We start from the raw sequence: 57671 nt of genomic DNA on the forward strand, positions 1-57671 counted from the left end.
CAGCGGCGGGCCGACTCCACGGGCAGCTCGGCCATCAGCTCGCCGAGCACCTCCAGGTCCATGACCAGGTTCCACACCGTCTCGTCGAAGACGGCCAGCCGCATCTCGCCGAGCACGTACAGCGGTGCGTCGCCCGCGGTCGCCTTGTCACCCATCGGCGTCGGCTGGAACGGCACTCCGCTCGCGTCGAGGTCGGGGTTGGAGGCGGCCTCGATGTGCCAGTGGACCTGCTCCCCGCCCGCAGCCGGCGCCCCGACGCGGACGTACGTATTGCGCGGGTGGAGTCCCTTGACCGGGGTGCCGTCGGGCCGGTGGACGAGGCCCTCGCACTGGAAGCCCGGCGTGCGCGGGGTGAAACCGAGGTCGAGTACGGCTTCGACGGTACGGCCGGCCCACTCGGCGGGAACGGTGCCGGTGACCTTGAACCAGCTGGTGCCCCACGGGGTGCCCCAGGGGGCGCCGGTGGCGATGGGGCGGGTGGGTGCCGCCAGGCCCTCGGCCACGGGGACGGGTTCGCCCGGGGTGGACCAGATCTCCACGGTCAGGGGTGTGGTGACGGGGTGGACTGCCGGCCGGATGCGTTCTTTGAGGACGCGGTCCAGGCGTGCTTCGACCAGGTTCCGGTCGTCGTGCATGAAGGGGGTCTCCTGTAGCTGCGGAGGTGCGCGGGCAGTCGAGGGTCGGTGAGCGGTCGGATGCGGTCAGCGGCTGCCGGTGACGGTGTACGGCGGCCCGCCTCGGTCAGTCGCCGGTCTCGGTGACCGGGGCCGGGCGCTCGCAGGTGCTGGTCACCTTGAGCGCACGGCCCTGGTCCGCCGCGTCCATGAGGGTGAGCATGATGTCCAGGACGTGCGCGGCGAGTTCGGCCGACGCGCGGTGCGCCCGCCCGGCCGACAGTGCCTCGGCCAGGTCGGCGAGGCCCGCGCCGCGCCCGGCGTCCCGGTAGCCTGCGGACACGGGCAGGGTCTCCCAGCCGTCTCCGTGGTTGATCTCGACGGCGCCGTCGAAGCCGTTCGGGTCGGGCACGGACAGCGAGGCCCCGGTGCCGTGCACCTCGATCCGCGGCAGCCGCGCGGCACGCACGTCGAAGCTCATGACGAGCGTGGACAGAGCCCCGTTCGCGTGTTCGAGGACGCCGGTGATGTGGGTGTCCACCTCCACAGGGATGGTGTGGCCCGCGCGGGGGCCGCTGCCGATGGTCCGCTGCTTGCGCGGCCGGGAGGACGCGCCGGTGACCTTGACCACCGGGCCGAGCAGGTGGACCAGGGCGGAGAGGTAGTAGGGGCCCATGTCGAGCAGGGGGCCGCCGCCCGGCTGGTAGTAGAACTCCGGGTCCGGGTGCCACGCCTCGTGGCCCTTGGTCGTCATGAAGGCGGTGGCCGCGACCGGGGTGCCGATCAGACCGTCGTCGACCGCCTTGCGCGCGGTCTGGGTGCCGGTGCCGAGGACCGTGTCGGGTGCGCAGCCGACCCGCAGCCCGGCTTCGCGCGCGGCTGTCAGCACGCCGTCGGCCTCCTTGCGGTTGGCGGCGAGGGGCTTCTCGCCGTACACGTGCTTGCCCGCGGCGAGCGCCGTGCGGGCGACCTCCGCGTGCGCGGCCGGGATCGTCAGGTTGAGGACGACGTCCACGTCGTCCCTGCTCACCAGGTCGGCCACGGTCGGCGCCACGGTCACCCCGTCCCCGGCCTGTGCCGCGACGGCCTGGGCGCGGCTTGGGTCGAGGTCGGTGACGGCGGTCAGCCGCACGGACGTCAGGCGCTCCATCGTCGACAGATAGGCGCCGCTGATCTTCCCGGCGCCAACGATGCCGATGTTCAAGGGCCTCAGCGGCTCGCCCACAGCAGTCCCCTTTCGGTCAACGTGCGGACCTGCGGCACGTCGAAGTCGTCGGGCTTGTGGCCGATGGTCGAGACGAAGACCCGTCCCGCGCCCCAAGTCCTGGTCCACACGGCGGGCATCACCGCGGGCCGGTCCCGGAGTTCGTCGGGCGGGAAGGCGGTGGTGGCCAGCACCTCGATGTGCGGGTCGGTGAGCACCCAGTACTGCTCGGTGTGGACGTCGAAGTCGCCGAGCCCCGCGACGACAGGGTGCTCGGCGCGCTCGGGCAGCACGTGCACGGTGTGGTCGTGGAAGCCCGGCGGATGCATGACGAACTTGCCACCGGTCAGCAGGTGGTAGGTGTGGTCATGGAAGCAGTCGACGATGCCGCCGTGCCAGCCGGCCAGGCCGGTGCCCGCGCGCACCGCGGCCGCGAGGTTCTCGCTCTGTTCCCGGGTGATCGTGCCCATGGTCCAGCACTGCACGATCAGGTCGGTTGCGGCCAGGCGCTCCGCGTCGTCGTACACCGCGAGGTCTTCGGAGGTCTCGACGACGAAGCCGTGTTCCTTGAGGAAGGGGACGAATGCGTCGCTGATCGTCACGGGCTGGTGCCCGTCCCAACCGCCGCGGACGACGAGCGCCCGCCGGGTGTCGGTGGTCAAGGTGATTGCACGCTCCCATCAGCGCCGCGCGGTGGGGCGCGGCGGTCGGGGTCGAGTGGTGTGCGCCCGACGGATCGGGCCGGAGCAGGAACTGCTCCTGACCGGCGGTGTCGGGTGTCCTGCCAACTGAACTTATGAACCGCCGCCGAAGTTTGTCAATACGTTGTAGTAACTCGGATGTCATGCGTTGCGGCGGGCGAGGAGGGAGCCCCGTGCCGGGCCGACGGGGCCGGGTCTGCACCGCTCCGGCAGCGGTGGGCCGACGGCACACCGAGGTGTACGGCGGCCCGCAATACCGTTCGCCCGCCCGGGCCGGCCCCGGTCGGCGGCCGACCGTTCACCGGCCGTCGCTCGCAGCCGGCACGGACAATTCCAGCCGCCGCACGAACGACTCCGGTGAACCTGTGTCAGAAAACTTATTTTCCATTTCCGTCGCCGACTCCACCCGTACCACAGAATTCCCGCCGCGCATATGAATCTACACAACAGCATTACCGCTTTAGGGATTGACGCCGTGTGGGCCACTGGGTTTGCTGGCAGCCGACAAAACTCCACCCCCACTGGAGGAACTCCATGGCGATCACCAGACGCAGGATGCTCGGCGGCGCGCTCGCCGCCGGTGCCGGAATCGGCACCATGGCCGCCCTGCCGCGGGCCGGCGCGGCCGAGTCGGCAGCCGCCGCCAGCCCGCCCGGCGATGTCGTCGGCAAGATCTCGGTCGGGTACCAGGGCTGGTTCGCCTGCCAGGGCGACGGTTCCCCCATCGACAGCTGGTGGCACTGGAGCCAGGACATGAGCAGGCCGCCGTCGCTGTCCAACACCACCATCAAGTCGTGGCCCGACATGTCGGAATACACGCGCGGTTTCACCACCGCGTATCCGAATCTCAACAGCGGCGGACCCGCCCAGCTGTTCTCGTCCTGGGACCAGCAGACCGTCGACACGCATTTTCGCTGGATGCGTGAGAACAACATCGACACGGCGGCCCTGCAACGCTTCAACCCCTTCGGATCGGAGGGGCCGACCCGGGATGGAATGGCGCAGACGGTACGTCAGGCGGCCGAAGCGAACGGGCCAAGTTCTACATCATGTACGACGTCACCGGCTGGACCTCCATGCAGTCCCAGATCAAGGAGGACTGGACGTCCAAAATGCAGGCCCACACCGCGTCCAGCGCCTATGCACGGCAGAACGGAAAACCCGTGGTCTGCATTTGGGGATTCGGCTTCAACGACTCGGGCAGGCCCTTCGAACCGGCCCCGTGCAAAGACGTCGTGGACTGGTTCAAGACCCAGGGCTGTTACGTGATCGGCGGTGTACCCACGCACTGGCGCACCGGTACGGACGATTCACGGGCCGGCTTCTCGGATGTCTACCATGCCTTCAACATGATCTCGCCGTGGATGGTGGGCCGAATCTCCAGCGCCGCCCAGTCCGATCAGTTCTTCACCAGCATCAATACGCCCGACAAGGCGGACTGCGACGCACACGGAATCGACTACCAGCCGTGCGTCATGCCCGGGGATCTCCAGGAGCGCCACCGCGCGCACGGAGATTTCATGTGGCGCCAGTTCTACAACATGGTGCGGGTGGGTGCCCAGGGCATCTACATTTCCATGTTCGACGAGTTCAACGAGGGAAATCAGATCGCCAGGACGGCCGTGAACGCGGCCGCTGTGCCCTCGGGTTCGGGGATCTGGGCGCTCGACGAGGACGGCACGGCATGTTCGTCCGACTACTACCTGCGCCTGACAGGTGACGGCGGCCGGATGCTCAAGGGGCAGATCGCCCTCACCGCCCAGCGGCCGACCGCTCCGGTCCGATGAGGCCGAGCGGGGCCGGGGCGGAGGTCGGTCTGCTTCGTCTCAGCCCCGCTCACGCCCCTTCAGCCGCGGGGTGAAGGTCGCGCGGAACAGCGTGGAGGCGGCGCCCACCGCCGCCGCTTCCGCGCTCAGCACGGAGCGCTCCACGTGGACCCGCCTCAGGCGGCGGGCGGTGGGGAACTCGTTGACGGCACGGCCGATCTCGTCGAGGTAGCAGTCGGCGACGTCGTCGGTGAAGAACGGGCCGCCCAGCACGATGAGATCGATGTCGAGCAGGTCGACGATCCCCAGCGCGCCCCGTCCGACGGCCCGGGCCACTTCGCGCAGCGCCGCGGTCGCGCCCGGATGACCGGCCGCGACCGCACGTCCGACGGCCCGGTGCGCCGCGGTGCTGCTGCGCCCCGGGGCGGCCGTGCGCAGTCCGAGCCGCTCGGCGAACTGCGGCACGGACACGGTTGGGTTGCACTCGGGCAGGATCTCGGGCCGGCCGTCCGCCGCGACGCGGTCCAGGGCGAGCGCGCACAACTGGCCGAACTCCCCCGCGTTCGCGCTCACGCCGCGGTAGAGGTCGCCGTTGAGGTAGAGGCCCGAGCCGACGCCGGTGCCGAGATAGAGGTAGGCGAAGTCCCGGGCCCTGCGGTCGCGTCCGATCCACCGCTCCCCCGCCGCCGCGGCGAGCGAGTCCTTCTCGATGAGGACCGGACAGGGGAAGTGCTCCTTCAGGAGGTCCAGCAGCGGCAGGTCCTGCCAGCCGCGCATCAGGGGCGGTCCGAGGACCGTTCCGGAGGCGATGTCGACCGGCCCGGGCACGGCCACGCCGACCCCCAGGAAGCCGTCCTCGCGGACCGCGCCGCGCGCCTTGCCGAGTGCTTCGTGGCCCAGGTCGACGGCTTGCGCCACGAATTCGGCGGGGTCGGTCTCGGCGCTCACGGACCGCGTACAGGTGCAGACGAGCGCGCCGTCCAGGTCGATGACGACGGCAGTGAGCACCTCAGGGTCGATGTGCAGTCCGAGCGCGTGCGCCGCCGTCCCGCACAGCCGCACCGGAGTACGCGGTTTGCCGGAGGTGGCGCGGCGCTGGGCGTCCTCGACGAGGACGCCGCGGTCGAGCAGCGAGCGGGCGATGCGTGACACGGACTGCTGGGTGAGGCCGGTCCGGTGGGCGATCTCACCGCGGGTAACGGTGCCCGCGTGGCGCACCGTCTCGATCACCACGCACTCGTTGAACGAGCCCAGGTCGAGTTGGTTGACCCCGCTGAACGCGGGCGCGTCCGGGGCCTGCTCCGCGCCGTCCGGCCGGCTCTGGTGCTCGGCGACGGGCTCCCGCAGCCAGCGGACGGGGCGGCCGTCCGGCTCCGTCGGACGGCCGAGCGCCGCCACCAGGTCGAGGAACACCCGGCGCGACGACTCGGGATGGCTCGTGCTGTCCAGGGCGATGAGCGCGTTCAGGAAACCGCGCCAGCTCGCCCGGACGCGCAGGTCGTGGTGGCTGACGGGTGAGCCGCCGGGCCGTCCGCCGGCGCCCGACCACAGGGCGACGGCATGCAGGGCGATGTCCGGGTGGCGTGCCGCAGCATCGGCGAGGAAGGCGGCGAACTCCTCGTCGCTCGCGGCGGGCTCCAGGCGCAGCCGGTCCAGTGCCCGGTCCAGCCCGGCCACCGCCCGCGCGTCGATCACCGTGGCAGCGGTCGCGGGGCGGCCGGTGTCCGCCCTTGTCCGACGAGGAGTACGGCGCGGTCCGCGTCGGCGTACAGGCCCATCACCCACACGTCGGTGCCGGGCAGGGGCGGACGGGTCGGGACGCGGGGAACGAGCGGCTGGTCCGGAGTGAGGTTCCAGCGTCGGCGGATCGCCGCCACGGTGGCGTGGGACAGGCCCGGTTCGCGGGCGACGGCCCGGCTGGCAGCGCTGCCGCCGGGCGCGAGCAGGGTCCGGGTGACGACCTCCGCCTCGTCGACGGTGACGGGTCTGCCGGTGCGCGGACGCTGCCGGAGGCCGGCCAGTCCGTCGCTGTGCCAGCGGTGGCGCCAGGTGCCCACGGTCTGCCGGGATACACCCAGCCGGCGGGCGATCTCCGCGTCGCGCCGGCCTTCGGCCGTCAGGAGCACGATCCGGGCGCGCAGGGCGAGGGCGCCCCCGTTCGCGGCCCAGTCGCGCAGTGTGGCACCGGTCTGCGGCGTCATGGTGTCCGCGCGGGGTTCAGGCACCGGGTGGCTCCTCGTCGGCCTCGGCTCGGGTGATCCGCAGCGTGCGGATCTCGAACGGACGGAGATTCAGCGGAATGCGGGACCCGGTGTGCGCAGCGGGCTCGCCGTTCTCCTAGTCGACCTCCGTGTCGACCAGCAGGGAGGGGCTGCCCGCGGTCAGCGTCAGGTGCTGGGTGAAGACGGAACGGCCGTTGCCGCGTCTGATCCGCACGGTCGCGACCAGGGGTCCGTCCGCGATCAGTTCGATCTCCTCGGCCAGGGTCAGGTCCTTGCGGGTGCGTTCGCTGCCCAGGGCGAGCGTGTGGGCCGGGTCGCTGGTGGGCTCGTCACGGTGCAGTTCCAGGAGGTTGCCGGCCCCCTCCGGGGCGATGGCGTCGCGTCCCGTGGCCAGGTCGACGAGGGAGCGGACCAGGCCGTCGCCGTCCACCGCGACGCGCAGCAGACCGTTGTCGAGGACGTGCCGGCCGTCCCGGGTGCGCCGGGCCGTGACCGGTGCCGTGCCGCCAGCGCGACGCCGACGGCTCCGGTGCCGTGGGCGGGGGCCTCGGCGAGCACCGCGCACCGGCCGTCGGCGAGCACCTGGGTGACTGCGGGCGGTGCGGCGGGCCCGACGGCCTCCCGGCGCGCACCTGGTCGGTCCCCTCTTTCGGGCCGGCCGGCTTCCCGTTCCAGCAGGACGACTTCACGGCGGCCGAACGGCGCGGGATTGTGCACCGCCGCGTCCCCGCGGGGTCCGATCGCGTGGTGGATCAGCCGGGTGAGCCTACGTCCGAGGTCGTGGTGGGTGTCCTCGGCGTCCTGCCGGGCCCGGGCGACGGCGGCGGCGGAGAGGATCCCGTGGCTCTGCTGGGTGAGGACGGAGGTCCAGATCCGCTCCAGCGCGTCGTACGGGTAGGGCGTACCGTTGCGGACCGCCGCGCCGGCCGACCACAGCTCTGCCTCGTGGAGCAGCGCTTCGCAGGTCCGGTTGGAGCGCTTGGTGCGTGCGTGGCTGGTGAACTCCCCGGTGTGCGGGGCGAGGTCGAGCGGCCCGCGCACGGTGGCTCCGGCGTCCTGGCCGGGCACTGCCGGGTGCGTCGGGTGAACGGCTCGGGTGAGGGCGTGCGGTCCGTGCTGCGGCGGGCCGTACGGGTCCGCGAGCCGGCCGGCCTCTTCCAGGGCGGCCCGGTCGGGATGGTGCAGGATCCGCGCGGACGGCAGGGGCGGACCGTCGTCGCCGGGCGGGTCCGTCGTACGGCCCGCGACCTCGACGAGCACACCGCTGCCGTCGATGCCCTCCCAGCGGAAGGACCGGTGCCGCGCCGGCCGGTCGGCAGGGGAGACCAGCAGCCAGTGCGCACCGGCGGCCCGCGCGATCTGCGGCAGTGCGGGCGAGACTCCGCGGACGCCGGTCAGCCGGACGCCGTCGCTGTCGGTGCCGAACTCACCGCGCAGGAAACGGCGCCCATGGGTGAACTGGCGCACCAGCGCCTCTCCGCCGGCCAGTTCGGTGGCGGACTGCGCCCACATGGCACCGACCGGTACCCAGGTGCCATCGGCGGTCATCTTGCGCAGCCGCTCGAACAACTGCGGCTCGTGCTGTTTCATCCAGGCGTAGTGCTGTACGTCGGGCGCGACGCAGACGAGGCCGGGGTACTCCTCGGCGAGGGCGGCGAGGGTGCTGAGGTCCCGGGCGGCGGCGCGGACCGCCTCGTGCAGGGACAGCAAGCCCAGCGGAACGGGTGCGCCCTGTCCCACCAGCGGGTACGCGACCGGATGGGCCCGGCCGGCGCCGCCGAGTTCGGGTGCCAGGGCGGCGCGGCCGGCCCGGGCGGTGCGGGCGACGGCACGCGGGTCGACGGCGTCCAGCGCCCGCTCCAGCGCGCCGCGGAGCCGGATCGCGCGCGGTGCGTCCTGCGGCAGGGACCGCTGGATCCGGTGCAGCGCCCGGATGTCGTGCAGCAGTCGCCACACCGCGTCGTCACGCGCCGCCAGGTCGGCGTGGCGCAGCCGCAACGGCGGCGGCTCGCAGGGGGCGTCCGCGACGGTGGCCTCGACCAGGAGGTGAACGGCCTCACCCCCGCGGGCACGTGCGGCCACGAGGACCGGGTCCGGATGCGGGGCGTGCAGTCCCCGCAGGGGTGCGCCGTACTCGTCCCGTACGAGCGCCTGTGGTCGGGTGACCGCATCGCCGCCCAGGTCGAACACGGCCTCGACGCGGCGGCCCGCCCAGCGTTCGGGCACCGTCGCCCGCACCGTGAACCAGGAGGTCGACCCCGGTCGGCCCCAGGTGTCGCCCGCCGCGAAACGGGCGTATTCGGCGCGCAGGGCCACTTGCGCGGGCACCGGTTCGCCCGGTAGGTGCCAGGCGCTCACATCGAGGGGGATGCGGAGCGGATACAGGGCCGGTCGCAGCCGTTCGGCGAGGAATGCGGCTATGCGCTCGTCAAGCATGGCGGGTCCCCTTCGCCTCCAGCCAGTGACCGCCATGTAAAATCAGGTGTGTTATCAAGTCAACGCTTCGCGCCGCTCGCATTGAATTTGCAGTTGAGCGCGTCGCCCATTGTTTCTGTCAGGCAAATTAGGTTCCGAATCGATGGGCTCACGTCAAATAAACAGCCTGACAAAACGAGGAACGAAAGGCGACAGGAGCACACGCCGGTACGGGCCGCCGACGGGTGGAACGAGGCGCGGTGTCCGGTTCGTGCGGACGGCGGGAGACATCGTGGCCGCGCGTTCCTCGGTGCGCTTCACCATCCGTGCGCCGCGCAGAACTTGGGCCTGCCGAACCCGTTGACGTAAATCAATCTGATGGACTTACATGTCGGCGCAGTGGCGCCGCCCGTCCGTCGCGCGCCCGACCCCACCGAGGGGGCCCGCCGTGCACAGACGCCGCGAAAAAGTTCCAGAAGGAGACCGGGATCTCCGTGAGCGTCGAGGCGTTCACGCCCGAAGAGGCATACATGACCAAGGTGCAGAGCGCCGCGAAGACCGGCGACCTGCCCGACGTCCTGGAGGTGCACTCCGACGGCGAGGGCCGCGTGCTGGGCGCGTCCGGCATCGCCGCGGACCTCAAGGACGACTACAAGGGCGCCTGGCTCGACCGCATCCAGTCCTCCGTGCACGAATCCGGTCTCGTCACCCCCGAGCGCTACGAGAAGTCGCTCAGCAAGAAGTCCACGGACAACGGCATCGAGAAGGGCGCGCGGTACAGCGTCCCGCTGACCATCGGCACGTTCGGCATCGTCTACGCCAGCAAGGCGAAGCTGGCCGAGGCCGGCATCAAGGAAGCCCCGAAGACCTGGGAGGACCTGCTCGCCGCCCTCAAGGCGACCACGGCGAAGGACCCAAGAACGGCGGCCTGACCACCGGTCTGAAGGCCAGGGGGCCCGCCGGCCTGAACTGGATCCTCCAGCCGCTCGCCTTCGCGCAGCTGGGCAAGAAGGGCTACGACGGTCTCTTCGGCAAGGACAAGAGCGCCGACTTCAGCTCCCCGAACGGCATCGAGGCCCTGTCCCGGTACGACCAGCTGACCCCGTACTGGACGCCCGGCACCCAGTCCCTCGACGTCGACCAGGCGGACCAGACCTTCGCCCAGGGCAAGGCGGCGTTCGACGTCGGCGGCACGTTCACACTCGCCTTCCTGCAGCAGAACGGCATGAAGCACGACGACGTCTACGCCTTCGGACTGCCCGCCCCCGAGCACGGTGCGGTCCCCGACCTGGCGCTCGCGCCGATGGCCCTGACGGGTGTGACGCTCAGCTCGGCGAGCAAGCAGCCGGAGAATGCCAAGGAGTGGATGGAGTTCCTCTCCGAGAAGCAGGTCGCGGCCGGGTTCGCGACCGACGCCACCGACCTGCCCGCCACCGACCTCGGCGCCGACGCCGCGAAGGCACTCGGCCCGACGCTCGACTCCATGCTCCAGACCTTCAAGGGCGCACCCGGGACCACCTACGACCCCAACCTCAACCAGAACATCCAGGCCCCCGGTTACGAGCAGAACGACGTCGGTGACATCCTCGCCGACCTGACCCCGCTGGGGCGCGCCTCCGTCGCGGACACCGCGCGCAAGATCAGCGAACTGAACCAGTCGTACTGGAAGGCAGCCGGCCAGTGACGGTCCGGCCCACGCTCTCCGCGAGCGTGGCGAAGGACCGCGCCGCAGTTCCCAGGAGCGCACCCCGGTGGCGCAGGGACTGCAGGTACGAGGCCCTCACGGGCTATCTGTTCGTCGCACCGGCCGTCGTGCTGTTCCTGGTGATGGGCCTCTACACCGTCGGCTACGGCTTCGTCCTGTCCTTCGCCAAATGGAACGGCTTCGCCCCGAACTGGGAATGGGTCGGCCTGGGCAACTACAAGGACCTGCTGTGGCACGACCCGGTGTACGCGCCACGGCTGCGGCAGGCCGCCGTCAACACCTTCTGGGTGATGCTGGCCGCTCCCGCCCTCACGGTCATCGCGGCCTTTCCGCTCTCGGTGCTGCTCAACCAGGTCAAGCGGTTCCAGAGCGTGCTGCGCTCGGTGTACTTTCTGCCGTACGTCACCAGCGGCGTCGCGGTGTTCTTCGCCTGGCAGTACATCCTGCAGCCGGACGGCGCGGTCAACAGCCTGCTCGGCGGCCTGGGTCTGGGCTCGTTCGAGCAGCCGCAGGGGTGGCTGGGCAATCTCTCCACGGCCATGCCCACGATGATCGTGGTCCTCGTGTGGGGACACGTGCCCGTGGCGATGCTGCTGTACCTGACCGGTCTGCAGGGCATCGACCGCAGTGTGCTGGAGGCCGCCGAACTGGACGGTGCCGGCTGGTGGCGGACCACTGCGTCCGTGGTGTGGCCGCTGGTCCGGCCGATCACGGCGATCGTCGTACTGCTGAACCTGCGCGAGGCGCTCCAGGGTTTCCAGACCTTCCTCGTGATGACCAACGGGGGACCCGGCGACCACACCAACGTGCTGGGCCTTGAGGCGTACCGCCTGGCCTTCCTGAAGAACCTCGCCCCCACCCTGGGCCTGGCCAGCGCCCTGGGCTGGCTGCTGTTCGCGGTCGCCCTCGTCCTCGCCCTGATCAACCTGCGAGCGCTGCGGAGCACGACATGACATCGATATCGACGGCCCGTCCCCGAGCGGGCCGCCCCGCCCTGCGACCGCCGTCCGGCCGGGCCCTGGCCCGGGTCGTCGTGGGCCTGCTGCTCGCCCTGTACGCGCTGGTCAGCCTGTACCCGTTCCTGTGGATGGTGTCGGCGGCGTTCAAGGACCAGGTCGAGGTGGTCAGCGGCGGGCATCTGGTCCCGCACCACCCGACGTTCCGGACGCTGATCGACACCTGGAACGAACTGGACTTCTTCGACTTCTTCGTCAACAGCCTCCTCGTGACCCTGTACACGGTCGTACTGACCGTGGCGTTCTACTCCGCAGCCGGATACGCCTTCGCGGTACTGCGTTTCCCGGGGCGCGGGGCGCTGCAGAAGCTGTTCGTCTCGCTGCTGTTCGTCCCGGGCATCACGGTGATGCTGCCGATCGTGCTGCTGGAGAACACAATGGGCATCCTCGGCACGCACTGGGGGCTCGTCCTGCCGTTCGTGAACGGGGGTGCGCCGCTGTCGATCCTGCTGATGACGGGTGCGTTCACCGCGGTGCCCGGGGAGCTGCGGGACTCGGCGCGGGTCGACGGCGCCGGCGAGCTGCGGATCTTCGCGTTCGTCTGTCTGCCGCTCGTCCGTCCCGCGTTGATCACCGTCGCGCTGCTCACGGCGATCCCCACGTGGAACGAGTTCCTGCTGACCCGGGTCTCCCTCAACGACCCGTCCGTGTACACCCTGCCGATCGGTCTGCAGGCACTCTCCTCGGAGAACGTGCCGCCGGGTCCTCGACGAGGCCGGACGGGCGGGCGCGCACCGGATCGTGGCGGCGTCCAGCCTCGCGGCCGTAGGTCTCGCCTGGTCGCCGGTGCCCGTCTCCCCGCAGTACGTGCCCCTCGACGAGGACCATCCGCTGCTCGTACGCGACCCGTACGGCCTGTCCAAGGTGGTCCTGGAGGAGACGGCCCGCAGCATACATCTGCGGTGGGGCACGGACATCGTGTGCCTCCGGTTCCCCTTCACCGGGACCGGACAGCGGCTCGCACGGCAACTGGCCGGGGTCGCCGCCAATCCGGGCGCCCACCGGCACGACCTGTGGGGCTGGCTGGACACCCGGGACGCGGCGGCGGTGATCCGCCGGGCCGTGGAGGCCGACATCACCGGCTGCCACGTCCTCAATGCCGCGGCACCCGACACCTCCTCCCCTCTGCCCACCTCCGAACTGCTCCAGCGACACCGTCCGGGCGTGCCCGCGTTCGCTCCGCTGCCCGGCCGCACGTCCCTGATCGACACGAAGGCCTGCGCGGATCTGCTCGGTTTCGCCCCGCGCCATTCCCGTCCGTCCGACCAAGGAGATCGACCCGGATGACCGCACACCCCAGACACCTGTCCCGGCGCGGACTCATCGCGGCCGGTGCCGCGGCGACGACCGCCGTCGCGGCGGGCACCGGCACCGCGTCAGCCACCGGCCCGCGCACGGTCTCCCCGCGCGCCCACATCTTCTACTACCCGTGGTACGGCTCGCCCAGGTGTACGGGCAGTGGCGCCACTGGCAGCAGGGCGAGCTGACCCCGCCCGGCGCGATCAGCTCCAACTACTACCCGCTGCTCGGCGCCTACGACTCCGGCGACCGCCGCGGAGCCGTCGCGCGGCACATGCACTGGCTGCCGCAGGCGGGCACCGGTGTCCTGACCCGTTTCGAGGCCGCCCGCGCACGGCGGCGCGGCTGACGGCGAAACCGGCACGGCGGGGACCCGCACGAAGCGGGTCCCCGCCACGCCGATCAGGGCGCCCGGCGGCCGGGCCGGTCTGGCCGGCCCGGTCCGTGAGCGGTTACGGGTAGCTTCTGAGGTTCGCGACGTTGCTGCCGGAGTTGGACGGGCCTCCCGTGTTGTTGATGACGTGGCTGATGGTTCCCGTACCGCCGAGGGAGACCGTCACCATGCTGGTGAAGCGCACGTTCGGGTTGTTCGGTGCCTCGATGGCGCGGGCTGCTGTCACGCCCGGGTTGACGTTGAAGTAGCAGTAGCTGCCCAGGCCGTACGCCTGGTGGCTGGTGACGGAGTCGGCCACCTTGTAGGCGGCGTAGCCCTGGGTGGAGCCGTTCATCCAGGCCGCCTGGTTGGGCGGGTCGTAGGGCATCTCGTTCTGGTAGAAGTAGGTCCGGCCGCCGTTGCCGTTCCAGAGGGTCTGGTACTTCTGGTAGTGCTCGACGAACAGGCCGTACATCGTGACGTCGTCGCCGTTCACGACGAGTCCGGTGTCACCGGTGTTGGTGTTCCAGCCGACGCCGTTGCCGTGGTCGGCACGCCAGATCCACATGTGGTCGCCGATCACGTTGTCACTGTTGACGACGAGGCTGGTGGTCGCCTTGCCGACGCCCGCGCCGCCGACGCGGAAGTACACGTCGTGCAGGGAGGTCGGGTTCGCCGCGTGCGAGGCGGAGGAGCCGGACGGGCCGACCTCGACCAGCGTGGAGGAGTTGGTGGTGCCCGCGTCGAAGAGGACACCGGCGATCTTCACGCCGTCGACGTCCGCGACTTTCATCGCGGTGACGCCGTTGTCGGGCACGAACGTGGCGAGACCGAGGCCGAGGACGACCGTGTCGGGGCGGGTCACGTTCAGGGTCTGGTCGAGGTGGTAGACACCTGGGGTGACCAGGAGGTTCTTGCCCGCGGCCAGGGCGGCGTTGATCTGCGCGGCCGTGGCGCCCTGCTTCACGACGTAGAAGGAGTCGAGGGACAACGAACTGCCCGCGGGACTTCCGCTCGCCCAGCTGGTCGCCGTGGAGTTGGTGCGCAGCGCCGGGACGAACACCTGGTAGTTGCCGGAGGCGTCCACGTACAGGAACGGCTTCTCCCGGGTGACCGGGCTCTGGGCGACCGTCGTGTACGGCGGGTTGGGGAAGCTGGTGGCGGGCACGCCCTGGCTGCCGACGAAGACCATGTTCCAGTTGGACCCGGTCCAGCTGCCCAGCTGCGAGTTGCGGGTCAGCCACTGCTGCTGGCTGCCCGAGTTGACCTGGCCGTCGATCTTGCTGTCGGCGAGGTATCCGCCGCTGGACCAGCCGCCGTCGTCCAGCGCGAGGTTGCCGCGCAGGTGCATCCGACGGTACGACGCCGCCTGCGAGACCGCCCAGCGGTCACCGCCGCCGCTCGGGTTGACGGACAGGTTCTCGGTGCCGCGCCAGAAGTTCTGGGTGGCGTTGCCCTGGAACCAGTCGGCCTCGGCGTGCACCGCGCCGTTGACGGTCACCGCATCGGGCGTCAGACCGAGCCCGAGCACCTGGGTGTAGAAGCCGACGTTGACGTCGGCGCTGTAGGTGCCCGGCTTGAACATGACGGCGTAGCGCTGGGAGCCGAACTGGTTGGTCTCCTGCTGCTGGAAGATCGAGTTCAGTCGGTTCTGGATCGTGGCGGACGACATGGACGGGTCGAAGACGACCACGTTCGGGCCGAGGTCCGTGCCGTCCGTGGGCGGAGTGGTCACGGGGGCCACCTGGAAGCGCTGGGCGGCGGTGCCGTTGCAGGTGTACTGCACGAGCTGCACGCTGTCGGCGACCGAGGCGCCCGGATCGTCCAGGCACTTGCCGCTGCCCCGGTTGACGAAGTGGTACGCGCCGCCGCCCTCGTCTACCGGCAGCCACTGCTGGTTGGCGCCGCCACCGTAGGCCCACAGCTGGATCGGGGCGTTGTCGATCGTGGACACGTCGGTCACGTCCACGCTCTGACCGGCGTCGTTGCGGTTGTTGATGCGGACGTAGCCGTCGCTGGTCGCCGTGAAGTTCCACTGCTGGGCGGTGGTGCCGTTGCAGCTGTACTGCTGCACCGCGGTGCCGTTTTCGGTGCCGGCCGCCCTGGCGTCGAGGCACTTGCCGCTGGCCGCGTTCACGACCGTGGCCCAGTCCGTGGGCAGGGCGGCGGCCGCCGAGGGCGCGGCGGCCCCGGTGGTCACCGCGCTCGACGGGGCGACCGAGAGGAAGGATGCGGCCGCCACGGTGACCAGGCTTGCGGCCAGTGGTCTGGTGGCGGAGCGCGGTAGTCGGAACACGAATCCTCCTTGCCGAAGGGATCGGCCGATGGCGGGGGGCTGCTGTCAGCCGGTGTAGGCGGCGAAAACGCGCGTGTAGTCCCAGTCGGACTGGTTGACGCCGGAGCAACTGTCGGCGGGGCCGCCGGTGCACGGGCGGTCCCGGTTGGCGGACCAGAAGGTGAGACGGGCCAGGTGGTGCTGTTGCGCGTAGGCGAGGATGGTGCGGAAGTCGGCCACCGTCACCGTCTCGTTGTTGTCGGTGATGCCGTTCATCGACGAGATGCCCATGTCTCGGTACGCCTGGTCGTCGCTGTAGCCGTAGGCGTTCTTCAGCGCGTTCTTGAGACCTTCGGCGGCCTGCACGGTGAGGTTGCCCATGTTCTGGCCGGCACCGCCGAAGTCGAAGGGCATGATGGCCCAGCCGTCGGTGGTCAGGCCGGAGGACGCGGCCCGGTTGATCAGGCTGGTGTCGGGGCCGCTCTGGTCGGTGCCGATGGTGATGTACACCTTCAGGCCCGGGTTGTTGGCCTTCACGGTCTTCAGCGCGTCGATCGTGCGCTGCTGGACGGTCGGGTTGCTGTAGGCGTCGGCCTCGATGTCGATGTCGATGGCCTTCAGACCGTAGGCGTTGATCACCTTCTGGTAGGCGGCGGCGAGTTCTCCCGCGCTGGAGCAGGAGCTCTCCAGCTTGTTGCCGCTGTAGCCGCCGAAGGAGGGAATGACGTCGCCGCCGTTCGCGCGCACGGTGTTGACGGTCTGCTGGTCGACGCCGCCGGTCAGCGGCCGGCCGCCGTCCCACTGCGGGTTGCAGTAGCCGTTGCTGAGGACGAAGGCGAGCGTGAACCACTTGACGCCGGTGGCGTTGGTGATCGTGGTCGGGCTGGGCGGGCTGCCCCAGCCGTTGTAGAGGTACGGCGCCACGGCCATGGGGGCGGCCGCCGGGGGGTTGCCGCCGTCGTCTGCGGCGGGCGCGGTCCACTTCTGGTTGGCGGTGCCCGTGCAGGACCAGATCTGGGCGCGGGTACCGTTGGCCGACGAGTTGCCGGTGGCGTCCAGACACTTGTCGGCCTGCGGGTTGACGATGTCGTGCGCGGCGGTGACGGTCCACTTCTGGTTCGCGCCGCCGGTGCAGGACCAGAGCTGGGCCGTGGATCCGTTGGCGGTCGAATTACCGGTGACGTCCAGGCACTTGCCGAGGGCGCGGATGGTGCCGTCGGAACCGACCGTCCACTGCTGGGCGGCGGTGCCGTTGCAGTCGTAGAGCTGGACGGCGGTGCCGTTGGCCGAACTGGCGCCGGCGACGTCGAGGCACTTGCCCGCCAGGCCGGTGATGGTGCCGGTGGCGGCCTGGGCGGGGGCGGCCGTGAGGAGGCCGGTGGACAGGGTGAGAGCGGCGAGGGACACGATCACGGGCAGTGGTCTGGCCATTGGGGGTTTGGCCTTTCACGCGGAGATGGCGGAGCGCGGTCCCAACACCATTGCGGCTCAAAGACGTTGGGCGCATTCCATGGGCTTTGTTTAAGGCGTGAAGCTAAAGGTCCGGACCAGTATCGTCAAGAGGTGAAGCGCGACCCCACCCACAATCGCCCCGATCCGCGATGAGTTGAACACCGGCGGGGGGCGTGTGTGCGGGGACCGCGCGTGCGGTATGACTTGCCGAGGGCATCGGTCGCCGGGCATCGTTCGGTACGCCGTCCGCTCCTCTCGGGACCGTCGGCTGAGGAGGTGTCCGCATGGCTGTCGTTCCCAGGCGTCGGCTGGCTCTCCTCGGCGGAGGTTTCTCCACTGACGATGACGGCCTGCTGGACGACTGGCTGCTGACTCAAGCCCGCAGATCCCGCCCCAAGGTGTGCTTCGTGCCGACGGCCAGCGGCGACGCCCCCGCGTATGTCCAGCGATTCCTCCGGGCGTTCCGGTCACGCGACTGTGAGCCCGGTGTCCTGTCGTTGTTCCAGAGGCAACTCGATGACGAAGCGCTGCGCACCTTCCTCCTCGATCAGGACATCGTCTATGCGGGTGGCGGCAACACCGTGAACCTGCTGGCGGTCTGGCGCGCGCACGGCGTGGACCGGCTGCTGGGCGAGGCATACGACCGCGGAACCCTCCTGTGCGGTATCAGCGCCGGTGCCAACTGCTGGGCCGAAGGTTCACACACCGACTCCTTCGGGCCGCTCACCTCTCTGCCGGACGGATTGGGCCTGTTGTCCGGTTCGGTCTGCCCGCACTACGACAGCGAACCGGGCCGCCGTTCCTCGTATCGAACGGCCGTGGCCACCGGTGCGCTTCCTGCCGGGTGGGCGCTGGAGGACGGTGTGGGTGTCCTGTTCACGGACGGTGTCCTGACGGAGGCGGTGACCCGCAGGCCGTCTGCCCGCCTCTGTCAGGTGACACTGGACGGCACCGGTCGAGCGGCGGAACGGGCCGTGGCATGTCGCCGGCTCGACGAGGCAGGGTGACCTTGTCGCGGGTCTGGGGCGGCCTCTCGGCCGGAAGAGGTCAGGGCGTCGTCACCGGGCACGCACCTCGGGGTGCCCGGTGACGGCAGGCGCGGATCTCAGAGGGAGGGGAGGGCTGCGGACACCTCGGGCCACGGGGTGCGGGCGGCCACCAGCGGGCGAAGGGCGCGCAGCGGCTTGGTCATGTTGACCCCCACGGCCGCGCAGACCTGTCCCTTGGCCCCGCACAGCGCGGTGAACCGGCGCTCGGCCAGGCCGCCGTCCACCACACGGAACTCATCGGCGCCCCTGGTCTGCCCATGGACCTGGATCTTCAGGTCGTACTGGTCCGACCAGACATAGGGCACGGTGGTGAACGCGGTGGCCGCGTCGCGGCCCGCCAGCAGGTTGCGGGCCACGGCGAGTCCCTGTTCACCCGCATTGGTGCGGTGCTCGACGCGCAGCCGCTGCCCGGTCGCCCCGTCCGGCCAGGAGGCGACGTCACCTGCTGCCCAGACGCCGTTTCCGGCGTACAGCATGGCGTCGCACTCCACGCCGTCACCGGTCGGCAGCCCGCTGTCCGCGAGCCACTCCACGTTGGGACGCGCCCCGATGCCGACCAGCAGGGCATCGGCTTCGAGTGTCCGGCCGTCGGCCAGCCGTACCCCGGTGGCCCGGCCGTCCTGGGTCAGCACCGCTTCGACCAGGGAACCGGTCACCAGCCGCACCCCGTGCTCGGCGTGCACCTCCGCGAGCATGCCGCCGACGTCCGTGCCCAGGGCCGTACCCATCGGTACCGCGGTGTCGGTGACCAGGGTGACCTCGCAGCCGGCCTGCCCGGCCACCGCGGCCGCCTCGGCACCGATGAAGCCGCCGCCGACGATGACCAGACGCCGGCCGGCGCCCAGGGCCGCACGCAGGTCCAGGGCGTCGCGCAGCGTGCGCAGCACATGCACGCCCTCGCACGTCTCGGTGCCCGGCAGACGGCGCGCGCGGACCCCGGTGGCCACGACCGCCTGGTCGTAGCCGACCCGCTCGCCGCCGGCCAGCACGACCTGGCGCCGCCCGGTGTCCAGTGCCACCGCCCGCTGCCCGAGCCGCAGGTCCAGGTCGAGCGCCGCCAGCGCCTCGGGCGAGCGCAGTCGGAGCCGTTCGGGCTCCCAGGTTCCGGAGAGCAACTGCTTGGACAGCGGCGGGCGGTCGTAGGGAACATCGGCCTCCTCACCGATGAGCGTCAGCCGGCCGGTGAAGCCCAGCCTGCGCAGCCCTTCCACGGTGGCCACTCCGGCGGCCGAGGCACCGACGACGACCACCCGTGCCGTTCCGGTCAACTCACACCTCCCTGTCGGGCGCCGGGCGGCCGGCGGCCCGCCCGCCCGGGAGCGTCCTGCCGCGGCCGGCCCCGGGCCGGCTCCCTCCGCGTCGCGCCGTGCGCTCGGCGTCGATCGACATATGTGCCCTGCCTTTCTGATGTGTTCGCCGGTTCACCGGTCGTACGGGGGCCATCGGCCGGCGGGACGGGTGCCCCGCGCCTGGCCGGGCGTGCGCGGGACCGGCCCACGTGGACGGGTGTCAGCCGCCCGCGCTCACCGGCCGATCCCGTCGGCGCGCGCTGCAGGCGCTGCTCACCAGGCGACGGGCAGCTCGTGGACGCCGTAGACGGCCATGTCGTCGCGGAACGGGATCTCCGAGAGCGAACGGTCCAGTCGGAGTCCCGGGAAACGGCGGAGCAGGGCGGGGTAGGCGATCTGCAGTTCCAGTCGCGCGAGGTTCTGGCCGAGGCACTGGTGCGGGCCGGAACCGAAGGCGAGGTGCCGCCTGGCCTGGCGGTCGACGTCGAGCCGGTCGGGATCCTCGAAGATCTCCGGGTCCCGGTTGGCGACGTCGGTGGCAAGGATCACCCCCTCGCCGGCGTGGATGGTGTGCCCGTCCAGCTCGATGTCGGCCAGGGCCACACGCCGCCGTCCCGAGTGCACGATGGTCAGATAGCGCAGCAGTTCCTCCACCGCTCCGGCCACCCGGTCCGGGCCCGCGTCCCGGACGGCGGCGAGCTGGTCGGGTTGCTGCAACAGGGCGCAGGTGCCCAGCGCGATCATGTTGGCCGTCGTCTCGTGACCCGCGACCAGCAGCAGCCGTGCCTGCTTGGCGCACTCGTCGCGGTCGCTGATGCCGGTGCGCAGGTACTGCACGGCGATCCGGCTGAGCAGGTCGGTGCCGGGGTTCTTCTCCTTCGCCTCCACCAGGTCGCCGAGATAGTCGACCATCTCCTGCGAGGCGGCCAGGGCCGCTTCCGGACTGCTACGGGTGTCGATCATGACGGCGCTGGCCCGCTGGAAGAATTCGTGGTCCTCGTAGGGGACGCCGAGCAGTTCGCAGATGACCAGTGACGGGAGCGGCAGCGCGAACGCCTGGACCAGGTCGGCCGGCGGTCCGGCTTCCTCCATCGCGTCCAGCAGTTCGGCGACGATCGCCTCGATGCGCGGCCGCAGGGCCGCTACGCGCTTGACCGAGAAGTCGCCGGTGAACCGTCGGCGCTGTGCGCTGTGTTCGGGCTCGTCCATGGTCAGGAACGTCCGGTTGTGCAGGCGGGTGGCCTCCGCGGCGGGGCTGATGCTCGGATAGCCGGAGTTGCGGTTGTCGGCGCTGATCCGCTGGTCGCGCAGGAGCGCGACCTGGTCCGCGTGCCGGGTCACCAGCCAGACTGTCGCACCGTTCCACAGGCTGGTGCGGGAGACCGGTTCCTCCTCCAGCAGTCGTGACCTGTTGGGGGGCGGGTCGAAGGGGCAGCCTGCCGCGCGGCGTTCGGCGTAGGTGTGGGCGGCGGTGGGCGTCTCGGTCATGTGATTCCCTCCTTGATGTGGCGACGAGCGGTTGCTCGCGGCGAACGACTCGACGACGAGCGGTGTTCAGCGCCTCCTGGCAGGTGTCAGGACAGCGTGATCGCGGCCGCGGGGCAGACCTGGGCCGCCTCCTCGACGGCCTCCTGCATCCCGTCGGCCGGCTCGGTCTGCAGGAGCACCACGACTCCGTCCTCGTCCCGCTGGTCGAAGACCTGCGGGGCGACCAGCACGCACTGGCCTGCTGCGCAGCACTTCTCACCGTCCACGGCGACCTTCACGGCGATCCCCTCCAAATCGATGCACTATGCATTACTTAACGAAAGTAACTCGACGCCGGGGACGTTACAACCACGCAGCCCGGCCCGGCACCGGGCGTTTCCGGACATCCGCCGGCGAGGACCGAGAGCGAATGTTTCCGGACATTCGCAAAGCGGCAAAAAGCGGCAACCGGGAGTGACGCCGCGCCTGGCCGGCAGGCGGTGGAGCGCCGGTCGGTACCGGCGCTCCACCGCCCCTTCTCCCCCGGGCGGGCCCGGGTCGGCGGTGCCGGTCGCGGGGCGCCGGGACCGGCCCCGGGACCACCGATACCGAAGGCCGGGCGCCGAACCGGGCGCCGTACGGCATCATCTGAACGTGGAGCCCTCGAAAACCACCGACACGACGCCTCTCGACGACCTGTACGCCGCACTGGCCACACTGGCGTACACGATGACCGGAAATCGTGCTCACGCCCGGCTGCGCCGCCAGGCCGGCGTTCCGGTCGACCGGGCGTCCCTGGCCGTACTGCGGGTGCTGGCGGCCTCACCGTCGCCGCTGCGTCTGGGCGAACTCGCCGACGCGCTCATGGTGAAGGCCCCGCACATCACCAGGGAGGTCCGCAGGCTGGAGGAACAGGGCCTGGTCGCCACCGTCCGTGAGCCGGGCGACCAGCGTGCCCGGCTCGCGGAGGCCACCGCGGAAGGCCGAGAAGCAGTCGTCCGCATCCAGGCGGCGGGCGAGCAGTGGCTCGCCGAGGCGCTGACGGACTTCTCCGGGGCGGAACTGCGCAGCGCGGCGGCTGTGATCGGCACCATCGCCGAGTACTTCCACACCTCCTAGGCGCTCGCCCGTACCGACCGCCCCCGGGCCACCCCGTCGGCCGTCGGCTTACCACCCCTGCGCTGTTGACGGATCACGGTCGGCAGCAGCCGCCGGTGGGCGTGCACGGCGCGGGCCGGACTCCGCTGCGGGACGTCCGCTGCGTCGTCCTGCCCGGGCCCGCAGGATGATGGGGGAAACAGCCGGTTCGACGGCATCCGCTTCACCGACGGCCACGCCCCGCGCAGGGAGGTCTCGCACATGTTGTTCCGGCAGCTGGAGTACTTCGTGGCGGTGGCCCGGGAGAAACACTTCGCGCGGGCCGCCGAGGCCTGCTACGTGTCGCAGCCCGCGCTGTCGGCGGCCATCGCCAAGCTGGAGCGGGAACTGAACGTCACGCTGATCAACCGTGGCCACAACTACCAGGGCCTGACCCCGGAAGGGGAGCGGCTGGTGGTCTGGGCCAAGCGGATCCTCGCCGAGCACGACGCGTTCAAGGCAGAGGTGGCCGCCGTCCAGTCGGGGGTCACGGGGACGCTGCGGCTGGGCACCGAACCCACCTCGTCGACCACCGTGGCCCTGCCCGTGGCCGCCTTCTGCGCCGCGCATCCGCTGGCCAAGGTGCAGATCCGTTCCCGGCTGCCGACCACCGACCTGGCCCGGCTGCTGCGGGAGTTCGAGCTGGACGCGGCGATCGGGCCGTTCCCGCCCGAGGAACGGGAAGGGCTGCTGACCGTGCCGCTGTACGAGGAGCGCTATGTGCTGCTGGCTCCCGAGGACCGGTTGAAACCCGACATCCGCACGATGACCTGGGCGGAGGCGGCGCAGTTGCCGCTCGCGCTGCTCACGGAGGACATGAAGATCCGCCAGGTCATCGACAGTGCGCTGGCGAGCAGCGGGGTGGAGGTCGCCGCCCAGGTGGAGACGGACTCGGTCGCCTCCTTGTACGCGCATGTGGGCGGTGGGGACTGGGCGAGCATCGTGCCGCACACCTGGCTGCGCGCGATGCCGGTGACCGGCCGGGCGCGGGCCGTGCGGCTGGTCGAGCCGGAGACCAGCGCGGAGGTCCAGGTGGGGATCAACGCGGCGGCCCCCGGGTCCCCGATCGCCCGGGCGTTCGTGGACGTGGCGACCCGTCTGTCGCTCGACGACTTCTTCGACCGGCCGCTGACCGGCGAGGACCGTCTCGGGTGACTCGGGCGGGCGCGGAGTCGGCACACGTACAGGGACATGTGGACCGGGACATGTGTCAGTCCGGGTACCGGTCCACCAGCGACCGGCGGTCCAGTCCGCCCTTGGGAGTGTGCGGGAGGCCGGCGACGACCTGGAGCCGTTCGGGTATCTCGAAGGGGGCCAGCCGGTCACGGCAGTGGTCCAGGATCCGGTCCGGCTCGGTGTTCTGGCCCTCGCCCAGTACGACGGCGGCACCGACCCGCTGGCCGTACGTGGCGTCGGCGACGGGGAACACGGCCGCTTCGACGACACCCGGGCACCCGGCGAGAACGTCCTCGACGCGCTCCGGCGAGATCTTCTCACCGCCGCGGTTGATGAGGTTCTTGATGCGCCCGGTGAGGTACACACAGCCGTCCGGATCGAGCAGGCCCAGGTCGCCGGTGCGGAACCAGCCGTCGGCGAAGCTGTGCGCGGTCTCGGCGGGGTCGGCCAGGTAGCCACGCGCGACGGGCGGACCGCTCACCCACACCTCCCCCGGCTCGCCGGACGGACACGGTCGCCCGTCCGTGTCGACGATGCGCAGGTCCACCTCGGTCGCCGTGCCGACGGATCCGCGCCCGCGGTGCCCGTGCCGCGGCAGTGGCTCACTGGTCGTCTGGTGCGTGGACTCGGTCATTCCGTACGCGCTCAGCACCGGCACGCCGAGCAGGTCCTCCAGCGCCCGGGCGGTGGCCGCGGGGAGCGGGGCGCTGCAACTGCGCACGAACCTCAGCGGCTGGGTCTGCCGGCCCGGATACTCCTGGGCCGCCCGCGCCAGCAGGATCTGGTGGATGGTCGGCACCGCCGTGTACCAGGTGGCGCCCGCGGCCCGCATGTCGTCCCAGAACGTGTGGGCCGAGAACCGGCCGTGCGCGGGCAGCAGGACCCGTCCTCCGCTCGCGAGGGAGGACAGGAGCGCGGCGAACAGCCCGTGGCCGTGGAACAGCGGCATCACCGCCACCGTCCCGTCGGCCGGGTCCAGCTCGTAGGTCGTACAGACGCCGGTCACGCCGGCGACCACGTTGGCGTGGGTGAGCGGGACCATCTTCGCCCGGTCGGTGGTTCCGGCGGTGAACAGGACGAGGGTGTCGTGGCAGGTGAGCTCCCCGGCCGCGCCGGCGCCGCGCGGCGCCGGCCGCGCGGCGGCGTCCAGGGTCACCGTGGCGGTCCCGGACGGCAGGACCCGGACGCGCACCGGCCAGGCGGGCACCCTTGTCCCCGGCGGGCCGTCGGGGGCGGCGGGACCGGTGAGGAGCGCCCGCGCGCCCAGCGCGGCCAGCCGCGCGGCCTTCTCGGGCGCGGGGAGCGCCGGATCCAGCGGGCTGGTCACCAGCCCGGCCCGCGCGGCGCCCAGCAGGGCGACGACGAATTCGACGGTGTTGGCGCAGACCAGACCCACCGGGTCCCCGGGCCGCAGATCCGTGTCGGCGAGCCGCGCCGCCATGTCGGCGGCCAGGCCGTCGAGCACGGCGTAGGACAACCGCACGTGGTCGGCGGTGACGATCAGCGCCGGTGTGCCCGGCCGGTCCCGGACGGATCCGGCGATCAGATCGGTCAGCCCGGTGACCGCAGGGGGCCGGTAGCGGGTCCGGGTCGTCGTAGCTGCGGATGCCGTGGCGGACGAGGCCATGGCCATCACCTCCTGGCTCCCGGTCACGGGCGCTGTCGCGGTGGGCCGTGAGGCCACGTCCGCGCCGTCGGGACCCGATCTCCGCTCAAAGGACACGTTCTGCTGCCGAGCGTGCGTCACGCAGGCCCGCGGGTCCAATACGCAGGGGTGAACGCCTGACACACGGCGCTTATCGATCCAGCGTGGCCGGGGTGTGCGGAGGGCTCCGGGCGCTTTGACAGCTCTCGCTTATCAACCGGTCACCCACGGGTCTTGGACACGGCCGCATGACCTACCGAACAGTGGAGCAAAACGCACCAAACCAGCGCATGAGGTGTCAGCCCCGCATCCGATGAGGAGTCCCGTCATGGCCACCGCCCCCGCACCGCACACCCCGCAGCTCTCCAGCCGTGCCCCGGAACTGCTCACCGACGGCAACCACCTGATCGTGGACGCGCTCCTGCGCAACGACGTCAAGACCATCTACGGGGTGGTCGGCATCCCGGTCACGGACCTCGCCCGGCTCGCCCAGGCGTCGGGTATCCGGTTCATCGGCTTCCGGCACGAGAGCGACGCCGGGCATGCCGCGGCGGCGGCCGGATTCCTGACCGGAAAGCCGGGCGTGTGCCTGACGGTCTCCGGCCCGGGGTTCCTCAACGGGCTCGTCGCGCTCGCCAACGCCACCACCAACTGCTTCCCGGTGGTGCAGATCTCCGGGTCCAGCGTGCGCGGCATCATCGACCTGCGCCGCGGCGACTACGAGGAGCTCGACCAGTTGGCCACGGCCCAGCCGTTGGTCAAGGCGGCGTACCGGATCGACCGGGCCGAGGACATCGGACGCGGGCTGGCCCGCGCGATCCGTACGGCGGTCTCCGGTCGTCCCGGAGGGGTGTATCTCGACCTTCCGGCCGCGGTGCTCGGTGAGGTCATCGACACGCGGCAGGGGGCCGCGTCACTCCCCCGGATCGTCGACCCTGCGCCGCGCCAGCTCCCGCCGGTCAGCGCCGTGGACCGCGCGATCGATCTGCTCGCGGGCGCCGAACGGCCACTGGTGGTCCTCGGCAAGGGCGCCGCGTACGCGCAAGGGGACGACGCGATCCGGGAATTCGTCGAGCGCAACGGCCTGCCGTTCCTGCCGATGTCGATGGCCAAGGGCCTGCTTCCCGACGACCACCCGCAGTCGGTGGCCACCGCCCGGTCGCTCGCCCTGCGGGAGGCCGACGTCGTCCTGCTCGTCGGCGCACGCCTGAACTGGCTGCTCGGGCACGGCGAACCGCCGCAGTGGAGCCCGGACGCCCAGTTCATCCAGATCGACATCGATCCCACCGAACTGGACGGCAACCAGCCCATCGCCGCCCCTCTCGTCGGAGACGCGGCCTCGGTGATGGAACTGCTGGTCGAGCGGACCAAGCCGGGTCAGATCACGGTCCCGGAGGCATGGCGGACACAACTCGCGGCACGCTCGGCGCAGAACGTCGCCAAGATGTCCGACCGCATCGAGGCGGCCCGGACCGCGCACCCGATGAAGTTCCTGGGCGCGCTGCAGGCGATCCGCGGGGTGCTGAGGGACCACCCCCGCGCCTACGTCGTCAACGAGGGCGCCAACGCGCTCGACATCGCCCGCAACGTGCTCGACATGCAGGTGCCGCGCCACCGGCTGGACTGCGGCACCTGGGGGATCATGGGCATCGGCATGGGATACGCCATCGCCGCGGCAGTCGAGACCGGCGATCCGGTCGTGGCCGTCGAGGGTGACAGCGCCTTCGGCTTCAGCGGCATGGAGCTGGAGACCGTCTGCCGCTACGGCCTGCCCATCGTCACCGTCGTCCTCAACAACAGCGGTGTCTACCGCGGCGACGACGTCTCCGCCACCGCGGATCCCGCTCCCACCTCGCTGCGGGCCCAGTACCACCTGATGATCGACGCCTTCGGCGGCCGGGGCTACCGGGCGACGACCCCCGCGGAGGTCTCCCGCGCGCTGCGCGAAGCCCTCGTGTCCGGCCGGCCGGCCCTCATCGACTGCGTGATCGACCCCACGGACGGCACCGAGAGCGGCCACCTGACCAGTCTGAACCCCAAGGGAATCGACAACACGGCCCGGCCGGCGGCCTGACACCAGGCACTACGGCACACCCCGCCGACCACTGCACCAGAAAGGAAAACCGTCATGACCGAACTGCCGCTGACCGGAATCAAGGTGATCGACTTCACCGGAGTGCAAGCCGGCCCGGCCTGCACCCAGATGCTCGCCTGGTTCGGCGCCGACGTCCTGAAGGTCGAGCGCATCACGGGCGGCGATGTGACCCGTCACCAGCTGCGCGACATACCCGACGTGGACGCGCTGTACTTCACCATGCTGAACAGCAACAAGCGCTCCCTGGCCATCAACACCCGTACGCCGCAGGGGAAGGAGGTCATGGAGAAGCTGATCCGCGAGGCCGACGTGCTGGTGGAGAACTTCGCGCCGGGCGCCATGGACCGCATGGGCCTGCCCTGGGAGCACATCCACGAACTCAACCCCCGCCTGATCTTCGGCTCGGTCAAGGGGTTCAACGAGGACTCGCCGTGGAACGACCTCAAGGTCTACGAGAACGTGGCCCAGTGCGCCGGCGGAGCCGCCTCCACCACCGGCTTCTGGGACGGCCCGCCGACCGTCAGCGCGGCCGCGCTCGGTGACAGCAACACCGGCATGCACCTGCTGATCGGTGTCCTCACCGCGCTCCTCGCCCGCGCCCGGACCGGCGAAGGCCAGAAGGTGTCGGTGTCGATGCAGGACGCCGTCCTCAACCTGCTGCGGGTCAAGCTCCGTGACCAGCAGCGCCTCGCCCACGTCGGTTTCCTGGACGAGTATCCGCAGTACCCGAACGGCGAGTTCGGCGACACCGTCCCGCGCGGCGGCAACGCCGGCGGCGGCGGTCAGCCCGGCTGGGTCCTGAAGTGCAAGGGGTGGGAGACCGACCCCAACGCGTACATCTACTTCACCGTCCAGGAGCAGAACTGGACGCGGACCGCCGAGATCATCGGCCACCCCGACTGGGCCGACGACCCGCAGTACAGCACCCCGGAGGCCCGTCAGCTGCGGATCTTCGACATCTTCGCGGAGATCGAGAAGTGGCTGGCCGACAAGACCAAGTACGAGGCGGTCGACATCCTGCGCAAGGCGGAGGTGCCCTGCGCTCCCGTGCTCAGCATGAAGGAGATCGCCGAGGACCCCGCGCTGCGCAAGAGCGGCTCGGTCGTGGAGGTGGAGCAGAAGGAGCGCGGCACCTACCTGACGGTCGGCAGCCCGGTCAGGTTCTCCGGTTTCACCCCCGACATCAAGGGCGCCCCGCTGCTCGGCGAGCACACGGACGAGGTCCTGGTGGCCCTCGGCTACGACGCGGACACCATCGCCGCCATGCACACCGACCAGGTGGTCGCGTGAACCCGCCCGAGCCGCACGCGCTCGGCGGGACCGGGGGCCCGGCGCTCGGTCCGGTCCCCCCGTCCGGCAGGCGCCGTCCGGCGGGCCCGCCGGACGGCCGGATCAGCGGCCGGACGGAGGCCGGCGCGGGCAGGGCGTCGCCCAGTCCGGCTCGCGGGACGCAGTGACGCAGTGACGCAGTAGGGCAGTAGGGTCCGTCGGGGAGGGAACAAGTGGCAGGTATGCGAGTTCTGTTGCTGGACGCCGCACCCGGCAGGCTGCTCGACCGGGAGCTGGAGCGTCTGCTCGGCCACGGGCTGGCGGTCACGCTGAACCTTCGGAGGGTGGCCGACCCGGCTGCCGCGCGGGCGGCCTGGGACGGCCGGGTGGACTTCACCGATTTCGACGCCTTCGACGAACCGGCCCTGATCGCGCAGACCGTCCGGGGCGGGCTCGGACACCACGCGGTCAAGTCGCGTGCGGGCGTTCCGCTGCGGGCCGTATTCCTCGCCGCGGCGACCGACCCCGCCCTGGCCAACCGGCTCCGCGTCGTGGGCCGGGCCGGAGCGGGCACCGACCATGTCGAGCTGGCGGCCGCCGCCCGGCACGACGTGGCCGTCACGCACACCCCGGGCTCCAACGCGCAGGCGGTCGCGGAGTTCGCCCTGGCGCAGTTGCTCGCCCTGGTCCGCGGCCTTCCGGCCCACCACGAGGCCGCACACCAAGGCCGCTGGAGCACACCGTCGCCCGCGGTGGAACTGGCCGAACTGACCCTGGGCATCGTCGGGCTGGGCCGGACCGGCATGGCGCTGGCCGACCGGGCGAGAGCGCTGGGCATGCCGGTGCAGGGGCTGGCACGCCGACCGCACGAGACCTCCCTGCCCCTGGCATCGTCGCTCGACGCCCTGCTGGCCACGAGCGACGTCGTCTCCCTGCACGTTCCCCTGACGCCGCACACCCGGGGCATGATCGGTCGTACGGAGTTGGCGAAGATGCGACCGGGATCGGTCCTGCTGAACACCGCCCGGGGCGGGATCGTCGACGAACAGGCGCTGGCCGACGCGCTGCGCGATCCGGCGCACCCGCTCGCCGCGGCGGCGGTCGACACCTTCGTCCACGAGCACGCCGCCTTCGCCTCGCCGCTGCGCGGTGTGCCGAACGCCCTGTTGACCCCGCATGTCGCCGGCATGACGCGCGGCGCCATGGCAGCCGCCGCGATCCGCTGCGCCGACCACATCGCGGCCCTCCTCGGCGGCCGCCCGGACGGGGTGCCCGTGGTGACTGTCTGACCGGACCCCGGTGACCTTCCGGCCCGCACCGGCGGGATCGGTCCCATCCCCGCCGGACCGGCGCGGACGGGACACTCGGCGGGTGGCGTCAGCCGAGGACGCGCCGCAGCCGGTCGCAGATCCGCTCGACCTCCGCGGCCTCGGGAAAACACCCTGCCTCGCCCATGGCGGTCTGCAACGCGGGACCGAAGGCATCGAACCGGGCCAGGTGTTCGCTCCCGACGGGCTGTACGACGAAGTGGATGTGGCCGGGGACCCCACCGGCATGCGACCACAGGCACACGTACACCTGCTCGGGAGCCGTCACCTCGGTGACGGCGGCACTCACCCGTTGCAGCAGCGGCCCCAGTTCGGCGGACTCCTGCGCGGTCAACTCGGCGACGTGGACGACGTGCCGGGCCGGCTTGACCACGACGGTGCCCGGGCCCAGCGGCCCGACACAGTGCTCGACCACCCAGAACCGGGTGCGCAGCACGTTTCCGCCGGGCAGCGGCACCCTGCCCGCCATGAGGTCACAGGCCAGGCACCCATCGTTCTCGGCGACGTCCCCACCCACCGCTGCTCCCTGTTCCCGGACGGCCGTGCTTCCCGTCGGGCGGGAAATCGGCGCCGCGTCCGTGGTCTACTGCCGGTCATGCCCTTGCTGTTGCTGGACCTGGACAACACCCTGGTCGACCGGGATGCCGCCTTCCGTGGCGCCGTCGCCGACTTCTTCGCCGAGCACAGGCTGCCCGTCTCCGACCTCCCCTGGGTGATGGCCGTCGACGCCAGCGGTTATACCGCACGTCCCGACGTCGCCGCAGCCCTCATCGGCCGATACGGCGGCACGGTGCCCGCCGCCGCCGTCCGAACCCTCCTCGACACCGGCGCCGCCGCTCGTGTCGTCCTGGCCGATTCCACCCGCCGAGCGCTGGGCGAGGCCGAGGCCGGCGGCTGGACCTGCGTCATCGTCACCAACGGCCGGACCGCGCAGCAGGAAAGGAAGATCCGCAACACGGGACTGGACACCTTGGTCCACGGATGGGTCGTCTCCGAGAGCGTCGGCCACAAGAAGCCGGCACCCGAGATCTTTCACGCGGCGGCCGAAGTGGCGGGGCGTCCCCTGCCCGGTGCGTGGATCATCGGTGACTCACCGCACGCCGACATCGCGGGTGCCGACGCGCTCGGCCTGCGCAGCGTATGGGTGTCGGACGGCAGTGCCTGGCCCCGGCAGCCCTTCGCACCCACCCATGTCGCCCACGACGTCGCCTCGGCGATCCGGCACGTCCTCGGGAGCCCGTGACCGGCCGCGGCCCCGCCGTGCGGGCGCCGCAGGACCGGCGGGAGGGGGCCCGGCTCCGGCCCGTCCGCACGTCGCGGACGGGTCACGGACACCACCCGTCCTCGCGGGCCCGCGGCCCGTCGACCACTGCTGCGCTGCTCCGCGTGCCCCCGCCTCGGTGTTTCCCGGCGCCCGGCAACCGCTGGGTTCGGCACGGGCGCGCTCGCGCAGGACAGAGGACAATGGGGTGCACCGGACCGGGTGAGGTGACAACATGCCCGCATGGCATCTGCGTGACTACCACGACGACGATCTCGACCAGGCCGTCCAGATCTGGGACCAGAGCCGCCGTGCAGGTGAGGACCGGGTGTTCCCGGTCTCCGAGGTGATGGCCGCGGCGAAGACCAGCCAGACGGCGGTGGTCGCGGAGGTCGGCGACGAGCTGGTGGGCCTGGCCGTGGCGCAGCCGCACGACAAGCGGGCGTGGATCCTCCTGGTGGCGCTCGCCGCCCGCTGGCGCGAACGAGGAATCGGCAGTGCGCTCCTCGCCGAGTTGGAACGGCGCCTGAGGGCGCTGGGCGTCCGCCATGTCGGCGCCCTGCTGCCCGCCCACGCGGCCGGGTCGAAGGCACTGGAGAACTCCGGCTACCAGTCCCGCGACGACCTGATCTACTACGAGAAGCTCGAACCGCCCGGCACCGCCAATTCCGACGTCATCGCGGCGCTGGGCGGCCGTATGCTGCCCGCGGGCCTCTGGAACGCCATGGCGGGGATGGAACGCGAGAAACAGGTCGTCGAGCGCCGTGTCGTGCTCCCGCTGACCGAGCCGGCGCTGGCCGACCGCTACGGTGTCGTGCCGCCCAAGGCCGTCATCCTGTTCGGGCCGCCCGGCACCGGTAAGACCAGCTTCGCCAAGGCGGTGGCCTCGCGGCTCGGCTGGCCGTTCGTGGAACTGTTCCCGTCCCGCCTCGCGGCCGACACGAGCGAGGGACTCGCCGCGGCACTGCGGGAGGTCTTCGCGGACCTGGCGGAACTGGACTCGGTGCTTCTCTTCATCGACGAGGTCGAGGAGATCGCCGGCGTGCGGTCCGGGAAGGCGGTGGATCCGGGGCACGGGGTCACCAATGAACTGCTCAAACTCATCCCCGTCTTCCGCGAGCACGACGAACGGCTGCTGGTCTGCACCACCAACTCGGTGCGTTCTCTCGACCCGGCCTTCCTGCGGCCGGGCCGGTTCGACTACGTCATCCCGATCGGCCCGCCGGACCGCACCGCGCGGGCGGCCATCTGGAACCGCTATCTGGGCGCGTCCGGTGGCACGGTGGACGTGCCCCGGCTAGTCGAGGCCAGCGAACTGTTCACGCCCGCGGACATCGAATTCGCCGCCCGCAAGGGCGCGCAGGCCGCGTTCGAGCGCGAGGTCATCGATCCCCAGGGCCGCCCGGCCACCACCGAGGACTACCTGACCGCCATCGCCGACACCCGGCCGACACTCACCGGGCGGGCGGTGCAGGAGTTCACCGAGGACATCGAGCAGTACAGCCGCCTCTGACACCGGCCGTCGCCCGCGCCGGGCGGGCGGCAGCGCCCGCCCCGCAGGCGGCGGTGCTGACGTCGGCCCAGTAGTGGCGTCAGGGCTCGCGGCCCGCGTCCACGGCCGAGGACCGGCCGTCCCCCAGGCCGACGAGTTCTGCGCTGTCGTCCGGTCCGGCACCGACCAGCGGAATCAGCTGGTCGTCGGCGGATCACGGAGGTCCTCCAAGATCCGAGCAGGGCGGTATTGAGGGGATTCGCGTGGTCACACCCCCCGACTTCATCTACGGTATTCCATGGATTCATGGAGGACTAAATGGCGGAGACCACCACAAACACCTCAAAGGCCCGGCTGTACGACGCGTTCGCCGTCAGCGGCAAGGCGCTGGCCAGCGGAAAGCGCCTGGAGCTGCTCGATCTGCTGGCGCAGGGCGAGCGGACCGTGGACTCCCTCGCCAGGGCTGCCGGACTGAACCTGACGACCACGTCGGCGCACCTGCAGACACTCAAGCAGGCCGGGTTCGTCGCGACCCGCCGGGCGGGCGCGCGGATCCACTACCAGCTCGTCGGCGACGATGTGGCCCGCTTGTTCGCGCTGCTGCGCAAGGTCGCCGAGAACCGCCAGGCCGCGGTGCCGGCGGCTCTCGGCACCTACCTCGGCGAGGACGGGGCGCGGGAGGTCACCCGTGAGGAACTGCGCGCCCGCGTCGCGACAGGGGACGTGGTGGTACTGGACGTGCGGCCGGTCGAGGAGTACATGTCCGGACACATCCCCGGCGCCGTCTGCATTCCGGTCGACCAGTTGGCCGACCGCATCGACGAACTTCCCGAGGACACGGAGATCGTCGTGTACTGCCGCGGCGAATACTCCGTCCTCGCCTACGACGCGGTCCGGCTGCTGACCTGGCGCGGGCGGCACGCGATCCGGCTCGACGCCGGCATGCTGGAATGGCGCCTGGCCCAACTGCCCGTCGATGCGGCGGAGTTGTCGTGACCGCTGTGGCCGGAACGCTCCCGCCGCCCCATCCCGCACTGACCGACGGACCGGTCTACCTGGACTACAACGCCACCACCCCGGTGGATCCACGGGTGGCCGAGGCGATGACACCGTACCTGACCGCCTTCTTCGGCAACCCCTCCAGCAGCCACGCCTACGGTGCCGAACCGGGCCGGGCGCTCGCCGAGGCGCGCGAGCGGGTGGCCGCCCTGATCGGCGCCCGGACCCCGGAGATCGTCTTCACGGCCTCGGGCTCGGAGGCGAATCTGCTCGCCCTGCGCGGCGCGGTGCTGGCCGCCGGCCGCACCCGGCCGCATGTCATCACGCAGGCCACGGAGCACCCGGCCGTACTGGAGACGGCCCGGGCCCTGGAGCGGCTGCACGGCGCACGCGTGACGGTACTGCCGGTCGACGGCACGGGCCTGGTCGATCCGGCCACACTGGCCGCCGCGCTCACCGGCGCGACGGTGCTGGTGTCGGTGATGGCGGCCAACAACGAGACCGGTGCTCTCCAGCCGGTCACGGAACTGGCCGCCCTCGCCCGCGAACGCGGCGTGCTGTTCCACTGCGATGCCGCCCAGGCCGCCGGGAAACTGCGCCTCGACGTGCGGCGGCTGGGTGTCGATCTGCTCACCGTGGTCGGGCACAAGATGTACGCGCCCAAGGCTACGGCCGCCCTGTACGTACGCGAAGGGGTGCGGCTGGAGCCGGTGGTCTACGGCGGCGGTCAGGAGCGCGGTCTGCGCGCCGGCACCGAGAACGTCGCCCTGGCCGTCGCCCTGGGCACCGCGGCGCGGCTCGCCGCGGATGAGTTGGCCGGCAGCGGAGGTGCGCGCGTCGCCGCGCTGCGCGACCGCCTCCAGCGGCGGCTGGCCGAGGGGCTGCCCGGCCGCGTCCGGCTCAACGGACCGGCGGCGGCTCGCCTGCCGAACACACTCAATGTCAGCATCGACGGCGCTGTGGGGCATGAGCTCCTCAGTGCCTGCCCGCAGATCGCGGCCTCGACCGGTTCGGCCTGCCACCGCGGCAGCCACCAGCCGTCGCCCGTACTGACGGCCATGGGCCTGCCCGCCGAACGGGCACTGGGGGCGCTGCGACTGTCACTGGGCCGCTGGAGTCACGAGCGGGACGTCGAGACCGCGGCCGCCGCTCTGATCCGTGCGGCCGCAGCACACCACTGACCGCACGGACCGCCCGCACACCGCCTCACGGCCCCTTGGATGCCGTGCGGCGGGGGGCCGTGCCGGCTGACGAGGCCGACGAAGCGCTATGGCCGCCTCGCCACCGTCGCCGGGACTAGGCCCCGGCCCGTCCGGACACACCGGCCGATCGGGCGTCAGCACCCTGCCGGCCACGGCGGGTTCGGCTGTCGCCGAGGCCCGGAGATGCGCACCGCGTCGGGGCCGGATCTCGGCCGAGCGCTGCCTGATACCCGCCGCACGGGGTCCAACCGTCAGCCAGGCACTCAACGATGCGTGCCGACCCGGGTTCAGCTGTCGGCGAGGCTCTCCATGATGCGGGCCGCCTCGGCGAGTGTCCGGCGTTCGGCGGGCGACAGGTGCCGCTCGATCGCCCTTTCGAGCCACGCCTCGCGCACAGCGGGGATGGCGGCGAGGAGTTCACGGCCCGCCTCCGGGACCGAGATGAGCGTCTTGCGCCCGTCGTCGGGGTCGGGTCCGCGGACGACCAGTCCTTCGCGGACCAGGGCCGCGACCGTCTCGGCCATCGACTGCGGCCGGACGTGCTCGGCCGCGGCGAGCGCGCTGGCCGTCGTGGGCCCTTCGCCGTCGACACGGCTGAGGGTGGTGATCCGCGACCAGGTCCAGCGCCTGTCGGTGGCCGCGGACTCGGTCCGCAGTCGCGCTCGCAGCCGGACCACGCGTGAGGAAGTAGGCGAGCCACGTCGCGGGGCAGCGGGGCTGTCATGGGCGGGCACTCTATGTCCCACCTCGGGAGATTGCCGGCCAGCCTGTATTACTCGACAGCCTTCCTGTACAGCCCACCTGCGTATCGCGCGCCGGGTGGGACAGCACACGCGCAGCGGCATCCGCCGGCGAGCAGTCGGCAGGTGCGGTCCTGACGCCGCCCGGGCCCGCCGGACGCGAGACCCCTCGGCCCCGGCGGCCGACGGGACGGCCGACCCGGCACAGCGCGGATCGCCTTGGGGGGCGGCCCCGCTTCGGCCGTCGAACGGCCGACGGACCGCCGACGGACCGTGCACCTGGTCGCCTTGATCCTCGTCGGCGTCAGGACGCCCAGGCCCTCACCGGCGCTCGACGAGAGGGGACCAAACCGCTGGCAACGGCCGACGATCGGCACGTCAGGTCCGGTCTGCCCCGTCACTCTCACCGTTCCCGCTGCTCGGCACCGCTCCCACCACCCGCACCGCTTCCACGCGACAGCACCCGTGTTCTGTCGACAGCTTCGACCGGCGCCTGCCGCATGTTCCTGCCGGTTTCGTGCCCAGCGAACGGCGGGCGGGGCCGCCAGGCCCGTCAGGGCGAACATGACGCCGACGACGTACCAGCCGGAGCGGTCCCAGGTTATGCAGAGAGCATCCTCGGTCGCCGCATCCGCCCGGCCGCCGGTCGCCCTTCCCCGGACCCGGGGAAGGGCCCGGATCCCGCGCAACCGTCCGGGGCAAGCGCCGTTATGCCGTGCATGAAGATCCGTACACGAACCGGACTGTTGCTGGGCTGCGGCCTCGCCGTGGCCGGCGCCGCCCTCGCCCCCGTGGTCGTGGCCGCCGACGCTCCCACGGCGGCCCGGGACGCCTATGTCGAGACCACGTTGCTGTTCGGGACCGAACGGCCCGACGGTGGCGCGGCGGTGACCGAATCGGAGTTCCAGCGATTCCTCGACACTCAGGTCACGCCGCGCTTCCCGGACGGGCTGACCGTGGACCAGGCCCGCGGGCAGTACCGGGACCGGCACGGCGTGATCGAGAAGGAACGCTCCTACCAGGTGATCGTCCTCTACCCGGCGGACGCCGCGGCGTCCGCCGGCCCGAAGCTGGAACGCATCCGACAGCTGTACGCGGCGCGCTTCCAGCAGGAGTCGGTCGGCCGTGTGGACGAGGACGTCCATGCCTCTTTCGAGTGACGGCGTCCGGAGTTGACCGCCGGCTTCCGGCTCGGCGTCACGCGCGGCCGGGCAGCCTGGGCAGACGCCGTCCGGGAGCGGTGGGGCGGGCCCGCTCCGTTCGGATGAGCCGGACGGTCACCCCCTCGGCCGATTGTGCCGATTAGTCCATCAAGCGGACTGCACCGGCGGTGAAAACCGGTCGGTGCGGTCCGCCCGTGCTTCCATCGCACCAGGAGGCATGCGACATGGCTGACGAGCGACCACGAGAGTCCCGTTCCCGACTTCCCGCGTCCCGGTACCCGGTGCCGGGCGCGGTCGTCCCGGCACCGGGTCCGACCCGGGTGCCGGCCGGCACGGACACCGACAGCCGCCACGCGTCCCGCCGAATCCGGTGCCCCCTCGTCCCCGTACACCGTCCCGCCCGGCGCTGCCTCGGCCGCCGGGGAAAACGCCACCGGCGACCCCTCCCGTGCCCGTAGCCACCGTTGACGACCGGGTCGGCGCACGACCGCACCAGCGTCGAGGCGAGCGCGTCGCAGCGCACCGGCGCGGGGCGGGCAGCCTCCGTCTCTTCTCCGTCCGCTCGCTGCTCCTGGGCCGCAGGCGGCGCCTGTGGCCCGCCGCGGCCCTCCCCCAGGCCGTGGACATCACCAACGTCGTACCACTTTTGAGGAGCTTCCCCGATGACCGGGAACGATGAGACACCCACCTGCCCGTTCGACTACAGCGAAGCCCTGGACTTCGACCCCGAACTCGCGAAGCTGATGGATCGCGCCGCACCCGTGCGGATCCGGCTTCCCTACGGCGACGGCGACGCCTGGCTGATCACCGGGTTCGACGGTGTCAAGCAGGTCACCACCGACCAGCGTTTCAGCCGGGCGGGCATCGTCGGCCGCGACTACCCCCGGATGACGCCGGAGCCCATCATCTCGCCCGAGTCGATCAACGTGATGGACCCGCCGCAGAGCAGCCGGGTCCGCCACCTCGCCTCTCAGGCCTTCACGCCGCAGCAGGTGGAGAAGATGCGGCCCCGGATCGTCCGGCTCGCGGATCTCCTCCTGGACGACATGGAGCGCCAGGGGCCGCCGGCCGACCTGGCCAAGCACCTTTCCGACCCGCTCCCCCAGCACACCGTGCTGGACCTCCTCGGCATCGAACGGGCCGAATGGCCCCGGATCCAGAAGTCCGTGCACCAACTGCTCGTCGTGGGCGAGGGCAACAAGGAGGCCGCCGCCAACGCCAAGGCCGAGCTGACGTCCTACTTCGCCGAACTCGTCAGGCAGCGCCGGGTGACACCCGACACGGACATCATCAGCCTGATGGCCGCGGCGCGGGAGGAGGGCGAGGAGCAGCTCGACGACAGGGAACTGGCGGTCATGACCCTGGTCCTGGCGCTCAGCGGCCAGGACACGGCCACCTGCCAGATCAGCGACATCACCTATCTGCTGCTGACCCGCCCGGAACTCATGGAACACATCAGGAGTCGGCCCGAGAAGCTGACCGACACCCTGAACGAGCTGCTCCGCTACATTCCGTTCCGCAAGGGCGTCGGAATCCCCAGGGTGGCACTCGAAGACGTGGAGCTGGACGGCGCGCAGATCCGCGCGGGCGACTACGTCCACGTGTCGTACCTGACGGCCAACCGCGAGGCGGAGCGCTACCCCAAGCCGCACGAGATCGACGTCGAGCGGCCCAACGCGCCGCACATGACGTTCGGCTGGGGCGGGCACCGGTGCATCGCGATGCCGCTGGCGATGGCGGAGCTCGAAGTGGCCATCGGGCGGCTCGTCGAACGTTTCCCCCGGCTGCGGCTCGCGGTGTCGCCGGAAGAGGTGCAGTGGGACAAGGCCACGATCAGGCGGTTCCCGCTGGAACTGCCGGTGACCTGGTAGGAGAGCCGTCCCGACCGCGGTGAACCCGGCCGGGTCGCGCACGGGAATCCAGCGGCTGCCGCTCCGCGGGCGGGACGTGTCCCGCCCGCGGAGCGCGGCGGCCGGAGCCGACTACCAGCGACCTGCTTCGAACCTGGCCTCGTCCGGGCTGTCCGTGGGCCATGCGGGCACCGTCGCCGCCACCACCCGCAGTCCCTCCTCGCCCGCGCGGAACTGGAACGTCGTACCGAGCGGGATGGTCAGGCAGACCCCCGGTTCCAGCGCCGTCACCTCCTCACGGCCGTCCTGGCTGCGCCACATCTCCCCCGCGCCCGAGGTGACGAACCAGATCTCCTGCACGGTGGCGTGCGACACCGCCTTCGCGATCTCGCCGGGGGCGAGTTCGAACTGGGCGAAGCTCGCCGTCCCGGGCAGCACGCACAGCGGCCGTACCCTCGAACCGTCCGGCGCGGTGACCTCGGGAGCCTGATCGAGCCGTAGCGTCGTGAAGCGTTCGGTCATGACGCCCAGGATAAGGACCCCGGCGGCGGGCCAGTACCGTGACCGCATGCAACTCACCGGCGAGATAACCGCTGACCGGCCCCTGTTCGTCCTCGCGGTCAAGGAAGAGGCCCAGCACCTCGACACGTCAGTGCCCGTCCTGCTGACCGGTATGGGCAAGGTCAATGCCGCGACGGCACTCAGCGCGGCGCTCGCCCGCGGCCCGCTGCCGTCCGAGGTCGTCAACCTCGGTACCGCGGGCGCCCTGCGCTCCGGCTGGACCGGAACCCATGTCATCGGGACGGTCATCCAACACGACCTGGACAGCCGCGTCCTGCACACCCTCACCGGCGAGAGCTACGGAACTCCCCTGACGGTGGGCGACCCGGACGGCCCCACCCTGGCCACGGGTGACTCGTTCATCGACGACGAGCACGCCCGGGCCCGCCTTGCGGCGCAGGCATCCCTGGTCGACATGGAAGGGTACGCGCTCGCGGCGGCCGCGCACCGGGCCGGTGTACGGCTGCGCATCGTCAAGCACGTCAGCGACGACGCCGGCGAGGGGGCCGCCAGGACCTGGCGGGAAACCGTCGCGGAGTGCGCCCGCGCCCTCGCGGACTGGGCCGCCCACAACATCCCCGCCTACGACCGGGCGCACCCGACCGCCTAGGCGCGGCGGTGTGCCGCGCGCGGCCTACGGCGTGGAGTGGGAGGTGGCCGAGGACGAGGGGTTCCGCCGGGTGGTCGGGCACGGCCGGGCCGTCGCCGTACCCGAACTCGCCCACGCGGCGCATCGGCACCTTCGACCACCGGGGCACCCGCCTCACTTTCGCCGACGGCGCGACCAAGGGCTCCCTGGAGGGGGATGCCACCCGGCCGGGCAGCCCGTTCAAGCCGTCCTTCTACGAACTGACCCTCGACCCGGGCCTGTTCACCGCCGGCGAGAACACCCTGACCCTGACCAGGACGGCGGGTTCCTGGATCTCCTTCGACGCGCTGGGGCCGTTCCAGACGTCCTGACCCGCTTCGGCTCCGCGCGCCCGGGCAGCCCCCGGGTGCGCTCCGGCCCGGGACGGCAGCGGCCGGACGGCGTTCCGTTCCGCCCCCGCTGCGGGCCGGAACGCCGCTCCGGCCGTCCTGGCCGGGCGGCCCGTGCGCCGCTTGACCTTGTCGCAGCGACAACGTTTCTACTGGTGTCATGCGAATCGGAGAGCTCGCCGACCTCGTCGGCGTCACCACCCGCGCGGTGCGGCACTACCACCGCATCGGACTGCTGCCGGAGCCGTCGCGGCAGCCCAACGGGTACCGCGAGTACTCTCTGCGCGACGCCGTCGAACTGGCGCGCGTCCGTCGGCTGACCGAGCTGGGCCTGAGCCTGGACGAGGTCAGGAACGTCCTCGCGGACGACGCGGGCCGGGACCTCATCGAGATCCTGGCCGAGCTGGACGCCGACCTGGCCCGTCAGGAGGAGGCGATCCGGCAGCGCCGGGCCCGCCTCGGACAGCTGCTGGAACAGGCCGAGCGGACCGGACGGCTGCCCGCCGACGCCCCCGTCTCCCCCGAACTCACCGCCCTCTTCGACGTCATGGCCCGCGCCTCCGCGCAGGTCCCCGGGCCGGAGCCGCTGTCGGCCGCCAGGGAGCGGGAGCTGCTCGCCCTGCTGGAGACCGCTTCGCCGGACATCGACCGGGGCTGGTTCGACGCGTTGGTGCACAGCCTCAGCGCCGACCCGGACGCCATGCGGCGTGCCTACGCCGTCTATGCCCTGCTGGACGAGCTGGCCGGGGCCGCCGAGGACGACCCGCGGGTGGCGCAGGCCGCCCGGGCCATCGCCGACGCCGTTCCCGACGAGGCGGTACGGGCCATGCGCCTCCCCGACGACGGCCTGGCCGGGACCGGCGGCTTCGTCCACGCCTTCTTCGCCGACTTCGCTCCCGCCCAGACCGCGGCGCTGCGCCTCGGGATCGAACTGCTGCGGGAGCGTGCCGGATGAGGACGCTGAGGAGGGTGGTGCGCTGGTCCGTCGCCGCGCTCGTGCCCGGGGAAGCGGTGCTCGTCCTGTGCGTGGCCGGCGGGGTGCGGATATCCCCGGCCGTCCGCCTGACGGTGGAGTCGACGGCGCTCGCCCTGCTGACGGCGACGGCCGCGCTGCTCTGGCTCGACCACCGCCGGCACCGCCGGGACGGTCTCGGCCGGCGCTCCGCCTTCCACGCCGCGATCGGCGACACGGTCCCGGTGGCGGTGCGCAAGCTGACCGCGCACGAGGTCTTCCTCTGCACCAGTTTCCTGCGCTGGGTGTTCCGGCGCGGCCCACACGGTGTGCGCGAGGGCGATCTGCCCGTCCCCTATGCCGCGGGCCAGACGGCGATGATGTACGGCTTCTTCTTCGTCTGCGTCGTCGAGACCGTGGCCCTCGCTCTCCTCATCCCGTGGCCGATGGTGCACGCCGTCACGCTCGTACTGGACGTCTGGGGCTGCTACTTCGTCGTCGCCCTGCACGCGTCCTGTGTGGTGCGTCCGCATGTGATCGGGGCCGACGGCCGGCTGCGGCTGCGCTACGGCGCGCTGCTGGACATCCGGATCCCGGCCGACCGTATTGCTTCCGTCCGGCTGGACCGGAGGTTCCCGCAGAGCAGGCCGGGTGCCGTGGACGAGAACGGTGTCGCGGAGCTGGCCGTGGGCGGGCAGACGACGATCACCGTCGAACTGACCGAGCCGGTGCGGTACGTGCGTGCCCTGGGCAGGCCCGCCACGGCCCGCGCCGTCCGCTTCTACGCCGACGACTCCGGGCCCGCCGTGGCCGCCCTGAGGGCGGGCGGCCCGGCGGCCGACGCGGTCCCGGCGGCCGACGGCGGCAGGCCGGACGCCTGAGGGACGGGCGGCACCGGCCTGGTGCCGGTGGGGGTGCGGCCCCGGCCTGCTGACGCGGTCGGGGCCCGGGACTTCCGGCGTGAGCGGTCGGGATCAGGTGGGACGATCGGCGACACGCTCCGGTCCGGCGGGGTGTGACACGGTGGTCACGTCGTTTCCTCCTGGTCGGATGCGAGGAGTGCGGTCCGGGTGACCGCCGTCCGTGCCGGGCCGGCGGCCGGCACGGGATCCGCGACGGCGATGTGCTCGACGAGTTGTTCCAGGCGGCCGGACCGGCGGTACAGGGCACGCTGGCGGTCGGCGGCGCCGCCCTCGGTGGCGAGCCGGTCGAGCCAGGCGTCGACCAGCACCCGGTCGCCGGCGTCCGGGAGGTAGGGCCGGAGCAGGCGACGCGCTGTCGCGATCTGCTGCATGACTGGAGCCACCGCGGCCCCGGTGCCGCCGATCAGGTCGAGCAGGTCTCCGGTGACCCCGGTACGCGCCGCCTGCCAGCAGGCGGCGACAAGTGCCTCCTGCTCCACCCGTGGTGGGAGAACTCCGTTCTGGACGGCGGCACGGGCACGGCGGACCACGGCCCGGACCAGCAGCGCGTAGGCCACCGTCTCCGCCGTGGTCGGCAGGACGTCCGCGATCCGGATCTCGACGGTCGGCACATGGCGTGACGGGCGGGCGTACCAGTAGACCATCGCCGGGTCCAGGGCCGCGCCGCTGGCCACGAGGGTCTGCACCACCTCCTCGTAGTGTTCGGCGGAGCGCAGCAGGGGAGGCGGTCCCGCCGTGGGCCAGCTGCGCCACAGCACGGTGCGCCAGCTCGCGTATCCGGTGTCGGTACCGTTCCAGAAGGGCGAGTTGGCGGTCATCGCGAGCAGCAGCGGCAGCCAGGGACGCAGGTGGTTCACGACGGCGACGGCCGTGCCCAGATCCGGAATTCCTACATGCACATGACAGGAACACACTCCTTGGTCCCGCACCAGCGGTCCGAACCGCTGCCGGATGCGCTGGTAGCGCGGCTGCTCGCGCAGGGACGGGACGTCCGGCGGATCGTCCTCGGCCGCCGGGCCCGTACGCCCGATCGGCGACGTGCCCGAGGCGAGCAGCAGACAGTCCCACTCCTCCGCCGCCTGTGCCGCACTCTCGCGCAACCGCACCAGCTCCGTGCGGAGCTGGGGCGCGGTGGTGCACACACCGCTGACCGTCTCCACCATCGCCTGAGATATCTCCGGCACCAGCTGTCCGGCCCCCAGCCGCCTCCGCCCGGCCGCCAGTACCTGGCTGCCGCGGCCCACGGGCCGGTACGCCTTCCGGTCGAGGAGCAGGAACTCCTCCTCGACGCCGAGTGTGACCGACTCGCGTAAATCCCCTGGTCCCGAGCTGTCCACCCAGCCTCCCCATCGTCGGCACATGGTGCGGTCAGCACCAGGTGGTATGCATTGGTGACTCAGTGCTACCCGCGGCGAGGACACCTCACGACTGTTTGTTCGAGGTGACTCCGGCGGGCGCCGGTGCGTGGTCGGCGGGGACGGCCGGGTGGCGCCGGGCCCTCAGGCGCTGATCGCCACCCGGTCCCAGAGCCAGTAGAGGCTGACGATCACGATGGGTGCCGTCAGGGCCGGCAGGACCCAGCGGTGGACCGGTGAGCGGCGCACCAGCACCAGCAGCGGGAACACCACCGCGATGATGCCCAACTGCACCGCCTCGATGCCGACGTTGAAGCTGAGCAGCGACAGCAGCAGCTCCCAGGACCAGCGTTCGTCGATGCCGAGCGACCCCGCGAAGCCCAGACCGTGGACGAGACCGAATACGAAGACGGTGGGCAGTCGCCAGCGTGCGTTGTCCGTACGGTCACGCCGCAGGAAGCCCGTGATGGCGACGACGGCGATGGACGCGGCGATCACCGGCTCCACCACTGCCACGGGCACGTCGACGACGCCGCACGCGGCCAGCAGGAACGTGATGCTGTGCGCGGCGGTGAACGCGGTCGCGGTCAGCGCGATGTCGCGCAGGCTGCGGGCGCCGATGAGCAGCGAGAGCAGGAACAGGACGTGGTCCAGTCCGAACAGCAGGTGTTCGGTGCCGAGCAGGAAGAACTCCCAGATCTGATGGGATTCCTGACCACCTGTCACAGCGGCGGTGACGGAGGGGTCGGACACGGTCAGGACCTGCGAGCCGCGTGCGCCGTCGAGGTCGTAGTGGACGATGGTCCGCGTGCTGTGCACGAAGCTCTCCGCGTCCGGGAACAGCGCGCTGGAGACGGTGACCGGACCGGTGGCGCCGGGCGGGCAGGTGTAGGCGAGGGCGAGCACGGCGTAGGGCCGGTCGCCGCGGGTGCGGATGTCCGCGTCGCCCTCGGTGCGGGCGGTGCAGGCCCTCTCGTCGCGGGTGACGGCGAAGCGCCCGGTGACGTACGCGGACACGGCGTCCGCGTTCCGTTCGAGCTGGCGCAACTGCTCGGCGCGGCCCTTGGCGTCGTACGCCTCGGCGTACAGCCAGGCCGACTTCATCAGCAGGTCGTACTCAAGGTCGAGGGTCGCCACGGGGCGGGCCGCGGTACCGGTGACCTCGGCGTAGGCGGTGGAGGTGGCGTCGTGCGCGGCGGCGGGGGCCGCCTGCACCAGGCCGGCGCCGAGCAGTGCGGCCAGCGCGGCGAGGGCGATGAGCAGGGCGCGGTGGGGCCGGCCGGGGCGGGGCCCGGGTGTGTGGGCGCGGGCGGGGGCGGGAGGTGTCGCAGGCATGGCGGGCTCGGTTCTCGTGGCTGGTGATGGCGACGGTGGCCGTGGTCGTGATCCGGGTGGGCGGGACGGCGCGGGCCCGCCGCCCCGGACCGCGCGGGTCCGGGGCGGCGGGCGGCGGGCGCCGGAGGCCGGAGGTGATCGGCCGGCCGGGCCGGCGGTCAGCCGGCCGGTGCGGGTTCCCGGGCCGGGGCGAACCACTCGTAATAGGGCGTGTCCGCGTTCCACTTGCCCGGTTGACCCTGGGCGTCCTTCGTCACGAAGACGCTCGGCTCGGAGGCGGTGACACCGCCGCCGGTGGAGCGGGCCGTGACGAACCACGCGTGGGTGGAGCCGGGCTTGAGGTCATGCCACGTCACCGAGGCGACCTCACCGGACGTGACCTTCGTCCGGCCCACGGTGCCGACCGGGTTGTACAGCGCGACCGAGTCGGTCGCAAAGGTCGTCTTGCGGCTCTTGAGGTCGATCGGCAGCACCATGTTGTCCTCGGTGCCGTCGTACCGGTGGTCGGTGTCGTACTCGGTGGCGCCGAACTCGTCGAGCAGCGGCGAGTACGTGTCGACGGTCAGCTCGGACCGGGCCACGTTGAACTGCAGCATCCGGAAGAAGCTCGCGCCGAACTGCAGCCGGTCGTCGGGCTTGTACCCGCCGATCTCGGTGAGCCCGAGCCGGTCCGCGGACACCGTGTAGAACTGGTAGTCCGCGAGGAGTTCCACCACGTCGTGGCTGACCTCGCCGACCTTCGGCTTCACGTTGGTGCCCACGCCGTGCTCGTGGCCGGCGAGGATCAGGAACACGTTCGGGTTGTCCTGGACCACCGTCTTGTACAGCATCGAGCCGTCGGGCGCGGAGAACGGGGCGCCGCGGCCGTCGGGGTTGGAGCTGGGCGCCAGATAGTCGTGCGAGAGCAGGATGCCGTTGCGGTCGGGGAAGCGCTTGAAGATCGAGTCGGCCCACTCGGCCTCCTCACGCGTCACGCCGTACGACAGACCTACCACGACGAAGTCCTGGCCGCCGGCCGAGAACAGGTCGTAGTGGTTCTGGTTGTCGCCCGGCCGCCAGGGGCCGCCGTAGTCGGCGTGCTCCCAGCCCTGGGACAGCGCCTGGTAACGGTCGGGGCCGTAGTACCGGTTGTAGATGGCGCCCGGACCGTTCTCGGTGCCCGACTGGTTGTCGTGGTTGCCCGCGATCACACCGTTCGGGACGCCCGCGTCGTCCAGGATCTTCTGCTGCTTCGAGGACAGCTCCAGCTCACCGACGACCTGCTTCTGGGTGGCCTCGTCGGCGGGCTTGCGGATGTTGTTCTCGATGATGTCACCGGTGTGGGCGACGTAGGCGATCTTCCGCTTGTGCTTGTTGTCGACGATCCAGCGGGAGACGTCCCCGTACGCCTTCTCCCAGACCGCGCGCTCCTCGGGAGTCTCCTGCTCGACCGCGCCCTCGGAGAGGTACTGCGTGTCGGTGTAGTGGACGATCGAGAAGTCGTACGAGCCGGGGTCGGCGAACGAGTTGGGGTCACCGGCGTCGATGTCGTCGGCGAACGGGTCCTCGCCCGTCACCATGACGTGGACCTGCTGACGGTCCACGTACGCGCGGTCCAGTACGGCGGTCAGCACCGTGTTGCCTTCCGGGGTGCCCCGGGCGCTGTTGACGACGTCCCACCGGTCGGAGTTGTTGTTCCACACCCGCAGCGAGGCGAGGCGCTCGGGGTCGATGACGCCTTCCCAGCGCAGCACCGGCTCGTCGACGTGGCCCTTCACCTGGACGTCGAACCGCTGGAAGCTGATGTCGTCGGAGGAGGGAGCGGCGAGCGTCCGCCCGTCGGCGGGCGCGAGCCCGGCGGCCTTGATCTTCTTCTCGCCCTTGACCTTCAGGGTGGTCGGGACGGCGGTGGCCGTGCCCTGGTAGACCTGGCCCGGGGTGAGGATCTCGGCCTCGGAGAACGTGGCGGTCACCTCGCCGCCGTCGGGCTCGGCCACCTTCGCGGACAGCTTGACGTTCCGGCCGACGTCGGTCGTGCCGGAGGCGGGGGTGAGCTGTGCGGGGGTGTCCGGGATGCCGGCGGAGGTGAACTTCACCTCGCGGGCGGCCGTGTTGCCCAGCGCGTCGGTGGCGGTCACCGCGAGGGTGTGCGCTCCGGCGGACAGGCCGCGCCCGATCTCGGCACCGGCCTTGACCGCCTTGCCGTCGAGCTTGATGCCGGGGCCGTCCACCACGCCGGAGGCGTCCTTCATCTGCACGCCGAGCACGACCGAAGCGGTGATCCGCTGGCCGGCCCGTGGGGTGCTGCTCGCGACCTCGGGCGCCGAGTTGTCGGTGACCAGGACGCGGGTGGCGGTCTTGCCGGACTTCGACGTGGCGGCCAGCGTGTGCTGCCCGTCCTTGATCTTCGCGGTGTCGAGGTCGGCGCGGACGCCCTGGGCCGGGCCGTCGACGTAGAACTCCAGGTCGACTTCGGTCAGCGGGTTGACGTTGTCACCGCAGTTGCCGTCGCCGAAGCTGTAGGAGCCCTTGACCATCCGGCCCTCGGCGGTGCCGCCCAGGGGCGTCAGCGTGATGCCGGAGAGCGCGAAGTCGTCCCGGTTGGCGCCGCAGGAGGTGGTGGTAGTGCCGGTGACGACGTCGACGGTGTTCCAGCCGGGCACCAGCCACTCGTTGGGGAAGGTCAGGTCGACGTGCCGGCTGACGTAGTCGGCGTCCAGCACGAGCTTCTGGCCGTTGATCCGGACGTAGTTCTGGTAGCGGGCCTCGATGGAGTTGCTGCCCACCGTGAAGCCGAGGGTGGCATTGCCGGTGCCGAGCGTGTCGGTGACGGCGACGGCCGGGGCGTCGATCGTGTAGTGCAGGTCCACCTCGGACAGCCGGTCGGTGGCGCTGCCGCAGCTGCCGTCGCCCATCGCGTAGGAGGACGCGATGTCCTTGCCGGTGACGGTGGCGCCGTCCAGGGCCAGGCCCAGACCGGAGATGTCGAAGTCGTCGCGGTTGTTGCCGCAGCTCTCCTTGTACGGGCCGGCGACCACCTTGATGGTGTTGTCACCGGGCACCAGGTACCGCGCCGGTATCGCGATGTCCACCCGCTGGCTGACCCAGGTGCCGCCCAGGTCGATCCGCTTGCCGTTGACCAGCAGGTAGCTGTCGTACTTGTCGTCGAGCGAGTCGGCGCCGACGTCGAAGGAGAAGGTGGCCGCGCCGTTGCCCAGCTGGGGAACGGAGGCGGGCTTGCCGCCGTCCACGGTCAGCGCGGACACCGTGCCGTCGGCGCCCGCCGGGAAGTTGGCGAACACCGACTGCCCGCCCTTGACCAGCGTGCCGTCCTTGGGCAGCAGCCGCGGGGCGCCGGCCGGGGCGTTGTTGACGGTGATCTTGTTGGTCACCGTCTTGCGCGAGGTGGTGGTCGCGGTGATGGTGTGGTCGCCGCCTGCGAGCTTCGTGGTGTCCAGGTCGCTCTGCAGCCCGGTGGTGCCCTGCGGGTCGCCGAGGACGAAGAAGCTGAGGGTCGCGTCCTTCAGCAGGGAGCTGTTGGAGCCGCAGCTGCCGTCGCCGAAGGAGTACGTGTACTCGTTCTCCTCGCCGTCCGCGACTTCGCCGAGCAGGGTCAGCTGGATGTCCGACAGCACGAAATCGTCGTGGTTGGTGCCGCACGAGCTGTCGACGGAGCCGGCGAAGAACTGGATCTTGTTCTCGCCCTTGACCAGGTGCTCGTTGGGGATCTCGATGGTGCCGCGCTCGTTGACGAGGTCACCGATGTCCGCCCGGTACCCGCCGTTGACGAGTACGTAGTTGTGGTAGCGGGCCTCGGTCGAGTTGGAGCCGACGTCGAAGCTCAGCCGGGATGCCCCGACCGTCTTCTTGGCGTCGATCGCCTGTCCGTCGACCGCGAGCTTCGTCACGGAGTCGCCGGCCAGGGCCGGCGTGGCCGCGACCTTCTGGGTGCCCTCCACATACGTCCCGTCGCCCGGGGCGAGGGTGGGCAGGGCCGTCGCGCTCGGGCTCGACGCGTTCTTCTTCTCCGAGGTGCGCTCGTCCCCGTCGGTGTCGGCGTACGCCACCGTCAGGTTTCCGCCCAGCAGGACGAGCGCGGTCAGGGCGGCACCCGCGAGCCGCTGTCTGCCGGACCCTCTGTCCCGCCATCTTCGCCGTTGTGTTGGCCGCATCTGCAGCCGTCCTTCCTCATCGATCGTTAATCGAAGGGCAAACCACGAACAAAATCGGGCATGCCCATGGCGGATCTTGGGCACCTCAGGTGAACACCGATGAGTCATCTGTGAACCATCAGCCGAATGATCTTCCGACAGGCGGCACCGCACCGCACCGAGCGGTATGAGGACCTGACGGTCCGGCACGGCGGAACGGCAGGACCGCGGGCCGCGAATGCCGCCCTTAGGGGTCCGACCCCGACAACTCGGGGGCTCGTCAGGCAATTCACTCGGGGCCGTGCCGGGGTCGGCCCTCTCCTTGCAGATGATCCGTGCGGCGGCGCGGGACCCGAGGATGGCGTCACCGCCCGAACGCCGATCTTCGCAAGGAGCCCCCATGCGTCCGCACAGCCGCAGAGCCGTCCTCACCGCCTCCCTCGCCGTGGCGGCGGGCGCACTCACGCGCCCGGCCGTCGCCGCGCCCGGCGCCACCGCGCCCACGGTGGGGGCACCCGACGCGAAGGCGCTGAACGCCGCTCTCGCCGGACTGCCCACGACCGACGCGACCGCCGCCCTGGTCCGGGTCGGCGGCACCGGCGGCAGTTGGCGGGGCAGCGCGGGCGTCCATGACCTGCCGAGCGGCCGGGCGGCCGGCCCGGACGCCCTGTTCCGGGCCGGTTCGACCACGAAGGTGGTGACGGCGGCGGCGGTGCTGCGACTCGCGGCCCAGGACACGGTCGATCTGGACGCACCGGTCCAGCGCTACCTTCCCGCCCTGCTCGGCCCGGCGTTCGAACCCGTCTCCGTCCGCCGGTTGCTGAACCACACCAGCGGCATCCGGGCGGGTGACGGCTGGGGCGATGACTTCGAGGACCAGTACCCGCACCGCTTCGAGACCTTGCCCCCGGCCCAGGTGGTGGCGTCGGCGGCGGCGAAGGGTCCGGAGTTCGCCCCGGGCGAGCGGCAGCACTACCTGAACATCAACTACACGGTCCTCGGGATGCTGGTCGAGAAGGTGACGGGCACCTCGTACGCCTCAGCGGTCGCCTGGCTGGTGCTGCGCCCGGCCGGGATGCGCCACACCTGCTTCCCGGGCACCGACCCACGCATCCACGGCCCGCACAACCACGGCTATCAGCTGGTACGGAACGCCGACGGAACCACCCGGTTCGTGGACGTGACGGACTGGAACCAGGCGGACCGCTTCGCGGCGGGCGACATGATCTCGACGACGGGGGATCTGGAGCGGCTGATCACGGCGCTGTTCCGGGGCCGGATCGTCCCGCGACCGCAACTGCGGGAGATGTTCACGCTTCCGCCGGGCATCACCGACGCCACCTACAGCGCCGGGCTCCAGCGGTTCGCGTACGGGGACACGGTCTACTGGCTCAAGTCCGGTTCCCGCTACGGCTACAGCACGGCGATCGCCGCCACCCGCGACCTGCGCCGCACGCTGGTCTACTCCGTCAACTCCACCGATGCGAAGGGCACGCCGATGAACCCCGTCGCCGAACGCATCGCCATGGCCGCGCTCAAGCCGTAGCCAGTGCGCCGGGCGGGGCCGCGGGCGACCAACCACCGGTGTCGGAGAACTCCGCCCCACACCGCAGGCGCTCCGACAGCCACGCCGGCCGACCCCGCACATGGTGGACACGGCCCGGGCCCGCACCCCGCGGCGCTACTTCACTTCCGAGGCGGCACGGATCTGGCTGGCACACCTCGCGCGGGGCCCCTTCCTCGCGACGGTGACGTTCTACGTCGTCGTCGCCCAGGCATGATGCAGGCGGGCCCCTGCGGCCGTCACCCGGCGTACCGCACCGGACCGTAGGGCCACCGGGCCGGTGCCTACTTTCCGGTGCCGACGGGGTCGACGGTGATGCCGGAGCCGGAGCCGGCGGTCACCGGGAGGTTGATACCGACGGGCAGGGTGTAGGAGTGGGTCTCGTTGGGCGGGGTGATGACGAGGCTGGTGAAGGACACGCCGGTGCCGCCCGAGTCGTTCGGCTGGTAGTGCAGGGAGAACCGGGTCTCCTCGCCGGGCTTGATACTGGCCTTCGGCGCGGCGAGCTTGCTCCGGTCGGCGCTGACGGTGCCGTCCTTGCCCTTGAGGTCGACGCCGGGGAAACCCTGGAGGGCGCAGGTGGCGGAGCCGGTGTTCTTGAGCTTGACGATGACGGTGCCTTCCGCCATGCCGCCGGAGACGCTGAAGCCGAGCTGCGAGGTCTGGCAGGCGCCGGAGGCACCACCCGCGACCGCGCCGCCGTTGACGGCTTCGTCACCCGTGGACGCGTCGGCGGAGCCCTGCGTACCGGAGTTCTGGGAGGCGGAGTTCCCTGCGGAGGGGGAATCGCTCGTACCGGCGGACTCGCTGTCGCCGCCCTGGCAGGCGGTGAGCGAAAGGCCCGCGGCTACGGCGATGGCGAGGAGGGAGAGCTTCTGGGCGCGCATGATTGCCTTTCAGGCGTTCCCGCTCGCTTTGCAGGAGCGAGCGGCGATAATGGCTTGCTGATCAACTAGACCACCCATGCGCTTGAAGAGTTCCGATCAACATCGCATCAACATCGCATCGGCATGGCATCGGCATCGCTCCAATACATTCCGGTTACACCTGGCCTCCCGGGCCCCGGGCAACGCCCTGGAGCCCGGCCGCCAGGTCCGGATCGCGGGGCCACCACCTGCGCGCGACGGCAGCGGCCCCGAACCGGTACCCGGACCGGGCGGCCGGTCCGGGTGCCTGATGCCGAACGCCCCCCGGTGCCGACGCTAGTCGGCAAGCACCTGGCTGAACTGTCCGACCCGGTAGTCCCCGGCGGGCTGCCGGACCATGACATTCAGCCGGTTGAAGGAGTTGATCAGAGCGATCAGGGAGACCAGAGCGGTGAGCTGCTCCTCGTCGTAGTGCTTGGCGGCGTTCGCCCAGACCTCGTCCGAGACGCCCGCCGAGTCCGCGATACGGGTGCCCTGCTCGGTCAGCTCCAGCGCGGCGCGCTCGGCCTCGGTGAAGACCGTGGCCTCCCGCCAGGCCGCGACCATGTTGAGCCGCACCGCGGGCTCACCGGCCGCGGCCGCCTCCTTGGTGTGCATGTCGAGGCAGAAACCGCATCCGTTGATCTGGCTCGCACGGATCTTCACCAGTTCCTGCGTCGCCGAGGGCAGCGACGTGTCCTCCAGCGCCCTGCCCGCCGCGCTGAAGTGCTTCAGGATCTTGGCCACGGTCGGGTTGGCCAGAAGGTTCAAACGGGCTTCCATCGTGTGCTCCTGTGTCGTTGTCGATACCTGCACACGGAGGACGGACGGAACCGGCCCGTTGTGACATGGGCCGGTGTGATCTAGGTCTCGGATGACACCTGCCAATACCCCGATCGCGCCGTTCCAGGCACCCAAATCCCCAGACCGCCACTTTCTGTTCAATGTGTCGTTGATGTGACTGCATAGTTTCAGCCACCATGAACACAGCTGACCAGCACACTGACGGGCTCACCCGGCGCGGTCTCATCGTCGGCGCCGTCGCCGCCTCGCTCGTCGCCTCCGGCGGTGTCGCGACCGCGAGCCCCGCTCTCCAGGGCGGAGCGAGACCGGCCGGGAGCGGCGGTACCGCTCCCGGCGAGCAGGCCCGCGGCAATCTCGACTTCTCCGCCCCGCGGTACCAGACGGCCGTCCCCGGCGAGTCCGTCGAGGTGGACCGGATCGACCGCCCCGTGGCCCCGGGTATCGTCCTGACCACCTTCAACACCTTCGGCCGCAGCGGCTGGACCCGGGTGCACGTACTCAACGCCGACCTGGGCGACCGGTCGGTCGGCGTCGACCTCGTCGCCGCCAAGGTGAGCGACACCCGTCCGCTCGCCGCCGCCGCCGACGCGCAGCATTCGGTCGCCGCCGTCAACGGTGACTTCTTCGACATCACCGAGACCAATGCGGCCATCGGACCGGAGGTCCAGAACGGCCAGTTGCGCAAGGGAACGAATCAGCACTCCACCGTCGTCATGATCGGCGCCGACCGGGTGGCCCGGCTCGCCGACTTCATGCTCTCCGGCACCGTCACGGTCGCCGGTACGAAACGGACGCTGGCCGCCCTCAACTCCGCCGGCGTGCCCGCCGACGGCATCACCGTGTTCACCGCGCAGTGGGGGCCGGGCAAGCGCACGCTCATCTCGGGGTCGGGCCCCTACACCGAACTCGTCGTCGTGGACGGCAAGATCACCTCGGTGGGCAACGCGCTGACCGACACGCCGGTACCGGACAACGGTCTGATCGTCCTCGGCCGCGGTGCCGCCGCCGCGCAACTCGCCGGCGCCCGTCAGGGTGACTCCGTCACCGTGGCGTTCGAGCCGAAGACCGACAGCCCGTCGGCGCCGCAGATGGCGCTCGGCAGCAACGCGGTGCTCGTCCGTGGCGGCACGGCGATCACCTTCCCCCCCAACGAAGGCAGCGACGCGCTCAAGCCGCGTACGGCCATCGGCTGGCTGAACGGCGGACGCCGCCTGCTGCTCGTCGCGATCGACGGATCGGCCCAGTTCTCCGCCGGGCTCAGCTTCAACGACACGGCCAAGCTGCTGGTGCGGCTCGGCGCCACCGAGGCGTTCATGCTCGACGGCGGCGGGTCCACCGAGATGGTCGCCCGACGCGCCGGCGACAGCGCGGTGAGCGTCGTCAACACCCCCTCGGACGGCGCCGAGCGGCCGGTACCCAACGGCGTCGGCCTGTTCGGCCCGAAGGGCTCCGGCATGCTGCGCGGACTCGACGTACGCCCGGTGGCCGACCGGGTGGTGCCCGGGCTCACCCTGAACGTCGCCGTCAACGGCTACGACGAGACGTGGTCGCCCGTGTCGGTCGACCGGCACCCGGTCACCTGGACGGCCCGCCCGAGCTCACTGGGCCGGGCGAACGACGGTGTCTTCCGGGCGAAGAAGCCCGGCACGGGCACGCTGCGCGCCCAGTCAGGCCACGCCCGGGGCGAGAGCGAACTGCGCGTCGTCGGCGAACTGCACCGGCTGGCCTTCGCCCAGCGGGCGGTCACGATCGAGCCCGGCGCGACGATCGCCGTCGACCTCGTCGGTTACGACGCCGACGGGTTCGACGCCCCGGTGTCGGCCCACGACGTGACGCTCGACTTCGACAAGGCCGTGATCAGCGTGACCGCCCGCGACGACGGGCGTCTCGGCATCACCGCGGCCGCGGACCCGGCCGCCAAGGCCGCGGTCGTCACGGCCACCGTGGGATCGGTGGCGGCGAAGCTCGCGGTGACCGTGGGTCTGAGCGCCTCGTCGCTGGCCGAGTTCGAGCCGGGCGAGAACTGGACCGCGATCTCCGCCCAGGGCACCGCATCGGTCGACATCGTGCCGGCGACGGACCGGCCCGGCGCGGCCGCGGACAACCACGCCCTGCGCCTCACCTACGACTTCACCGGCAAGCCCAGCACCTCCGCGGCCTATGTGGTGGCGTCCGCGCCGATCACCCTGCCCGTCGGCACCAAGAAGCTGTCGCTGTGGGTCAACGGTGACGGCCGGGGTCACTGGCTGCGCGCCATGCTGCGCTCGCAGGGCACCACCAATGTGCCGTTCACCTTCACCACCACCGTGGACTGGACGGGCTGGCGGCAGGTCGTCGGCGACCTCCCCACCGGCTTCTCGGATCCGGTCACCCTGCTGCGCCTCTACATCGCCGAGACGTCGCAGACCAACAAGAACGCCGGGCAGCTGACGTTCGACGCGCTCGCCGCCCAGGTCGGGCAGCAGCCCGACACCACCGAGGCACCGCAGCCGGACCCGTACGTGATCGAGCAGGGCGGTATCCCGCACGGCCGGTGGACGTTCGCGGTCCTGTCCGATCTGCATGTCAGCGCCGCGGCGGGACCCGACTCCTTCTCGGCCCGGCAGGCGGCTCTCGCGCTGGACCAGGCCGTCGCCGACAAGCCCGACTTCATCCTCATCAACGGCGACTTCGTGGACAACAACGGCACCGCGGACTTCGACCTCGCCAAGAAGCTGCTGAGCGAGCACGTGCCGAGCGGGCTGCCGGTCTACTGGTCCCCGGGCAACCACGAGGCCGGGCTGTCGGCCACCGGGGGGCTCGACGCCTTCCTGGCCGCGACGGGCCGGCCGAACAAGCAGGTCTTCGACCACAAGGGCACCCGCTTCATCGTGCTGGACTCGCACACCGGCGACATGCGCACGTCCGACTGGGACCAGGTGCCGTTGCTGCAGTCGGAGTTGGCGAAGGCGGCGAAGGACCGGTCGGTCACGGGCGTGGTCCTCTCCTTCCACCACCCGCTGCACGACCCGTCCGGTGCCGAGGCGTCGCAACTGTCCGACCGATTGCAGGCCGACCTCATCAAGCGCTGGCTCGCGGACTTCCGGGAAACCTCGGGGAAGCCGATCGCCCTGTTCACCGGTCATGCCCACACCGCGTCGGTCACCCGCTCCGACGGCGTGCTCGAAGTCACCACTCCGGCCGTGGGCAAGACGCCCTACAGCTCACCCGACCAGGGCGGGTTCTTCGGCTGGATGCACGTCGGTGTCGATCCGCGCCCCGCCCGGATCAAGGCCGGACAGCCCAGCCCGGAGACCCGGGACTGGCTCCAGGCCGAGAGCCGGCCGCTGATCGACGGGATCACGCTGTCGGCGCCCACACAGATCCCGGTGGGTTCCCGGGCGGCGGTCTCCGCGACCGCCGCCACCAGTGAGTTCGGCCTCACCTTCCCGTTGCGCTACCCGGCCAGCGTCACCTGGGGCGGTGACTCGGGGCTCGTGGTGGCCCGGTCCGCGTCCGAGGTCCGCACGGCCACGCGCAGCCCGAAGACCCGTGCCGTGCTGGATCTGACGTCCGGCACGCTCATCGCCGTACGCCCCGGGAAGGTCACCGTGACGGTGACGTCGGGCGGGTTGACCGACACCGCGACCGTCGACCTCGTCTCGTAACAAGCAGGATCCCGCCGCTCATGGCCGGCCCCGTCGGCCGGCCGTGAGCGGCGCGGCGGACCTTGTGCCACACCGGCGGACGCGTACACCCGGGAAAGCCCCGGAGTCCTGGCGTCCGCCGCAGTCGCCGCAGTCGCCGCAGTCGCCGCAGTCGCCGCAGTCGCCGCAGTCGCCGCAGTCGCCGTTACAGCGTGCGCCCCATCCGGTCCGCGACCAGTTTCACGAAGCGGGCCGGTTCCTTGGGGTGTCCGCCCTCGGCGAGCACCGCCAGCCCGTGCAGCAGTTCCGCGGTGTCCGTCAGCTCCGAACGGTCCGCGCTCGCCTCGTACGCCTGGTTGAGGCCCCGCACCAGCGGGTGGCCGGGGTTGAGTTCCAGGATGCGCTTACTCGTGGGCACCTCCTGCCCCATGGCGCGGTACATGTTCTCCAGCGCGGGGGTGAGGTCGTCGGCGTCGGAGACGACACAGGCCGGGGAGACCGTCAGCCGCGACGAGAGGCGTACGTCCTTGACGTCCTCGGCCAACTGCTCCTTCATCCAGCCGAGCAGTCCGGCGTACTCCTCGCTCCGCTTCTCCTTCTCCTCGTCCGTCCCCTCGTCGGTGTCGGTCCCGAGGTCGATCTCGCCCTTGGCGACCGACCGCAGCCGCTTGCCCTGGAACTCGCCGACGGCGTCCACCCACACCTCGTCGACCGGGTCGGTGAGCAGCAGCACCTCGACGCCCTTGGCACGGAACGCCTCCATGTGGGGGGAGTTCTCGATGTTCTGCCGGGACTCGCCGGTGATGAAATAGATGTCGTCCTGGCCGTCCTTCATCCGCTCCGCGTACTCCTGGAGCGTGGTCGGCTCCCCCTCGCCGTGGGTGCCCTCGAAGGACGCCACGGCCAGGATGGCGTCGCGGTTGTCGGAGTCGGTGATCAGCCCTTCCTTGAGGACCGCTCCGAACTCCTGCCAGAAGGTGGCGTAGCGCTCCGCGTCGGCCGCCCTCATGTCCTTGATCGCGGACAGCACCTTCTTCGTCAGCCGCCGCTGGATCATCATGATGTGGCGGTCCTGCTGGAGGATCTCGCGGGAGACGTTGAGCGAAAGGTCCTGCGCGTCGACCACGCCCTTGACGAACCGCAGGTAGGGCGGCAGCAGCGCCTCGCAGTCGTCCATGATCAGGACGCGCTTGACGTAGAGCTGCAGGCCGCGCTGGTGGTTCTGGGTGAACAGGTCGTGCGGGGCGTGCTCCGGCAGGAACAGCAGGGCCTGGTACTCGAAGGTGCCCTCGGCCTGGAGCCGGACGGTCTCCAGCGGGGCACGCCAGTCGTGGCTGATGTGCTTGTACAGCTCGTGGTACTCGTCGTCGGAGACCTCGTCACGCGAGCGCGCCCACAGGGCCTTCATCGAGTTCAGGGTCTCGGGGCCGGCCGCGGGCTCGTCGCCCTCGCCCTTCTCCGGAACCATCCGGATGGGCCAGGTGATGAAGTCCGAGTACCGCTTCACGATCTCCCTGATCTTCCAGGGAGCGGTGTAGTCGTGGAGCTGGTTCTCGGGGTCGGCCGGCTTGAGGTAGAGGGTGACGGCGGTGCCCTGCGGGGCCTCGTCGACGGCCTCCAGGGTGTAGGTGCCCTCGCCGCGGGAGCTCCAGCGGGTGCCCTGGCTCTCGCCGGCCCGGCGGGTCACCAGGGTCATCTCGTCGGCCGCCATGAAGCCGGAGTAGAAACCGACGCCGAACTGGCCGATGAGCCCCTCGGCGCCACCCGTGTCCTTGGCCTCCCGCAGTTCCCGGAGGAATTCGGCGGTCCCCGAGTTGGCGATGGTACCGATGAGGCGCCCGACCTCGTCGTACGACATGCCGATGCCGTTGTCGCGCACGGTGAGCGTGCGGGCTTCCTTGTCGACCTCGATCTCGATGTGCAGATCGGAGGTGTCCGCGTCAGGTGCGTCGTCGCGCAGCGCCGCCAGACGCAGCTTGTCCAGCGCGTCGGAGGCGTTGGAGACGAGTTCGCGCAGGAAGACGTCCTTGTGCGAGTAGACCGAGTGGATCATCAGCTGGAGCAGCTGACGGGCCTCTACCTGGTACTCATACGTTTCGGTCGGCATGTTCGGTGTATCCCTCGCAGGTCCCACTGGCCGGATCTGGTGAGCATCACTGTAAAGCACCAAGTCAACGCACAGCCGCCGTTGTTCGTCGAACGGAGCGCCCCTCTTGCCGTGGGGCGGGTGAATGTTCCATGCTCTGCGCCTGCGGCTGCCCGCCGTCCACCGTCCGCCGCGTCTCCGGGACTCGTATGAACCCCACCGATAGCCCGGGCCCGCCCGCCGGGCCC

General features: G+C 71.3%; 46 protein-coding genes and 4 pseudogenes (1 of these 50 running past the window's edge). 28 read left to right on the forward strand and 22 right to left on the reverse strand.

Features of this window, described 5'->3' with window-relative positions; translation table 11 throughout:
- The 3 genes and pseudogenes from ACFYPJ_RS35865 to ACFYPJ_RS35875 all read right to left on the reverse strand — a co-directional run.
- Positions 1 to 635: pseudogene (locus ACFYPJ_RS35865) on the reverse strand (alpha-mannosidase); the annotation flags it as partial.
- 106 nt (positions 636 to 741) lie between these two features.
- Positions 742 to 1839, reverse strand: a complete 1098-nt coding sequence (locus tag ACFYPJ_RS35870) for a Gfo/Idh/MocA family protein (RefSeq protein WP_389025808.1) — start codon at positions 1837 to 1839, stop codon at positions 742 to 744.
- Positions 1824 to 2480, reverse strand: a complete 657-nt coding sequence (locus ACFYPJ_RS35875; protein WP_389025809.1) for a ThuA domain-containing protein — start codon at positions 2478 to 2480, stop codon at positions 1824 to 1826. The genes ACFYPJ_RS35870 and ACFYPJ_RS35875 overlap by 16 nt, the downstream gene beginning before the upstream one ends.
- Before the next feature lie 573 nt (positions 2481 to 3053).
- Here ACFYPJ_RS35875 and ACFYPJ_RS35880 point away from each other — a divergent pair.
- A pseudogene (locus tag ACFYPJ_RS35880) lies at positions 3054 to 4300 on the forward strand (glycoside hydrolase family 71/99-like protein); the annotation flags it as partial.
- A gap of 45 nt (positions 4301 to 4345) precedes the next feature.
- Here the strand turns inward: ACFYPJ_RS35880 and ACFYPJ_RS35885 are convergent.
- The 4 genes and pseudogenes from ACFYPJ_RS35885 to ACFYPJ_RS35900 form a co-directional block, all read right to left on the reverse strand.
- Complete coding sequence (locus tag ACFYPJ_RS35885) at positions 4346 to 5980, reverse strand: ROK family transcriptional regulator (RefSeq protein WP_389025810.1); 1635 nt, start codon at positions 5978 to 5980, stop codon at positions 4346 to 4348.
- Positions 5977 to 6510 (reverse strand): helix-turn-helix domain-containing protein, encoded by a 534-nt coding sequence (locus ACFYPJ_RS35890; RefSeq protein WP_389025811.1) that lies wholly within the window; start codon positions 6508 to 6510, stop codon positions 5977 to 5979. Before ACFYPJ_RS35890 ends, ACFYPJ_RS35885 begins: the two co-directional genes overlap by 4 nt.
- Positions 6511 to 6622: 112 nt before the next feature.
- Positions 6623 to 7072, reverse strand: coding sequence for a glycoside hydrolase family 38 C-terminal domain-containing protein (locus ACFYPJ_RS35895; RefSeq protein WP_389025812.1), 450 nt, complete (start codon positions 7070 to 7072; stop codon positions 6623 to 6625).
- 185 nt (positions 7073 to 7257) lie between these two features.
- Positions 7258 to 8979, reverse strand: a pseudogene (locus ACFYPJ_RS35900) (alpha-mannosidase); the annotation flags it as partial.
- A gap of 269 nt (positions 8980 to 9248) precedes the next feature.
- On the opposite strand from ACFYPJ_RS35900, the gene ACFYPJ_RS35905 reads away from it, so the two are divergent.
- From ACFYPJ_RS35905 to ACFYPJ_RS35935, 7 genes and pseudogenes are all read left to right on the forward strand, one after another.
- Entirely contained in the window at positions 9249 to 9854 is a 606-nt protein-coding gene (locus ACFYPJ_RS35905) for an ABC transporter substrate-binding protein (protein WP_389025813.1), read from the forward strand.
- Positions 9855 to 9886: 32 nt separating this feature from the next.
- Positions 9887 to 10606, forward strand: coding sequence for an extracellular solute-binding protein (locus tag ACFYPJ_RS35910; protein WP_389025853.1), 720 nt, complete (start codon positions 9887 to 9889; stop codon positions 10604 to 10606).
- The gene (locus tag ACFYPJ_RS35915; protein ID WP_389025814.1) at positions 10603 to 11580 is read left to right on the forward strand and encodes a carbohydrate ABC transporter permease; all 978 of its coding nucleotides are present in this window, start codon (positions 10603 to 10605) and stop codon (positions 11578 to 11580) included. The genes ACFYPJ_RS35910 and ACFYPJ_RS35915 overlap by 4 nt, the downstream gene beginning before the upstream one ends.
- Positions 11581 to 11714: 134 nt before the next feature.
- A pseudogene (locus ACFYPJ_RS35920) lies at positions 11715 to 12239 on the forward strand (carbohydrate ABC transporter permease); the annotation flags it as partial.
- Between the two features lie 145 nt (positions 12240 to 12384).
- Positions 12385 to 12930 carry an NAD-dependent epimerase/dehydratase family protein gene (locus ACFYPJ_RS35925; RefSeq protein ID WP_389025815.1) on the forward strand — a complete coding sequence of 182 codons (546 nt, stop codon included), beginning with the start codon at positions 12385 to 12387 and terminating at the stop codon, positions 12928 to 12930.
- Entirely contained in the window at positions 12927 to 13130 is a 204-nt protein-coding gene (locus ACFYPJ_RS35930; protein WP_389025855.1) for a hypothetical protein, read from the forward strand. Before ACFYPJ_RS35925 ends, ACFYPJ_RS35930 begins: the two co-directional genes overlap by 4 nt.
- Positions 13073 to 13291 (forward strand): hypothetical protein, encoded by a 219-nt coding sequence (locus tag ACFYPJ_RS35935; protein WP_389025816.1) that lies wholly within the window; start codon positions 13073 to 13075, stop codon positions 13289 to 13291. The genes ACFYPJ_RS35930 and ACFYPJ_RS35935 overlap by 58 nt, the downstream gene beginning before the upstream one ends.
- A 103-nt stretch (positions 13292 to 13394) precedes the next feature.
- Here the strand turns inward: ACFYPJ_RS35935 and ACFYPJ_RS35940 are convergent, their stop codons facing one another.
- Both ACFYPJ_RS35940 and ACFYPJ_RS35945 read right to left on the reverse strand, forming a co-directional pair.
- On the reverse strand, positions 13395 to 15611 hold the full coding sequence (locus tag ACFYPJ_RS35940; RefSeq protein WP_389025817.1) for an RICIN domain-containing protein: 2217 nt from the start codon (positions 15609 to 15611) through the stop codon (positions 13395 to 13397).
- 45 nt (positions 15612 to 15656) lie between these two features.
- The gene (locus ACFYPJ_RS35945; RefSeq protein ID WP_389025818.1) at positions 15657 to 17021 is read right to left on the reverse strand and encodes a ricin-type beta-trefoil lectin domain protein; all 1365 of its coding nucleotides are present in this window, start codon (positions 17019 to 17021) and stop codon (positions 15657 to 15659) included.
- A 305-nt stretch (positions 17022 to 17326) separates the two neighbouring features.
- On the opposite strand from ACFYPJ_RS35945, the gene ACFYPJ_RS35950 reads away from it, so the two are divergent.
- Complete coding sequence (locus ACFYPJ_RS35950) at positions 17327 to 18049, forward strand: Type 1 glutamine amidotransferase-like domain-containing protein (protein WP_389025819.1); 723 nt, start codon at positions 17327 to 17329, stop codon at positions 18047 to 18049.
- A gap of 98 nt (positions 18050 to 18147) precedes the next feature.
- On the opposite strand, the gene ACFYPJ_RS35955 is transcribed toward ACFYPJ_RS35950, so the two are convergent.
- The 3 genes from ACFYPJ_RS35955 to ACFYPJ_RS35965 form a co-directional block, all read right to left on the reverse strand.
- A complete protein-coding gene (locus ACFYPJ_RS35955) occupies positions 18148 to 19359 on the reverse strand; it encodes an NAD(P)/FAD-dependent oxidoreductase (RefSeq protein WP_389025820.1) in 1212 nt (403 codons plus the stop codon).
- Between the two features lie 294 nt (positions 19360 to 19653).
- A complete protein-coding gene (locus ACFYPJ_RS35960) occupies positions 19654 to 20868 on the reverse strand; it encodes a cytochrome P450 (RefSeq protein WP_389025821.1) in 1215 nt (404 codons plus the stop codon).
- A gap of 86 nt (positions 20869 to 20954) precedes the next feature.
- Positions 20955 to 21146, reverse strand: a complete 192-nt coding sequence (locus ACFYPJ_RS35965) for a ferredoxin (protein ID WP_389025854.1) — start codon at positions 21144 to 21146, stop codon at positions 20955 to 20957.
- Positions 21147 to 21501: 355 nt separating this feature from the next.
- Between ACFYPJ_RS35965 and ACFYPJ_RS35970 the strand changes: the two genes are divergently transcribed.
- Together ACFYPJ_RS35970 and ACFYPJ_RS35975 are read left to right on the forward strand one after the other, a co-directional pair.
- Positions 21502 to 21966: a MarR family winged helix-turn-helix transcriptional regulator gene (locus tag ACFYPJ_RS35970; protein ID WP_389025822.1), complete on the forward strand. Its 465-nt coding sequence runs from the start codon at positions 21502 to 21504 to the stop codon at positions 21964 to 21966.
- A gap of 240 nt (positions 21967 to 22206) precedes the next feature.
- On the forward strand, positions 22207 to 23139 hold the full coding sequence (locus ACFYPJ_RS35975) for a LysR family transcriptional regulator (RefSeq protein ID WP_389025823.1): 933 nt from the start codon (positions 22207 to 22209) through the stop codon (positions 23137 to 23139).
- A 55-nt stretch (positions 23140 to 23194) separates the two neighbouring features.
- On the opposite strand, the gene ACFYPJ_RS35980 is transcribed toward ACFYPJ_RS35975, so the two are convergent.
- Positions 23195 to 24787, reverse strand: a complete 1593-nt coding sequence (locus ACFYPJ_RS35980) for a FadD7 family fatty acid--CoA ligase (RefSeq protein WP_389025824.1) — start codon at positions 24785 to 24787, stop codon at positions 23195 to 23197.
- 346 nt (positions 24788 to 25133) lie between these two features.
- Between ACFYPJ_RS35980 and oxc the strand changes: the two genes are divergently transcribed.
- The 3 genes from oxc to ACFYPJ_RS35995 all read left to right on the forward strand — a co-directional run bounded on the left by oxc (position 25134) and on the right by ACFYPJ_RS35995 (position 29458).
- The gene (gene oxc / locus ACFYPJ_RS35985) at positions 25134 to 26879 is read left to right on the forward strand and encodes an oxalyl-CoA decarboxylase (RefSeq protein WP_389025825.1); all 1746 of its coding nucleotides are present in this window, start codon (positions 25134 to 25136) and stop codon (positions 26877 to 26879) included.
- Positions 26880 to 26933: 54 nt separating this feature from the next.
- Positions 26934 to 28190: a formyl-CoA transferase gene (gene frc / locus ACFYPJ_RS35990; protein ID WP_389025826.1), complete on the forward strand. Its 1257-nt coding sequence runs from the start codon at positions 26934 to 26936 to the stop codon at positions 28188 to 28190.
- A 221-nt stretch (positions 28191 to 28411) separates the two neighbouring features.
- Positions 28412 to 29458, forward strand: a complete 1047-nt coding sequence (locus ACFYPJ_RS35995; RefSeq protein WP_389025827.1) for an NAD(P)-dependent oxidoreductase — start codon at positions 28412 to 28414, stop codon at positions 29456 to 29458.
- An 88-nt stretch (positions 29459 to 29546) separates the two neighbouring features.
- Here the strand turns inward: ACFYPJ_RS35995 and ACFYPJ_RS36000 are convergent, their stop codons facing one another.
- Entirely contained in the window at positions 29547 to 30014 is a 468-nt protein-coding gene (locus ACFYPJ_RS36000) for an HIT family protein (RefSeq protein WP_389025828.1), read from the reverse strand.
- Between the two features lie 78 nt (positions 30015 to 30092).
- Between ACFYPJ_RS36000 and ACFYPJ_RS36005 the strand changes: the two genes are divergently transcribed.
- The 4 genes from ACFYPJ_RS36005 (at position 30093) to ACFYPJ_RS36020 (ending at position 34430) form a co-directional block, all read left to right on the forward strand.
- Complete coding sequence (locus ACFYPJ_RS36005) at positions 30093 to 30740, forward strand: HAD family hydrolase (RefSeq protein WP_389025829.1); 648 nt, start codon at positions 30093 to 30095, stop codon at positions 30738 to 30740.
- Positions 30741 to 30993: 253 nt separating this feature from the next.
- On the forward strand, positions 30994 to 32271 hold the full coding sequence (locus ACFYPJ_RS36010) for an ATP-binding protein (protein ID WP_389025830.1): 1278 nt from the start codon (positions 30994 to 30996) through the stop codon (positions 32269 to 32271).
- Positions 32272 to 32568: 297 nt separating this feature from the next.
- On the forward strand, positions 32569 to 33246 hold the full coding sequence (locus ACFYPJ_RS36015) for an ArsR/SmtB family transcription factor (protein WP_389025831.1): 678 nt from the start codon (positions 32569 to 32571) through the stop codon (positions 33244 to 33246).
- Positions 33243 to 34430 carry a cysteine desulfurase family protein gene (locus tag ACFYPJ_RS36020; RefSeq protein WP_389025832.1) on the forward strand — a complete coding sequence of 396 codons (1188 nt, stop codon included), beginning with the start codon at positions 33243 to 33245 and terminating at the stop codon, positions 34428 to 34430. The genes ACFYPJ_RS36015 and ACFYPJ_RS36020 overlap by 4 nt, the downstream gene beginning before the upstream one ends.
- Positions 34431 to 34738: 308 nt before the next feature.
- Here ACFYPJ_RS36020 and ACFYPJ_RS36025 read toward each other — a convergent pair whose 3' ends face one another.
- Positions 34739 to 35128: a MarR family winged helix-turn-helix transcriptional regulator gene (locus ACFYPJ_RS36025; protein WP_389025833.1), complete on the reverse strand. Its 390-nt coding sequence runs from the start codon at positions 35126 to 35128 to the stop codon at positions 34739 to 34741.
- A 782-nt stretch (positions 35129 to 35910) separates the two neighbouring features.
- Here ACFYPJ_RS36025 and ACFYPJ_RS36030 point away from each other — a divergent pair.
- The gene (locus tag ACFYPJ_RS36030) at positions 35911 to 36351 is read left to right on the forward strand and encodes a DUF3574 domain-containing protein (RefSeq protein ID WP_389025834.1); all 441 of its coding nucleotides are present in this window, start codon (positions 35911 to 35913) and stop codon (positions 36349 to 36351) included.
- Between the two features lie 665 nt (positions 36352 to 37016).
- Positions 37017 to 38225: a cytochrome P450 gene (locus ACFYPJ_RS36035; RefSeq protein ID WP_389025835.1), complete on the forward strand. Its 1209-nt coding sequence runs from the start codon at positions 37017 to 37019 to the stop codon at positions 38223 to 38225.
- Between the two features lie 111 nt (positions 38226 to 38336).
- Here ACFYPJ_RS36035 and ACFYPJ_RS36040 read toward each other — a convergent pair whose 3' ends face one another.
- Positions 38337 to 38726 (reverse strand): cupin domain-containing protein, encoded by a 390-nt coding sequence (locus ACFYPJ_RS36040; protein ID WP_389025836.1) that lies wholly within the window; start codon positions 38724 to 38726, stop codon positions 38337 to 38339.
- On the opposite strand from ACFYPJ_RS36040, the gene ACFYPJ_RS36045 reads away from it, so the two are divergent.
- From ACFYPJ_RS36045 to ACFYPJ_RS36060, 4 genes are all read left to right on the forward strand, one after another.
- Positions 38725 to 39375, forward strand: a complete 651-nt coding sequence (locus tag ACFYPJ_RS36045) for a nucleosidase (RefSeq protein WP_389025837.1) — start codon at positions 38725 to 38727, stop codon at positions 39373 to 39375. The genes ACFYPJ_RS36040 and ACFYPJ_RS36045 overlap by 2 nt on opposite strands.
- An 8-nt stretch (positions 39376 to 39383) precedes the next feature.
- Entirely contained in the window at positions 39384 to 39725 is a 342-nt protein-coding gene (locus tag ACFYPJ_RS36050; RefSeq protein ID WP_389025838.1) for a hypothetical protein, read from the forward strand.
- 178 nt (positions 39726 to 39903) lie between these two features.
- A complete protein-coding gene (locus tag ACFYPJ_RS36055) occupies positions 39904 to 40698 on the forward strand; it encodes a MerR family transcriptional regulator (protein WP_389025839.1) in 795 nt (264 codons plus the stop codon).
- Positions 40695 to 41576: a hypothetical protein gene (locus ACFYPJ_RS36060; RefSeq protein ID WP_389025840.1), complete on the forward strand. Its 882-nt coding sequence runs from the start codon at positions 40695 to 40697 to the stop codon at positions 41574 to 41576. Before ACFYPJ_RS36055 ends, ACFYPJ_RS36060 begins: the two co-directional genes overlap by 4 nt.
- Before the next feature lie 146 nt (positions 41577 to 41722).
- On the opposite strand, the gene ACFYPJ_RS36065 is transcribed toward ACFYPJ_RS36060, so the two are convergent.
- The 3 genes from ACFYPJ_RS36065 to ACFYPJ_RS36075 form a co-directional block, all read right to left on the reverse strand.
- Entirely contained in the window at positions 41723 to 42955 is a 1233-nt protein-coding gene (locus ACFYPJ_RS36065; RefSeq protein ID WP_389025841.1) for a glutamate--cysteine ligase, read from the reverse strand.
- 162 nt (positions 42956 to 43117) lie between these two features.
- Positions 43118 to 44308, reverse strand: coding sequence for a HupE/UreJ family protein (locus ACFYPJ_RS36070; RefSeq protein WP_389025842.1), 1191 nt, complete (start codon positions 44306 to 44308; stop codon positions 43118 to 43120).
- Between the two features lie 158 nt (positions 44309 to 44466).
- Positions 44467 to 48459: a metallophosphoesterase gene (locus tag ACFYPJ_RS36075; protein WP_389025843.1), complete on the reverse strand. Its 3993-nt coding sequence runs from the start codon at positions 48457 to 48459 to the stop codon at positions 44467 to 44469.
- A 379-nt stretch (positions 48460 to 48838) separates the two neighbouring features.
- On the opposite strand from ACFYPJ_RS36075, the gene ACFYPJ_RS36080 reads away from it, so the two are divergent.
- Positions 48839 to 49984 (forward strand): serine hydrolase domain-containing protein, encoded by a 1146-nt coding sequence (locus ACFYPJ_RS36080; protein WP_389025844.1) that lies wholly within the window; start codon positions 48839 to 48841, stop codon positions 49982 to 49984.
- A 100-nt stretch (positions 49985 to 50084) separates the two neighbouring features.
- Entirely contained in the window at positions 50085 to 50219 is a 135-nt protein-coding gene (locus tag ACFYPJ_RS36085; RefSeq protein ID WP_389025845.1) for a hypothetical protein, read from the forward strand.
- A 67-nt stretch (positions 50220 to 50286) separates the two neighbouring features.
- Here the strand turns inward: ACFYPJ_RS36085 and ACFYPJ_RS36090 are convergent, their stop codons facing one another.
- Positions 50287 to 50889: a DUF4232 domain-containing protein gene (locus ACFYPJ_RS36090; RefSeq protein WP_389025846.1), complete on the reverse strand. Its 603-nt coding sequence runs from the start codon at positions 50887 to 50889 to the stop codon at positions 50287 to 50289.
- A gap of 315 nt (positions 50890 to 51204) precedes the next feature.
- The gene (locus ACFYPJ_RS36095) at positions 51205 to 51690 is read right to left on the reverse strand and encodes a carboxymuconolactone decarboxylase family protein (protein ID WP_389025847.1); all 486 of its coding nucleotides are present in this window, start codon (positions 51688 to 51690) and stop codon (positions 51205 to 51207) included.
- Positions 51691 to 51887: 197 nt separating this feature from the next.
- Between ACFYPJ_RS36095 and ACFYPJ_RS36100 the strand changes: the two genes are divergently transcribed.
- On the forward strand, positions 51888 to 55358 hold the full coding sequence (locus ACFYPJ_RS36100; protein ID WP_389025848.1) for a phosphodiester glycosidase family protein: 3471 nt from the start codon (positions 51888 to 51890) through the stop codon (positions 55356 to 55358).
- A 184-nt stretch (positions 55359 to 55542) separates the two neighbouring features.
- Here ACFYPJ_RS36100 and htpG read toward each other — a convergent pair whose 3' ends face one another.
- Positions 55543 to 57444, reverse strand: coding sequence for a molecular chaperone HtpG (gene htpG / locus ACFYPJ_RS36105; protein ID WP_389025849.1), 1902 nt, complete (start codon positions 57442 to 57444; stop codon positions 55543 to 55545).
- Between the two features lie 188 nt (positions 57445 to 57632).
- Here htpG and ACFYPJ_RS36110 point away from each other — a divergent pair, with 188 nt between their 5' ends.
- Positions 57633 to 57671 carry the beginning of an MFS transporter gene (locus tag ACFYPJ_RS36110; RefSeq protein WP_389025850.1) on the forward strand. It continues 1398 nt past the right edge of the window, so the window shows 39 of its 1437 coding nt (coding positions 1-39); its start codon is at positions 57633 to 57635; the stop codon falls past the right edge of the window.

This window comes from Streptomyces sp. NPDC006012, assembly GCF_042871185.1.
In the GTDB taxonomy this organism is placed as follows: domain Bacteria; phylum Actinomycetota; class Actinomycetes; order Streptomycetales; family Streptomycetaceae; genus Streptomyces.

Excerpts from the sequence above, each read along its gene's own strand:
- ACFYPJ_RS35930 (WP_389025855.1), top strand. The coding sequence starts at position 12,927 with ATGACCGCACACCCCAGACACCTGTCCCGGCGCGGACTCATCGCGGCC.
- ACFYPJ_RS35945 (WP_389025818.1), bottom strand. The coding sequence starts at position 17,021 with ATGGCCAGACCACTGCCCGTGATCGTGTCCCTCGCCGCTCTCACCCTG.
- ACFYPJ_RS35950 (WP_389025819.1), top strand. The coding sequence starts at position 17,327 with ATGGCTGTCGTTCCCAGGCGTCGGCTGGCTCTCCTCGGCGGAGGTTTC.
- ACFYPJ_RS35960 (WP_389025821.1), bottom strand. The coding sequence starts at position 20,868 with ATGACCGAGACGCCCACCGCCGCCCACACCTACGCCGAACGCCGCGCG.
- ACFYPJ_RS35975 (WP_389025823.1), top strand. The coding sequence starts at position 22,207 with ATGTTGTTCCGGCAGCTGGAGTACTTCGTGGCGGTGGCCCGGGAGAAA.
- ACFYPJ_RS35980 (WP_389025824.1), bottom strand. The coding sequence starts at position 24,787 with ATGGCCTCGTCCGCCACGGCATCCGCAGCTACGACGACCCGGACCCGC.
- oxc (WP_389025825.1), top strand. The coding sequence starts at position 25,134 with ATGGCCACCGCCCCCGCACCGCACACCCCGCAGCTCTCCAGCCGTGCC.
- frc (WP_389025826.1), top strand. The coding sequence starts at position 26,934 with ATGACCGAACTGCCGCTGACCGGAATCAAGGTGATCGACTTCACCGGA.
- ACFYPJ_RS35995 (WP_389025827.1), top strand. The coding sequence starts at position 28,412 with ATGCGAGTTCTGTTGCTGGACGCCGCACCCGGCAGGCTGCTCGACCGG.
- ACFYPJ_RS36005 (WP_389025829.1), top strand. The coding sequence starts at position 30,093 with ATGCCCTTGCTGTTGCTGGACCTGGACAACACCCTGGTCGACCGGGAT.
- ACFYPJ_RS36010 (WP_389025830.1), top strand. The coding sequence starts at position 30,994 with ATGCCCGCATGGCATCTGCGTGACTACCACGACGACGATCTCGACCAG.
- ACFYPJ_RS36015 (WP_389025831.1), top strand. The coding sequence starts at position 32,569 with ATGGCGGAGACCACCACAAACACCTCAAAGGCCCGGCTGTACGACGCG.
- ACFYPJ_RS36030 (WP_389025834.1), top strand. The coding sequence starts at position 35,911 with ATGAAGATCCGTACACGAACCGGACTGTTGCTGGGCTGCGGCCTCGCC.
- ACFYPJ_RS36035 (WP_389025835.1), top strand. The coding sequence starts at position 37,017 with ATGACCGGGAACGATGAGACACCCACCTGCCCGTTCGACTACAGCGAA.
- ACFYPJ_RS36045 (WP_389025837.1), top strand. The coding sequence starts at position 38,725 with ATGACGCCCAGGATAAGGACCCCGGCGGCGGGCCAGTACCGTGACCGC.
- ACFYPJ_RS36040 (WP_389025836.1), bottom strand. The coding sequence starts at position 38,726 with ATGACCGAACGCTTCACGACGCTACGGCTCGATCAGGCTCCCGAGGTC.
- ACFYPJ_RS36055 (WP_389025839.1), top strand. The coding sequence starts at position 39,904 with ATGCGAATCGGAGAGCTCGCCGACCTCGTCGGCGTCACCACCCGCGCG.
- ACFYPJ_RS36060 (WP_389025840.1), top strand. The coding sequence starts at position 40,695 with ATGAGGACGCTGAGGAGGGTGGTGCGCTGGTCCGTCGCCGCGCTCGTG.
- ACFYPJ_RS36070 (WP_389025842.1), bottom strand. The coding sequence starts at position 44,308 with ATGCCTGCGACACCTCCCGCCCCCGCCCGCGCCCACACACCCGGGCCC.
- ACFYPJ_RS36075 (WP_389025843.1), bottom strand. The coding sequence starts at position 48,459 with ATGCGGCCAACACAACGGCGAAGATGGCGGGACAGAGGGTCCGGCAGA.
- ACFYPJ_RS36080 (WP_389025844.1), top strand. The coding sequence starts at position 48,839 with ATGCGTCCGCACAGCCGCAGAGCCGTCCTCACCGCCTCCCTCGCCGTG.
- ACFYPJ_RS36085 (WP_389025845.1), top strand. The coding sequence starts at position 50,085 with ATGGTGGACACGGCCCGGGCCCGCACCCCGCGGCGCTACTTCACTTCC.
- ACFYPJ_RS36090 (WP_389025846.1), bottom strand. The coding sequence starts at position 50,889 with ATGCGCGCCCAGAAGCTCTCCCTCCTCGCCATCGCCGTAGCCGCGGGC.
- ACFYPJ_RS36095 (WP_389025847.1), bottom strand. The coding sequence starts at position 51,690 with ATGGAAGCCCGTTTGAACCTTCTGGCCAACCCGACCGTGGCCAAGATC.
- ACFYPJ_RS36100 (WP_389025848.1), top strand. The coding sequence starts at position 51,888 with ATGAACACAGCTGACCAGCACACTGACGGGCTCACCCGGCGCGGTCTC.
- htpG (WP_389025849.1), bottom strand. The coding sequence starts at position 57,444 with ATGCCGACCGAAACGTATGAGTACCAGGTAGAGGCCCGTCAGCTGCTC.